General features: G+C 39.0%; 38 protein-coding genes, 4 tRNA genes and 2 pseudogenes (1 of these 44 running past the window's edge). 20 read left to right on the forward strand and 24 right to left on the reverse strand.

Annotation, left to right across the window (positions count from 1 at the left end):
* The 3 genes in view from PX700_RS02055 to PX700_RS02065 are tightly spaced (at most 2 nt apart) and all read right to left on the reverse strand, a layout consistent with a single transcriptional unit that may run on beyond the window.
* Positions 1–803, reverse strand: partial view of a class I SAM-dependent methyltransferase gene (locus PX700_RS02055; protein ID WP_479519709.1) — the 5' portion only. 136 nt of this gene lie to the left of the window's left edge; the window shows 803 of its 939 coding nt (coding positions 1–803); the start codon lies at positions 801–803; the stop codon falls past the left edge of the window.
* A 2-nt stretch (positions 804–805) separates the two neighbouring features.
* A complete protein-coding gene (gene uvrB, locus PX700_RS02060; RefSeq protein ID WP_479519710.1) occupies positions 806–2,800 on the reverse strand; it encodes an excinuclease ABC subunit UvrB in 1,995 nt (664 codons plus the stop codon).
* On the reverse strand, positions 2,797–4,176 hold the full coding sequence (locus PX700_RS02065; protein ID WP_415638393.1) for an MATE family efflux transporter: 1,380 nt from the start codon (positions 4,174–4,176) through the stop codon (positions 2,797–2,799). Before PX700_RS02065 ends, uvrB begins: the two co-directional genes overlap by 4 nt.
* Before the next feature lie 1,043 nt (positions 4,177–5,219).
* On the opposite strand from PX700_RS02065, the gene PX700_RS02070 reads away from it, so the two are divergent.
* From PX700_RS02070 to nth, 12 genes are all read left to right on the forward strand, one after another.
* Positions 5,220–5,296: transfer RNA gene (locus PX700_RS02070), tRNA-Asn, on the forward strand.
* Between the two features lie 21 nt (positions 5,297–5,317).
* Positions 5,318–5,394, forward strand: a tRNA-Asn gene (locus PX700_RS02075).
* Positions 5,395–5,415: 21 nt separating this feature from the next.
* Positions 5,416–5,492, forward strand: a tRNA-Asn gene (locus tag PX700_RS02080).
* Positions 5,493–5,521: 29 nt separating this feature from the next.
* A tRNA-Asn gene (locus PX700_RS02085) sits at positions 5,522–5,598 on the forward strand.
* Between the two features lie 149 nt (positions 5,599–5,747).
* On the forward strand, positions 5,748–7,691 hold the full coding sequence (locus tag PX700_RS02090) for an EAL domain-containing protein (protein ID WP_479519711.1): 1,944 nt from the start codon (positions 5,748–5,750) through the stop codon (positions 7,689–7,691).
* 207 nt (positions 7,692–7,898) lie between these two features.
* Entirely contained in the window at positions 7,899–8,480 is a 582-nt protein-coding gene (gene rsxA, locus PX700_RS02095; protein ID WP_008134172.1) for an electron transport complex subunit RsxA, read from the forward strand.
* A gap of 1 nt (position 8,481) precedes the next feature.
* Entirely contained in the window at positions 8,482–9,036 is a 555-nt protein-coding gene (gene rsxB, locus PX700_RS02100; protein ID WP_002960333.1) for an electron transport complex subunit RsxB, read from the forward strand.
* Positions 9,037–9,044: 8 nt separating this feature from the next.
* The gene (gene rsxC, locus PX700_RS02105; protein ID WP_415638390.1) at positions 9,045–11,453 is read left to right on the forward strand and encodes an electron transport complex subunit RsxC; all 2,409 of its coding nucleotides are present in this window, start codon (positions 9,045–9,047) and stop codon (positions 11,451–11,453) included.
* Entirely contained in the window at positions 11,450–12,508 is a 1,059-nt protein-coding gene (gene rsxD, locus PX700_RS02110) for an electron transport complex subunit RsxD (RefSeq protein WP_415638389.1), read from the forward strand. Before rsxC ends, rsxD begins: the two co-directional genes overlap by 4 nt.
* The gene (rsxG, locus tag PX700_RS02115) at positions 12,505–13,146 is read left to right on the forward strand and encodes an electron transport complex subunit RsxG (protein ID WP_479519712.1); all 642 of its coding nucleotides are present in this window, start codon (positions 12,505–12,507) and stop codon (positions 13,144–13,146) included. The genes rsxD and rsxG overlap by 4 nt, the downstream gene beginning before the upstream one ends.
* Entirely contained in the window at positions 13,143–13,841 is a 699-nt protein-coding gene (locus tag PX700_RS02120; RefSeq protein ID WP_415638387.1) for an electron transport complex subunit E, read from the forward strand. Before rsxG ends, PX700_RS02120 begins: the two co-directional genes overlap by 4 nt.
* Before the next feature lie 47 nt (positions 13,842–13,888).
* A complete protein-coding gene (gene nth, locus PX700_RS02125) occupies positions 13,889–14,521 on the forward strand; it encodes an endonuclease III (RefSeq protein WP_007379030.1) in 633 nt (210 codons plus the stop codon).
* 126 nt (positions 14,522–14,647) lie between these two features.
* On the opposite strand, the gene PX700_RS02130 is transcribed toward nth, so the two are convergent.
* A complete protein-coding gene (locus PX700_RS02130) occupies positions 14,648–15,730 on the reverse strand; it encodes a serine hydrolase domain-containing protein (RefSeq protein ID WP_479519713.1) in 1,083 nt (360 codons plus the stop codon).
* A gap of 150 nt (positions 15,731–15,880) precedes the next feature.
* On the reverse strand, positions 15,881–17,014 hold the full coding sequence (locus PX700_RS02135; RefSeq protein ID WP_479519714.1) for a helix-turn-helix domain-containing protein: 1,134 nt from the start codon (positions 17,012–17,014) through the stop codon (positions 15,881–15,883).
* Between the two features lie 255 nt (positions 17,015–17,269).
* Between PX700_RS02135 and PX700_RS02140 the strand changes: the two are divergent.
* Positions 17,270–17,506: pseudogene (locus tag PX700_RS02140) on the forward strand (endonuclease III); the annotation flags it as partial.
* A gap of 985 nt (positions 17,507–18,491) precedes the next feature.
* The gene (locus PX700_RS02145) at positions 18,492–20,402 is read left to right on the forward strand and encodes an aminotransferase class I/II-fold pyridoxal phosphate-dependent enzyme (RefSeq protein WP_197178438.1); all 1,911 of its coding nucleotides are present in this window, start codon (positions 18,492–18,494) and stop codon (positions 20,400–20,402) included.
* 714 nt (positions 20,403–21,116) lie between these two features.
* On the opposite strand, the gene PX700_RS02150 is transcribed toward PX700_RS02145, so the two are convergent.
* Both PX700_RS02150 and PX700_RS02155 read right to left on the reverse strand, forming a co-directional pair.
* Positions 21,117–21,365 (reverse strand): hypothetical protein, encoded by a 249-nt coding sequence (locus PX700_RS02150; RefSeq protein ID WP_479519715.1) that lies wholly within the window; start codon positions 21,363–21,365, stop codon positions 21,117–21,119.
* Positions 21,366–21,475: 110 nt separating this feature from the next.
* Complete coding sequence (locus tag PX700_RS02155) at positions 21,476–23,113, reverse strand: cyanophycinase (protein ID WP_479519716.1); 1,638 nt, start codon at positions 23,111–23,113, stop codon at positions 21,476–21,478.
* Positions 23,114–23,375: 262 nt separating this feature from the next.
* Between PX700_RS02155 and PX700_RS02160 the strand changes: the two genes are divergently transcribed.
* The 3 genes from PX700_RS02160 to PX700_RS02170 all read left to right on the forward strand — a co-directional run bounded on the left by PX700_RS02160 (position 23,376) and on the right by PX700_RS02170 (position 25,375).
* Positions 23,376–23,963, forward strand: coding sequence for a hypothetical protein (locus PX700_RS02160; RefSeq protein WP_479519717.1), 588 nt, complete (start codon positions 23,376–23,378; stop codon positions 23,961–23,963).
* A gap of 97 nt (positions 23,964–24,060) precedes the next feature.
* On the forward strand, positions 24,061–24,975 hold the full coding sequence (locus PX700_RS02165) for a zinc dependent phospholipase C family protein (RefSeq protein ID WP_479519718.1): 915 nt from the start codon (positions 24,061–24,063) through the stop codon (positions 24,973–24,975).
* A 1-nt stretch (position 24,976) separates the two neighbouring features.
* Positions 24,977–25,375 carry a hypothetical protein gene (locus PX700_RS02170; RefSeq protein ID WP_479519719.1) on the forward strand — a complete coding sequence of 133 codons (399 nt, stop codon included), beginning with the start codon at positions 24,977–24,979 and terminating at the stop codon, positions 25,373–25,375.
* A gap of 85 nt (positions 25,376–25,460) precedes the next feature.
* Here the strand turns inward: PX700_RS02170 and PX700_RS02175 are convergent, their stop codons facing one another.
* Together PX700_RS02175 and PX700_RS02180 are read right to left on the reverse strand one after the other, a co-directional pair.
* The gene (locus PX700_RS02175; RefSeq protein WP_479519720.1) at positions 25,461–27,725 is read right to left on the reverse strand and encodes a bifunctional diguanylate cyclase/phosphodiesterase; all 2,265 of its coding nucleotides are present in this window, start codon (positions 27,723–27,725) and stop codon (positions 25,461–25,463) included.
* 126 nt (positions 27,726–27,851) lie between these two features.
* Positions 27,852–30,701 carry a UvrD-helicase domain-containing protein gene (locus PX700_RS02180; protein ID WP_479519721.1) on the reverse strand — a complete coding sequence of 950 codons (2,850 nt, stop codon included), beginning with the start codon at positions 30,699–30,701 and terminating at the stop codon, positions 27,852–27,854.
* A 284-nt stretch (positions 30,702–30,985) separates the two neighbouring features.
* Here PX700_RS02180 and PX700_RS02185 point away from each other — a divergent pair, with 284 nt between their 5' ends.
* Positions 30,986–31,723, forward strand: coding sequence for a hypothetical protein (locus PX700_RS02185; protein WP_479519722.1), 738 nt, complete (start codon positions 30,986–30,988; stop codon positions 31,721–31,723).
* A gap of 114 nt (positions 31,724–31,837) precedes the next feature.
* Positions 31,838–32,758 carry a M14 family metallopeptidase gene (locus PX700_RS02190; RefSeq protein ID WP_479519723.1) on the forward strand — a complete coding sequence of 307 codons (921 nt, stop codon included), beginning with the start codon at positions 31,838–31,840 and terminating at the stop codon, positions 32,756–32,758.
* An 87-nt stretch (positions 32,759–32,845) separates the two neighbouring features.
* Here PX700_RS02190 and ccoG read toward each other — a convergent pair whose 3' ends face one another.
* The 10 genes from ccoG to PX700_RS02240 all read right to left on the reverse strand — a co-directional run bounded on the left by ccoG (position 32,846) and on the right by PX700_RS02240 (position 45,957).
* The gene (gene ccoG / locus PX700_RS02195) at positions 32,846–34,228 is read right to left on the reverse strand and encodes a cytochrome c oxidase accessory protein CcoG (protein ID WP_479519724.1); all 1,383 of its coding nucleotides are present in this window, start codon (positions 34,226–34,228) and stop codon (positions 32,846–32,848) included.
* Between the two features lie 158 nt (positions 34,229–34,386).
* Entirely contained in the window at positions 34,387–35,802 is a 1,416-nt protein-coding gene (locus PX700_RS02200) for a sigma-54 interaction domain-containing protein (protein ID WP_479519725.1), read from the reverse strand.
* A gap of 93 nt (positions 35,803–35,895) precedes the next feature.
* Complete coding sequence (locus tag PX700_RS02205; protein WP_479519726.1) at positions 35,896–37,200, reverse strand: ABC1 kinase family protein; 1,305 nt, start codon at positions 37,198–37,200, stop codon at positions 35,896–35,898.
* 68 nt (positions 37,201–37,268) lie between these two features.
* Entirely contained in the window at positions 37,269–37,823 is a 555-nt protein-coding gene (locus tag PX700_RS02210) for a YceB family lipoprotein (RefSeq protein ID WP_479519727.1), read from the reverse strand.
* A gap of 81 nt (positions 37,824–37,904) precedes the next feature.
* Positions 37,905–40,586: a DUF349 domain-containing protein gene (locus tag PX700_RS02215; protein ID WP_479519728.1), complete on the reverse strand. Its 2,682-nt coding sequence runs from the start codon at positions 40,584–40,586 to the stop codon at positions 37,905–37,907.
* Positions 40,576–40,857: a YeaC family protein gene (locus PX700_RS02220; protein ID WP_007378333.1), complete on the reverse strand. Its 282-nt coding sequence runs from the start codon at positions 40,855–40,857 to the stop codon at positions 40,576–40,578. The genes PX700_RS02215 and PX700_RS02220 overlap by 11 nt, the downstream gene beginning before the upstream one ends.
* Position 40,858: 1 nt before the next feature.
* Positions 40,859–41,185, reverse strand: a complete 327-nt coding sequence (locus PX700_RS02225; RefSeq protein ID WP_024593065.1) for a hypothetical protein — start codon at positions 41,183–41,185, stop codon at positions 40,859–40,861.
* A 139-nt stretch (positions 41,186–41,324) separates the two neighbouring features.
* Positions 41,325–42,827, reverse strand: a complete 1,503-nt coding sequence (locus PX700_RS02230) for an alanine/glycine:cation symporter family protein (protein ID WP_479519729.1) — start codon at positions 42,825–42,827, stop codon at positions 41,325–41,327.
* Between the two features lie 376 nt (positions 42,828–43,203).
* Positions 43,204–44,331: a M14 family metallopeptidase gene (locus tag PX700_RS02235; protein ID WP_010554015.1), complete on the reverse strand. Its 1,128-nt coding sequence runs from the start codon at positions 44,329–44,331 to the stop codon at positions 43,204–43,206.
* A gap of 183 nt (positions 44,332–44,514) precedes the next feature.
* Positions 44,515–45,957 (reverse strand): glyceraldehyde-3-phosphate dehydrogenase, encoded by a 1,443-nt coding sequence (locus tag PX700_RS02240; RefSeq protein WP_024593068.1) that lies wholly within the window; start codon positions 45,955–45,957, stop codon positions 44,515–44,517.
* A 173-nt stretch (positions 45,958–46,130) separates the two neighbouring features.
* Between PX700_RS02240 and PX700_RS02245 the strand changes: the two are divergent.
* Positions 46,131–46,617: pseudogene (locus PX700_RS02245) on the forward strand (DUF2989 domain-containing protein); the annotation flags it as partial.
* Positions 46,618–46,875: 258 nt separating this feature from the next.
* Here PX700_RS02245 and ihfA read toward each other — a convergent pair.
* The 5 genes from ihfA to PX700_RS02270 form a co-directional block, all read right to left on the reverse strand.
* Entirely contained in the window at positions 46,876–47,175 is a 300-nt protein-coding gene (gene ihfA / locus PX700_RS02250) for an integration host factor subunit alpha (protein WP_077537572.1), read from the reverse strand.
* A 2-nt stretch (positions 47,176–47,177) separates the two neighbouring features.
* Positions 47,178–49,565, reverse strand: a complete 2,388-nt coding sequence (gene pheT, locus PX700_RS02255; RefSeq protein WP_479519730.1) for a phenylalanine--tRNA ligase subunit beta — start codon at positions 49,563–49,565, stop codon at positions 47,178–47,180.
* A gap of 15 nt (positions 49,566–49,580) precedes the next feature.
* Positions 49,581–50,561, reverse strand: coding sequence for a phenylalanine--tRNA ligase subunit alpha (gene pheS / locus PX700_RS02260; protein WP_182734245.1), 981 nt, complete (start codon positions 50,559–50,561; stop codon positions 49,581–49,583).
* Positions 50,562–50,907: 346 nt separating this feature from the next.
* Entirely contained in the window at positions 50,908–51,618 is a 711-nt protein-coding gene (gene hda, locus PX700_RS02265; RefSeq protein WP_479519739.1) for a DnaA regulatory inactivator Hda, read from the reverse strand.
* Positions 51,618–52,673: a DUF2066 domain-containing protein gene (locus tag PX700_RS02270; RefSeq protein ID WP_479519731.1), complete on the reverse strand. Its 1,056-nt coding sequence runs from the start codon at positions 52,671–52,673 to the stop codon at positions 51,618–51,620. Before PX700_RS02270 ends, hda begins: the two co-directional genes overlap by 1 nt.
* Positions 52,674–53,334: the final 661 nt, after the last annotated feature.

Raw genomic sequence — 53,334 nt, forward strand, 5'->3', positions numbered from 1 at the left:
TTAAACGCGTCTTCACTAAGCTCTGGGCTATTAGCACACAATAACAATTGTGTTGTGTCGCAAAGTAGCTCTGGCAACCTGCGCAGCACTTTTTGGTAGTCTTTAGTTAAAATAAAACTGCCTTTTTGAAAGCTTGGCGGATCAACTATTATTAAGTCAAACGGGGCGGCTTTTTTTAGTTTTCCAAACGACTTTAAAATATCGTGAGGTAAAAAACTGACGCCGCGCTCAAAACCATTTAGTTGATGGTTTTGCTTGCCGACTTTTAGCACCCCTTTGCTCATATCCATGTTCATTACATGATCTGCCCCGCCTTGCATTGCTGCAAGCGAAAACCCACACGTATACGAAAACAAATTAAGCACTTTGCCATGCTTGCTGTTAGCCATTACAAACTCACGGCCGCTGCGCATATCTGGAAATATTCCGGTATTTTGACGGCTCTGTAAATCAACCAAAAAACGAATGCCGTTTTCGGTTACAACATGCGGGTTAGGTAATTGCCCATAAACCACGGTGTTTTGGCTTTGTACGCCAGCGCGTTGCTGATAAACAAGTGACGTAATAAGTTCTGGCTGGTTTGCTTGCGCCCACTGCCACACAACATCGGTAAGCTCGGTTAGTGTTTGCTCGTCAATTTCGTCGTACGAAACCAAAAACAAACTGGGCGGATAAAAGTCTAAATTTATATGGCTCAACGCCTCAACACTGTGGCCTCGGCCATGAAAAACACGGCACAGTTCATTTTTTAAAATTGGCGCATCGTCAAGCGCAGTAATAAGAGGAGTAAAGTTTGCTGTCATTTTTAATTAATCAACTGTTGTTGTAGTTCGTGTATTTCATCGCGAACAGAGCCCGCTTTTTCAAATTCTAAGTCGCTTGCGTATGCATGCATTTTGGTTTCAAGCTGCTTAATTTGTACGGTAATTTCTTTGGCGCTAAGTACCTTTTTAGAGTCTTTACGAACAAGTCTAAGGTTATCTTTAGGGCCGGCTTCTTCGCCTACATCCATCGCATCAAGAATCTTTTTGGCTAGTGAATGCGGTTCTATACCGTGTTCAATATTATAAGCATGCTGAATTTCGCGTCGGCGCGCTGTTTCGTCCATGGCCTTAGCCATCGATTTTGTAATTTTATCACCGTACAAAATAGCGCGGCCATCTAAGTGACGTGCTGCACGACCAATGGTTTGAATAATTGAACGCGCCGAGCGTAAAAAGCCTTCCTTATCGGCATCAAGTATGGCTACAAGCGCCACTTCTGGCATATCTAGACCTTCTCGAAGTAAGTTAATGCCCACTAACACATCAAACACACCCGCACGTAAATCACGAATAATTTCAACCCGTTCAACCGTGTCTATGTCTGAATGTAGGTAACGCACTTTTACGTCGTGCTCACTTAAGTAATCGGTTAAATCCTCAGACATACGTTTGGTAAGTGTAGTTACAAGTACGCGTTCACCCTTCTCTACACTTTTATAAATTTCTGAAAGTAAATCATCAACCTGATCGCCTACTGGGCGCACTTCAATAAGTGGGTCAAGCAGCCCTGTTGGACGAATTACTTGCTCTGCAATTGCGCCCACACAACGCTCTAATTCAAAATCACCAGGTGTTGCCGATACATAAATTGTTTGTGGTGAAATAGCTTCAAATTCTTCAAAGCGCAGCGGCCTGTTATCCATTGCAGAGGGCATTCTGAAGCCATACTCAACTAAGTTTTCTTTACGGCTTCTGTCGCCTTTATACATTGCACCAATTTGCGATACGGTTACATGCGATTCATCAATAATCATCAATGCGTCGTCTGGGAGATAATCAAGTAAGGTAGGCGGTGGATCGCCTGGCGTACGGCCCGATAAATAGCGGCTGTAGTTTTCTATACCAGAGCAATAACCTAGCTCTCGCATCATTTCTATATCGTATTGCGTACGCTGAGTTACACGCTGCTCTTCTACTAATTTATTAGCACTGAGTAACTGCGCTCTTCGATCTTTTAGTTCTTCTTGTATTTTATCGATAGCCCCGAGTATTTTCTCACGCGGGGTAACATAGTGTGTTTTAGGATAAATAGTGGTGCGTATTATATGCTTCTCGACGGCGCCAGTAAGCGGGTCAAAAATACTTAAGCGTTCTATTTCGTCATCAAACATTTCTACGCGAATTGCGAAGGTGCTAGATTCTGCAGGAAATATATCAACCACTTCACCGCGTACACGATACGTACCACGGCTAAAATCTATGTCGTTACGCGTATATTGTATTTCGGCAAGGCGTCGTAGCATGTCGCGTTGATCTACTTTTTCGCCCACTTTTAAAAGCAGCATCATTTTCATGTATGACTTAGGGTCGCCCAAACCATAAATAGCCGATACCGACGCCACAATAATGGTGTCGCGGCGTTCAAGCAGTGCTTTGGTCGCACTTAAACGCATTTGCTCTATGTGCTCGTTTATTGAGGCATCTTTTTCAATAAAGGTGTCGCTTGATACAACATAGGCTTCTGGCTGGTAGTAATCGTAATACGATACAAAATACTCAACCGCATTTTTAGGGAAAAACTCTTTCATCTCGCCGTATAGCTGCGCGGCAAGCGTTTTATTGTGCGCCATTATTATTGTTGGACGGTTTAAGTCGTTAATAATATTAGCCATGGTAAACGTTTTACCTGTACCAGTGGCACCTAATAAAGTTTGATGTGCAAGGCCTGCCTCTAATCCTTCGCACAGCTGTTTAATCGCTGTGGGCTGATCGCCTGCTGGTTCAAAATGTGATTTTAACTGAAAATGGTCGCTCAATTATTGCACTCCTGTAACGATTCGCCGCTCAACGTTTCTAGTTTTTTCATAAACCATTTATACGCCACTATTGCTGTAAATAAGTTGCCTAAAGCAGCGCCAATAAATAGCCCTAATAATCCGGCTATTTCATTGCCTACATAAGCAAATGGTACATAAAATATGAATAACCGAATGACACTTAATACCAGTGCGTACATTGGTTTGTGTAAAGCATTAAACGATGAGTTTGATAATATGATCACCCCTTGTAAGCCATAGCTTAACGGGATGGTATAAATAAAGAGCTTAATTATATCTATTACCGCTTGTTCTTTACCAAATAATTGGCTTATAACACCTGAAAATGCAATGAGTAATACGTAAATGGCAAATTGCCATACCATTACAAATTTTAGTGTGCCTGTGTACGCTTCTTTAACGCGGCACAATTTGCCAGCCCCAAAATTTTGGCTCACAAATGGTGGTAAGGTCATAGATAGCGCAAGCACTAATATACTTGCAATAGATTCTATACGACTGCCTACCCCAAATGCGGCTACAGCCTCTGGGCCGTGGTGCGCAACTATAGCGGTCATTACGGCCATTGCAACCGGTGTAAGCATGTTTGCACCTGCTGCAGGTAAACCAATCTTTAATATTTTACGAATAGCACCAACAACCGTTTGCTTGCCCGCTTTTAGGCTCAACAAACGCTTTTTAAACATTAATATATACAAAATAATAATTACTGCGACTGCCCATGCAATAACACTTGCTATGGCTGCACCTTGAATACCTAAGGCAGGTATTGGCCCAAACCCAAATATCAAAATTGGGTCAAGTATCGCGTTTATAAGCCCTGCTCCGCCCATCACTATACTTGGCGTTTTTGTATCACCACTGGCGCGCAGTACCGAATTACCAATCATGGGGGTTACTAAAAATAAGCTACCAATAAACCATACATTCATGTATTCATGTATTAACGGTAATACTTGTGCGCCCGCTCCGAGTAAAGTAAATATTGGGTCAATCATTAAATACCCAACCGACGACAACACAATAACTAAAACCACACCAACCATTAAAGAAATGCTGGCATCAAAGCGTGCTTCATCAATTTTATTACTACCGAGTGCTTTAGCAATAACCGCAGATGTGCCAATACCCAGTCCTATTGCTAAGCTAATAACGGTAAAAGTAACCGGAAACGTAAAGCTCACAGCAGCAAGTGGCTCGGTGCCAAGTAAGCTTATAAAGAAGGTATCGACAATATTGAACATCATTAGCGTGATCATGCCGAATATCATCGGGATGGTCATCGTCTTTAATGTAGGCAAAATGGGATCGTTTAGTAAATCTGGGCGAGTCTGAGATTTTGAAATTGCACGCATAAAATAAATAGGCCTCTTTTACTGAACGGATCATTTTAAAGCATCAAGGCAGTTCAAGCCACGGATTTATCACCACTATTGGTGTAACAAAGTAACTAATGATTCGAAAACGTAGTTTTCGCACCTTTTTGTTAAAACAGAGCCTAAACAGCTTAAAAAGAAATTAAGACACATTATTGTAACTTTTATTACAAACCCTCTATGTTATCTGGTGATTTTTCACACAAATCGATAGCTTACTTTATCGTTATGAAAAAATTCCCTCATCGAGTTACACTCGCTCGCCATTAAAACATAACCCACTGTTTTATAAGCGATTAAAAATAATGATTTAAAAGCTTGAAATCGTTGCAGCACCCTAGACCAGTGGTGCCAATGGTGTTCTTAAAGTTTCATAAACAGAGTTATCCACAGAAACCGTGGATAACTCATTCAAACCCGCATTTATAAAGGCTTTGAGAGACTCGCAATTTTAGCTACGGATCAACCAATCCACCATTCGCGAATTGTGGCATTTTTATAAATTCACACTAAAAATTGTAGCTCACCGGTTTTTCTTCTTAACATAGTTGTACGTTGGTAAACAAAAAACGTTTAAGACAAAGTTAAGTTATTGATTGTTCTATTTTTGAACGCAGAAAATAAATACCCTATTTATAAATAGTGATTAGATCACAATTAAGGGTAAAAAATACTTCTGTGAATATTCACAGAAGTAATTTTTTAGAAATTTAAAGCAAAAAAGTAAATAAATGCGAAGAATACCCACTAGGAAAAAAATGAGTTTTTATGTTTTTGGGCTGATTTTTAATTACAAGTGACTTTAATAGCGTATTTAATTTAACCAATTTAAAGACTCAACAATAATAAAAGTCACATTGGTGTTCTTAAATTTTCATAAAAATAACTTTAATAGAGCTACAAAACACGCAGATCGAACACAAAAACAACGAATAAACCTCTTTTTTCAATTTATGACTTTTATATGTTGACACTTAGCGGCTCCATCATTAATATTTCGCCCCGTTGAAAGGCAAGACGCTTCCCCCTTAGCTCAGTTGGTTAGAGCGACGGACTGTTAATCCGCAGGTCCCCCGTTCGAGTCGGGGAGGGGGAGCCAAGTTTTTCAACCATAAACGATTCCCCCTTAGCTCAGTTGGTTAGAGCGACGGACTGTTAATCCGCAGGTCCCCCGTTCGAGTCGGGGAGGGGGAGCCAAGTTTATGTTTATGATGTAGTTCCCCCTTAGCTCAGTTGGTTAGAGCGACGGACTGTTAATCCGCAGGTCCCCCGTTCGAGTCGGGGAGGGGGAGCCAAATCATCATAATAATATCACTACTTTAGTTCCCCCTTAGCTCAGTTGGTTAGAGCGACGGACTGTTAATCCGCAGGTCCCCCGTTCGAGTCGGGGAGGGGGAGCCAACTCTAAGAATTTCATAGACATCCTATACTAATTCCATTACCCTCTCATACATAACTAAAATATTATTTTTATTACTAATATACTGTAACTTAGTTTATTAATCAGGGACTTAACTCCTTTCCTTTTGAACTATTAAAAGACTGAAAAAATGGCTGGATTTAAAAAATTTATTTTTATTCAAATTATTTCTTGGCTATTGTGTGTAGCAGCAGGAAGTTACTTTATATCTATAGGCTTTGATAACGCAGTAAGCGATGCACAAAAAAATGCACAAAACACTGTAAATAAATACATTAGTGACCTCTCTTTAAGCGAAATTTCTGCTCAAAATTTAAAACAATCCATTGCAGATGGTAAAACGTTTTCAAACTTTACTTTAAGGGATTATCAAGATGCTGAGGTATTTAGCATTAACCCCCCTACCCAATTACCAATGTTTGCTGATTTTGTACTAGCGAGCTTTAACTCAGTACGCCCTCAGTTTGCAGTAAATGATGCTAAAGATATAAGAGTCGAATTTGTACTTAACATTGAACATTTAGCAGCTCCGCTTCAAACATCTCTTTTTATTGTTCTTTTTATCTCTGCTATTTTAGTTATTATTCCAGTAATTCTAATGCAATCTATTTTTTATCGTTTAAATAAAAATATAAGCATAACCGTTGCCGATATTATCGATATTTATATCAATCAAAATCAAGCTGATAATGATTTAGGTGCAGCATTAGATGGCACTAAACTAAAAAAAATGGGCAAAGATTTAGTCCCTAGCTTTAATCGTTTATCTCACTTTTTAAAAAGTAAAAACGAAGACTTACAAAGCGCAGCTATGAGTATTAAACATGAAGCGTATAAAGATGTAGTGACCTCGTTTGGCAATCGTAATATGTTTGTTGAGTATTACGAAAAAAACATTGAAAACAGTGAACAAAGTACATTTGGTTCTTTAGCTATGGTTCGTTGTAGCGAATTACAGGCTATAAACCAGAGCCGTGGTTATCAAAAAGGTGACGAATACGTTAAAGGCGTTGCCGATATTATTAAGCATATAAGTGGCACATACACTGGCAGCCAAATATTTAGATTAAATAGCTCTGACTTTGCTGTAGTACTTCCTCACATCCCTTTAAAAGAAGCAGAACGTTTTGGTGAAAATTTGCAATCGCGTTTTACTCAATTCCAACAAAACCAAGAATTAAGCTCTGTTGCTAACACCGGTATCGTAGGTTACGAGAAAGGCAAACCTTTAGGTGAACTGCTTTCTGTTGTTGATAACGCGATGAGCATGGCGCAATCAAAACAAGTAAATGCTTGGCACGTACAGCGTGAAAGCGACTTATTAAACAACGTAAGTGCTGGATTTGGTAATCAAAATTGGCGTAAAGTTATTAACGAGGTTATTGAATCAAAACGCGTACACTTAGTTATGCAAAGTATTATGCCATTAGGTAAAAACATAAAAGCCTATGCTGAAATACAAGTGCGATTTAAAACAGAAGACAATCAAGTTCTCCCTACAGCCTCTTTTTTAGCGATGGCTGAAAAGCTAGATATGGCAATCGAAATTGACCGCCTAATTATTGACTCTTCCCTTGAAAAAGTGAAAAGTCGCAACTTATCTGAAAAATATTTTGGCTTAAATGTCACAGCCTCAAGTGCACATAACGATCAGTTTGTTATTTGGTTAGAGCGCCGTTTATTAAAAGACATGCACATCGCCTCTAAACTTATTTTTGAAGTAAGTGAATTTGGCTTACAAAAAAATATTAAAGCCAGTAAGCGCTTTATTGATATGGTGCACCGCGTAGGCGCCCGCGTTACAGTTGAACGCTTTGGTGTTGGTTTAACCTCATTTAAGTTTTTCCGCGATTTAAAACCTGACTTTATTAAAATGGATGCAAGTTACACTCGCGGCCTAGAAGATGATAAAAACAATCAGTACTTTATGCGTTTAATGGTCGATTTAGCCCACCGTATAGGTGTTAGCGTATTTGCTGAAGGTGTTGAGAGCCAAGAAGAAAAGCACATTATAGAAACCTTGTGTTTAGATGGCGTTCAAGGTTATTACATAGAAAAACCTAAAGACATTTAATTAGTTTTTAATTAATACAAAAAAGAGCATTCGTTGCTCTTTTTTTGTTTCTACTATTTTATCCTTACATCAAAATCACATTAATTTTACAGCCTTGTGATCAATATGTTTGTCCTCGCGTTTATTTAACTGATAACGACTCGCAAATGTTGTTTATCGGGGCAGAAAAAAGGATAATACGCAGGACTTTAATAGCGTGAGGCACACATGACAGAATATGTCTTGTTATTGATTGGAACCGTTCTAGTTAATAACTTTGTATTAGTACAATTTTTAGGCTTATGTCCGTTTATGGGCGTATCAGGTAAGCTTGATACGGCGATTGGTATGTCTTTGGCAACCACGTTTGTGCTTACTCTTGCCTCGGTGACTAGCTATTTAGTTAATCAATATATTTTAATCCCTCTGGATATCGAATTTTTACGTACCATGAGCTTTATTTTAGTGATTGCCGTTGTAGTGCAATTTACCGAAATGGTTGTGCGTAAAACAAGCCCTACCCTATATCGTTTACTAGGCATATTTTTACCGCTGATCACCACTAACTGTGCGGTATTAGGTGTTGCTCTATTAAATATCAAAGAAGATCATTCGTTTTTACAATCTGCAGTTTATGGTTTTGGTGCTGCAGTTGGTTTTTCTTTGGTGCTTGTATTGTTTGCAGCGCTACGAGAGCGTTTAGCGGCGGCTGATGTTCCTACGCCTTTTAAAGGTGCCTCCATTGCAATGATCACCGCTGGCTTAATGTCGATGGCGTTTATGGGTTTTACTGGATTAGTGAAGTTTTAATATGACCTTGTTTTATGCCTTGATAGCGATTGGCTCGCTAGCACTCGTTTTTGGACTTATTTTAGGATTTGCAGCAATACGCTTTCGTGTTGAAGGCAACCCTATTGTTGAACAAATTGATACTATTTTGCCGCAAACTCAATGCGGACAATGTGGCTACCCAGGTTGTCGCCCATACGCCGAAGCAATTGCCAATGGTGATGAAATAAATAAATGCCCACCGGGCGGCGAATCAACCATGAAAAAGCTTGCCGGCTTAATGGGGGTTGATGAAAAACCACTTGCTGGCGGCGAGCAAGCAGAACCTATAAAAACAGTGGCTTATATTCGCGAAGATGAATGTATTGGTTGTACCAAATGTATTCAGGCCTGCCCTGTTGACGCTATTTTAGGCGCGACTCGCCAAATGCATACGGTGTTAATTGATGAATGTACCGGCTGCGACTTATGTGTTGAGCCTTGTCCTGTAGATTGCATTGATATGCTACCTGTAGCCGAAACTAAACAAAACTGGAAATGGCAACTAGATGCTATTCCTGTTACACAAATAGATTAGAGGTTTGAGTGGACAAGTTACTTGAACAAATAAAAAAAGGCACCGTGTGGGCATTTCCTGGCGGCATACACCCACCACAACAAAAGTCACTCTCTAATAGTGCGAGTATTACTCGCCTACCGTTGCCCGATAAACTTATTGTTGCGCTTAAACAACACATAGGCGCAAATGGCAAGTTACTGGTAGAAAAAGGTCAACACGTATTAAAAGGCCAACCACTTACAGCGCCTGCTGCTAACTGGTCGGTACCTGTGCATGCGCCAAGTTCTGGTGTTATTACCGATATAGCACCAATGCCATCGGCACATCCTTCGGCTCTACCTGAACTAAGTGTTATTATTGAACCAGATGGCAAAGACGAATGGACAGCTCTAAATAAAAATAAAAGCCCTGCTGAACTTAGTCATGATGAGCTGATAAATATTATTCACCAAGCCGGTATTAGCGGTATGGGTGGTGCTGGTTTTCCTACTTATGTGAAAGCGGATACCAAGCAACCTATCGAATTTTTGATTGTAAATGCCGTTGAGTGCGAACCTTATATTACTGCCGATGACGTTTTAATGCGCGAACACGCAAAAGAAGTTATCCAAGGCATTGAAATAATGCAGCAGCTTTTAAACCCAACACTGTGCATTGTGGGTATAGAAGATAATAAGCCTGAAGCCATTGCTGCTATGAAGCTGGCAGCTGAGCATAACTCAAAAATTATTATTCAAACGGTTCCCACTATTTATCCATCGGGTGGTGAAAAGCAATTAATTAAATTACTTACTAACCGTGAAGTTCCCAGCATTGGTATTCCTGCTGATATTGGTATTTTAGTGCATAACACGGGTACTTTATTTGCCGTACAGCAAGCCGTTTATGAAGGTAAACCACTGATTGAACGTGTAGTTACCGTAACAGGTAACACTATACATAATCCAGGGAATGTATGGGCGCTCCTTGGCACTGAAATAAAGCACTTACTTGATTGCCAAGGTTTTTCGCCTGTACCGCAACAAAGTGTTGTAATGGGCGGCCCTATGATGGGCTTTACGCTACCCACAGTTCGTATTGGTATAGTTAAAACAACTAACTGTATTTTAGCGCCTGATCATAAAGAGCTTGCAGAGCCCGGCCCTGAAAAAGCCTGTATACGTTGTAGCGCTTGTGCTGATGCTTGCCCGGCTTCTTTATTGCCACAGCAATTACAATGGTTTGCTAAATCAAAAGAGTACGACAAACTACAAGAGCACAATTTATTTGACTGTATTGAATGTGGTGCTTGTGCATATGTGTGCCCAAGCGAAATCCCTCTTGTGCAGTACTACCGTATAGCCAAAGTTGAAATTAAAGAACAACAAGCTGACAAAATTAAAGCCGACAGAGCAAAAGAGCGTTTTGATGCACGCAAAGAGCGCCTAGAGCGTGAGCAAGAAGAACGTAAAAATCGTCATAAGCGTAAACCTGCCGCTAAATCAGACGACGAAAAGCAAAAAGTGGCCGATGCTCTCGCCCGAGTTAAGAACAAATCAGATAACGGCGATGAAAAATCAGCGGTTGCTGCCGCTATTGCACGCGCTAAAGCTAAAAAGCAACAAGGCGAAGAGTTAGAGCCTGATAACAGCGAAGTAGCAAAAGAGCGCGCACTACGTAAAGAACAAGCTCGACTGTATAAAGAACAAAAATCTCAAACAGAGGTATCAACCGATACTGCACCCGTTGATGATAAAAAATCAGCAGTAGCGGCAGCCATTGCGCGTGCTAAAGCCAAAAAGGCAGCACAAGCAGTGAGTGAAGAGCCACAGAACGATGCCCCAGTTGATGATAAAAAAGCAGCAGTAGCGGCAGCCATTGCACGTGCTAAAGCTAAAAAAGCGGCACAAGCAGTGAGTGAAGAGCCACAAAGCGATGCCCCTGTTGATGATAAAAAAGCAGCGGTAGCGGCGGCCGTTGCTCGTGCGAAAGCTAAAAAAGAAGCTAAAGCACTAGAAGAAGCCGAGCAAACCGTAAGTGAAGAACCACAAAGCGATACGCCTGCTGATGACAAAAAAGCAGCCGTAGCGGCGGCCATTGCTCGTGCAAAAGCTAAAAAAGAAGCTAAAGCATTAGAAGAAGCCGAGCAAACCGTGAGTGAAGCGCCACAAAGCGCGGCCCCCGTTGATGATAAAAAAGCAGCGGTAGCTGCGGCCATTGCGCGCGCAAAAACCAAAAAAGCGGCTAAAGCACTTGCACAAGCCGAACAAACTCAAGAGCTACAAATTGATAGTGCTGCACCTAATAGTGCAGAAAGTAACACCGATGACTCATCAAATTCTACTGAAGCAGATAAACCTAAATCAGCCGACGATAAGAAAAAAGCCGCCGTGGCTGCTGCAATTGCGAGAGCAAAAGCTAAAAAGTTACAAAAAGAAGGAAATAATCAGTCATGAAATTAACCATGGCCAGTTCGCCGCATAATCACAGCCATAAATCGTTAACGCGATTAATGCTCACGGTTATAGCTGCTTGTATTCCTGGGCTAATTGCTCAAGTTTTCTTTTTTGGAACCGGTGTACTTATTCAACTGGTGCTCGCGCTCGTTGCTGTAAGCGCTTTTGAAGCTGCCATAATGCTAATGCGAAAGCGCCCTGTTTGGCCTACACTGAGTGATGGCAGTGCATGGCTTACTGGTATGTTATTGGCATTGAGTATTCCGCCCCTTGCCCCTTGGTGGATAATCGTTATTGGCTGTTTATTTTCTATTGTTATAGTTAAACAGCTTTATGGCGGCCTTGGGTTTAATTTATTTAATCCAGCAATGGCGGCTTATGTACTGCTGTTAGTTTCGTTCCCTGTGCAAATGACCGCGTGGCTGCCTGTCACCGATTTAATAAATACGCCAATAGGCTTTGCAGAACAGCTAAGACTCATATTTACCGATTTTACGGCCTCTGGGTTTAGTCTAGATCAAGTACGTGCAGGAGTTGATGGCCTAACAATGGCAACACCACTGGATACTGTTAAAACAGACATAGCACACGGTTTAACCGTTACCGAAAGCATGCAAAAGCCATTATTTAACGAATGGGCTGGACTTGGTTGGGTGTGGGTTAACTTAGGCTTTTTAGCCGGTGGTTTATACTTATTAAAAGCAAAAATAATTAACTGGCATATTCCCGTAAGTTTTATCGCAAGTTTAGCTGTATGTAGTGCTATTGGTTATATTGCAGCACCAGGTACGGAGCCCGGCACCCTATTTCACTTATTAAGTGGTGCCACTATGATGGGGGCCTTTTTTATAGCAACCGATCCGGTATCTGCAGCAACCACCAATAAAGGGCGCTTAATTTATGGCGCGCTAATTGGCTTATTGATTTATTTAATTCGCACCTTTGGTGGCTACCCTGATGCCATCGCCTTTAGCGTATTATTGATTAATATTGCAGTACCGCTAATTGACTACTACACACAGCCGAGAACTTACGGTCATGGGGCAGTAAAATGATTATTTCTTCAATGGCCAAAAACGGCGCCATTTTAACGGCCTTTGCGCTGGTAACTACGGGTTTAGTTGCCTCTATCAACGCACTTACTGCTGATAAAATTGCAGAGCAAGAACAGCTGCAACTTACTGCGCAACTACAAGAGGTACTCGACCCAAAATCTTACGACAATCAATTATCACAAGATTGCGTAATTATTACTGACGAAAAGCTAGGCCCACACGCAGACCAAGTAATTTATCGTGCTCGTAAAAACAATAAACCGGTCGCTGTTGTTATTAGGCATGTTACGCCCAACGGTTACAGTGGCGATATTAACTTATTAACAGCCGTATTGAGCGATGGCACTATTGCTGGCGTTCGTACTACTAAACACGAAGAAACCCCTGGTTTAGGCGACAAAGTCGAAGTTAAAAAATCACTTTGGATCACAACATTTAAAAGCTTAACAGTTGAAGGTGAAGACGACGCTCGTTGGGCCGTAAAAAAAGATGGCGGCCAGTTTGATCAATTTACTGGTGCAACCATAACGCCTCGTGCTGTTGTGGGTTCGGTTAAAAACGCCGTATTGTTCGCACAAACTAATTTTGATGATATTTTTGCAGCGCCTAATGGTGAATGTGTAGAGGTAACTAAATGAGTGAGTTAAAAACATTATATAAAGACGGTATATGGGTAAATAACCCTGCACTTGTGCAGCTGTTAGGTTTATGTCCGTTACTTGCCGTTACATCAACTGTTACAAATGCCTTAGGTTTAGGCTTAGCAACCTTACTCGTACTAATAGGCTCTAATGTTACCGTATCAATTGTACGTAACTGGGTGCCAAAAGATATTCGTATACCTGTATTTGTCATGATCATCGCGGGCTTTGTAACCATTGTTCAATTACTGATGAACGCTTATACCTTTGGTTTATATCAATCATTGGGAATTTTTATCCCGTTGATTGTAACTAACTGCGCCATTATTGGCCGCGCCGAAGCATACGCCTCTAAAAATCCTGTTCATTTATCAGCATTTGACGGCTTAATGATGGGCTTAGGCTTTATGATTGTGCTTGTTGTTTTAGGCGCAATGCGCGAACTAATTGGTCAAGGTACTTTATTTGACGGTGCCGACTTATTACTTGGTCCATGGGCACAAAGTTTACGCATAGAAGTATTTAACTTTGATAACCAATTTTTACTCGCCATTTTACCACCGGGTGCCTTTTTAGGCCTTGGATTACTTATTGCCGCTAAAAACGTAATTGACGCACAAATAAAATCAAAACAAATTGCACCGCCAGAGGCAGAAAAAGGCCCTCGCGCACGCGTTACTAGCTTAACTTAAGGGGAAAACGCATTAACTTAGTAAATAGTTAATGCGTTTTAAGTTGCATGAATAAAGAAAAACGTCACCAAATACTCTCGCGCCTGCGCGACGATAATCCACACCCAGTAACCGAGCTTGAATATTCAAGCCCGTTTGAGTTACTGGTTGCTGTTACGCTCTCAGCGCAAGCAACCGATGTAGGCGTAAATAAAGCCACTCGTAAATTGTTCCCTGTTGCTAACACCCCCCAAGCCATTTTAGATATAGGTCACGATACACTGCGTGATTATATAAAAACCATTGGCTTATTTAATTCTAAAGCTGCCAACGTGTACAAAATGTGCCAAATATTGGTGGATGAGCACAACAGCATCGTGCCAGAAAATCGTGAAGCGTTAGAAGCTCTACCAGGCGTTGGCAGAAAAACAGCTAATGTTGTACTAAATACCGCCTTTGGCTGGCCTGTAATAGCCGTGGATACACATATATTTCGTGTTTCTAACCGTACTAAGCTTGCCATGGGTAAAGATGTTGTAGCGGTTGAACAAAAACTTGAAAAAGTAGTACCTGCTGAATTTAAAGTAGACGTGCATCATTGGTTGATTCTTCACGGACGTTATACCTGCGTAGCACGTAAGCCAAAGTGCGGCAGCTGTATTATTGAAGACTTGTGTGAGTTTAAAGATAAGACTGAATAGTTCTTCTGCTGTGCGTGAAGTTTTGACATAAAATCAAAACTTCAAACTGCACAGTAAGGTGGACTATTTAGTACTAAAAGTTGGGCTTTAACCATTTATAAATGCTAGTTGATTAAATAACTTATACTATTTCAAATTTTTTATAATAGTCATTCCCGTTTCTCTCAGTAGCCCTGCGGCTTCAGGAAAGCTAGTGTTGGTCACAATAGAAACAGCGATATTAAGGTCCGAAAAAACAATTATCCAACTCTGTGTACCTTCTAACCCACCATGGTGTATATAATAATTTCCTAAGCTTTCGTCCTCTGAAGCAATCCAAGAATAAGCTATATAATCTTTACCACTAACATGAAATAATTTTTTATGTGATTCTTTAATGGCTTTATTTTCTTCTTTTAGTTGCAACTGCATATATTTTACAAGCTCTGACATAGTAGTTTTTATATAACCACTGCCACCCCATAGTACTTCAGGAGTAAGGTGGGCTTTTGCTACCTCTCCTTTCTCATTATAACCATATGCAAAGTCCTTAAGCTGTTCTTGTACCAAGTCCACTTTCGTATTTTTCATATTAACTTCTGATGACAATACTTGTTGTAATAAATTATCGAATGGCATTTGGTAAACAGTTTCTAAGATATATGATAAAAGCTCTATTCCCGCACTTGAGTAATGGTATTTACCTTTATTTTCTGAAGGGTTTACATTATTTAACGCCTTTAAAAACGATGTTTTGGATAATGTTTCAGCCTTTAAACCTAAATCTCCATATCCCCTTGGTAATCCTGAACTGTGAGTCAAAAGCTGTCGAACGGTCACAGGATTTTTTTCAGTACTTAATTTATCGAGTTTATTATTAATATACTTATTGATGTTATCGTCCAAAGATAGCTTGCCATCTTTCACCGCATAAGCGGTAATCAATCCCGTCATAGTTTTACTTACAGACCCTATTTCATAAATTGTATTATCTGTCGGGGTGTTTTTTTTATACCTTGTGAGTTCACCAAAATGTAATATAACTGAATCCGCTTCCGTAACGACCCCTATAGATGTAGAAACAAAACGAGAGTCCTTTAAGAGTTGATTAGCGTGCATTGTTACAATGTTCGAAATGTATTTACTGGAGATTACATCGCTATCTTTAGCTTGCACTTGCCAAGAAAAAGTAAGAAATGAAATGAAAGCTAACGTAATTTTTTTATACATAAAACACCTATTATTTGATTCATATTAATGTTTTTATCAAAGCAGTTTTGATTTGATAATAGGGATATTAGTAAGGTTCGAGATTGATTTCGACCGACTATAAAAGTCGAACGTCTTATATTTAAAGGGTTTGCACTAGAAGAGGTAAATTTAATCGTTTAATCGTTCTTTTCTATATTGGGATGGAGTCACTGCTAAATTCTTTTTAAAAGCAGTGTTAAAAGACGATTTTGAATTAAAACCAACTTCTAACAATATCTCTAAAATCGCTTTTTGTTTATTGCTTTTTAAAGAAAGGATATCAGCCGCGTCCTTGACACGATAACTATTTATGAAATCGAAAAAGTGTTGCCCAAGGTGGTGATTTAGTACGGTTGAAATTTTTAAGGCTGGTATATTTAATTGTTCTGCCAATGTGTCAATATTTAGCGTTGGGTTCAGGTAAGGTTTATTTAGCGACATATGGCACTTAATTGTAGATAACACTCTTTGTGCTTCATTAACATCAACAATTACAACATCACTTGGGTTCTGTGGACGTTTTTTTGGTTCAAGTGATTTAACCTTTGAGCTAATACCTTGAAATATGGAAGGGTTATGAAGTGCTTGCCATAATATCCAACAAACAAAAAATAGTGTGATTACCATCATTAAAGTAGTTAATAAGTTCAATAGCCCTTGTAGCTCGGTAAATTTAATAATATTACGCGCTAAAACAATAGTGAAATCAATTAAAAAAACCATCATAAAATTGCTTAGCCATTGCTTATTGAGTATTTCAATATCTGAATAGTTATTTAAAACAGTCAATTTATAACGGTTTAACTTCTTAAAAATCAATGCTAGATAAATGAACATTTGCAAGTAGATCACGACATGAACAAACAACACTTCAAACAAGGGTTCATGGTTGTTATAAAAGGCCATTTTTGCAATGTCACCTTCAAGATGAAAACGCGGGATAAAGATTAAACATACAATAATAAACGGTATAGCATGCAGAAGGTCTTTAGCTTTGAGTTTTAAATCACTGTAAACAATTGATTTTACGTAAAAATAAAGTATAGGCGCTGTAAAAACCGAAAAGTTAGCACGAAACATATCTAGATTTAAATGAGCACCATAAAAACTAGTAAAAATAAAATTACTAATATCAAATGCAGTAGCGGATAGAAATACAGCTAAAATTCTATTACTTAATTGATTGCCGGAATGAATATTGAGCAGAAAAAACGCAACTAATAAATGAGTGAAAAAAACTAGTAATGCAATACTCTCGGTCATTTTAGTTAGTTATTTTAGTTAGTTCGTCAGTCGTACATCATAATCACAACGCGGCTATATTTCAAACTAAGTAATATCAGAGCTATAAATAGAGAATACTGATAGGCAGAGTAAAGCGCTCAACCAATTATGTTAACCAAAATGCTACTTTAGTAAACAAACAAATTTGTCTTATAGAGTTAATACTAAAACCTGACATTTGCAAAATTTCGCTCTGAAATAACACATCATCTAGTTTACTTATACTTTGGCTAGCCTGTAATAGCCGTGGATACACATATATTTCGTGTTTCTAACCGTACTAAGCTTGCCATGAGTAAAGATGTAGTCGCTGTAGAACAAAAGCTTGAAAAGGTTGTCCCTAAAGAATTTAAAGTAGACGTACACCACTGGTTAATACTACACGGGCGTTATACCTGTGTAGTGCGTAAACCTAAGTGTGGTAGTTGTATTATTGAAGACTTGTGTGAGTTTAAAGATAAGACTGAATAACCCCAAAAGCGCGGTAAGTAGTCGCGAGTTTACCTCGCTCAATGAAGCACAAGCCTCAAAAGCCCAAAAGCGCGGCATAAAGCCCCGCCTACAAACATAACGCCAACCCTATAGTCGCGAGTTTACCTCGCGCAATAAAGCACAAACCACAAAAGCCACAAAAGCGCGGCATAAAGCCCCGCCTACAAACATAACGCCAACCCTGTAGTCGCGAGTTTACCTCGCGCAATAAAGCACAAACCTCAAAACCCCAAAAGCGCCGCATAAAGCCGCGCCTACAAACATAACACCAAACCCGTAGTCGCGAGTTTACCTCGCGCAATAAAGCACAAACCACAAAAGCCACAAAAGCGCGGCATAAAGCCCCGCCTACAAACATAACGCCAACCCTGTAGTCGCGAGTTTACCTCGCGCAATGAAGCATAAACCTCAAAACCCAAAAGCGCGGCATAAAGCCCCGCCTACAAATATAAGCCAACCCTGTAGTCGCGAGTTTACCTCGCGCAATGAAGCATAAACCACAAAGTCACAAAACCCAAAAACGCTTCATAAAGCCCCGCCTACAAACATAACGCCAAACCCGTAGTCGCGAGTTTACCTCGCGCAATGAAGCATAAACCTCAAAAACCAAAAACGCGGCATAAAGCCCCGCCTACAAATATAAGCTAACCCTGTAGTCGCGAGTTTACCTCGCGCAATGAAGCATAAACCTCAAAAACCAAAAGCGCGGCATAAAGCCCCGCCTACAAATATAAGCCAACCCTGTAGTCGCGAGTTTACCTCGCGCAATGAAGCACAAAACCCAAAAACGCGGCATAAAGCCCCGCCTACAAACATAACACCAAAATATTTCTCTATTATCATCTTTTACCCAACTCACTGGGCATATAAAACTAACAGGTAAACTTTTCAAAGTAATAATTTCACAAGTCTCACGCCTTTAGTTATGCTATTGAGCATTATAAAATTTTATTGCGAAATCCCTATGCTACCTTTACTTCGTATCTTGATAATTGAGCAAGACCCAATCATCCTGCAAGAGCTTTGCGCTAACCTTTCAAAAACGATTCCTAATTTTGAGCGAGTTGATATTGATATCGATATTATTGAACGTCTCGATCTGAAGCAGGCACTGGAATGTGTAAAGGAAGATGGCGATATTCAAGCCGTGGTTCTCAGTTGGGATGTACACAATAAAGTGGGTGAACAAATTTATAGTCGCTTTATCGAAGATTTAAAGGCAATTCGTCTCGAGTTACCAGTTTATGTTATAGGCGACGACACTAAAGGACTGGAAATCATCAACGAATCGGAAGAAATCGAATCCTTCTTTTTTAAAGATGAGGTGATTTCTGACCCAGAAGCCATTTTAGGTTATATGATCAACGACTTCGATGATCGCTCTGAAACGCCATTTTGGACGGCGTATCGTCGTTATGTTGGCGAAGCGAACGACTCTTGGCATACACCTGGTCATAGCGGCGGTTCTAGCTTTAGAAACTCTCCTTATATAAACGATTTTTATCAGTTTTACGGTCGCAATGTGTTTGTTGGCGATCTGTCAGTTTCGGTAGATTCACTAGGCTCATTGTCAGACAGCACTAATACCATTGGCCGTGCTCAAGAGTCAGCAGCGGCAACGTTTGAAGTTAAGCATACCTACTTTGTTACAAACGGTTCGTCTACCTCAAACAAAATCATCTTGCAGACACTACTTCGTAAGGGAGATAAAGTCATTGTAGACCGTAATTGCCATAAATCTGTGCACTATGGCATTTTACAATCAGCTAGTTACCCCATTTATTTGGCGAGTATACTAAATCCAAAATACGGTATTTTCGCGCCACCGTCGTTGGCCGATATTAAGTTGGCAATTGAAAACAATACAGATGCTAAATTATTGGTGCTTACTGGTTGTACTTACGATGGCCTACTTAGCGATCTGAAACAAGTGGTAGATTACGCTCATCAACATGGTATTAAAGTGTTTATAGATGAAGCCTGGTTTGCATATTCTTTGTTTCATCCTAGCTTTCGTCATTATTCAGCCATACATGCTGGGGCTGACTACATTACCCATTCTGCCCATAAAGTGGTATCGGCATTTTCTCAGGCGTCTTATATTCATATTAACGACCCCGATTTTGATGCAGATTTCTTCCGCGATATTTACAGTATCTACGCGAGCACATCGCCTAAATATCAGCTTATTGCGTCTCTCGACGTATGCCAAAAGCAATTAGAGATGGAAGGTTATAAATTACTCAATGCGCTGCTAAATCATGTTGAAGAGTTTAAACAACAAATGGCATCACTCAAGCAAATTAAAGTGCTCGGTAAGGAAGATTTTATGAAAATATTCCCGCACTTTAGTGGCGATAACATGGGTCACGATCCGCTAAAAATCCTTATTGATATTAGTGAATTACCTTATTCATTAAAAGATATTCATAAATACTTACTGGATGAAATTGGCCTTGAGATAGAAAAATACACGCACAGCACCATCTTGGTTTTACTCACGCTTGGTGGCACGCGCTCGAAGATCATTCGTTTGTACAATGCGCTGAAAAAACTAGACAGCGGTAAGGTAAAGCTGTCGAAATCGACGCGTAGAGCTCGCTTACCTGAAAATTTACCCGCTATCGACTTAGCGTGTATTCCAAGTGATGCATTTTATGGCGATCGCGAATCTGTGCCTATTAGCAAAAGTAACAACCGCATTTGCGCCGGTTTAGTTACTCCATATCCACCGGGTATTCCGCTTTTAGTACCGGGCCAGCATATTACTGAAGATCATATCGAATATTTGCAAGAGCTGGCAAGCCAAGGGCTAACGATTCAAGGCAGTTTCGATGGTGAAATTTATGTTCTTAAGGGTAAGGTTAAAAAATAAAGGTATTGGTTTAATATTATCTCAATAATGATTACTGGCGGCAGTGTCACAAGACATTGCCGCTGTAACATTGAAGGTTTATGTAACGTTTAAAGATGAAACAGACTAGATTTTTTGACCGCTTTGAGCAATTGAATTCACAGCAATAACCAGTCATCCGTAAAAGTTGATATTTAGTCCTATAAACATAAATGTTCTAATTTTCTCAATAAAATTATTGCTCGTCATATAGGTTAAATATAAATCACGATAATAGAGCAAGAATACCAACGTTTTTGATTTATCTATTTCTTTTGCGACCGCTTATAGTTTCGTTTGGTTTAGATGGTGTAATTAGCACCGGTATTTTATGTGGCGTCCTTTTAGTTATTGCTATGCGTTACAGAAAGGTTCGACCCTTTAATATTATCTAACTAATCACAAGAGCATTGCCTGTAGTGGTACTGCGCTCCTGTAAGCTCTATTGGCCGACAATCTGCTAAGCGATATATTTCAATGCAGATATCACCTTCTGATTCGTACCAAATATGGTATTCGGTCAAGTGCTTGGATAGCCTATTGAAACATCCACGTAAGAATAAACAGTATTTCGCACCTCTATCTATTATTGGTTCAAATATCTTTTAAAAAATTCTGCGGCGAGTTATTACTTTAAATTTAAAATAACCAATAAATAAAAGCGTCGATTAACGCTTTCTAACTTAATAAATAAACTTAGTGCTTGCGTCCTACACCATTACGTACCATGTCTTGTCCTGTTTGGAATACGTCTTCTGTAATCATGCGTGCTAAAAGTAGCTTTTGATGATCGTCAAACACAGCAACAAAACGACTACCATCTTTGTTATTAGTGGCCATACCAACACCCGCAACACCTTTAAGCCCAAAACCACCGCTTTCGACATCTATTAAAAAACTTTCTAGTTCAGCTAAAGTGTTAATTACGTCATTTTCATTATTCATTTTAAAACTCTTTTTAGTCGCGCGTTGCACTTGGCAAAGCTTTTAAATCGTTATGAACGCTATTTTATAGAGTACAGCTTAAAACTTAAACCCTCTGTTTAGATTAGTCACTAAATCGACTTTATAGCTAAGCCTAAATTGCTTAGCGCACAACCAAACTCTTTTGCATTTACGCGATGATACTGCGTGTCACTGGTTGCTGTAAGGCTAATTATAAACTCGTCTTGTTGGGCTACCGTACTTTGCTCTTGGCTTAAGCACATAGCTTGAGTAAGTGAGCGTAGTTTAGAGTTTGTTAAAATTGAGGCAAAACGCTGTACTGGTAATGGCGGTATTTTTATCTCGGGTAACGCTTGGCTTATAGTGCGCTCACTCAGAGTAAACGTATTGTTGGTAATATCAATTACGCTACTAGCAGGCCAGTAAGAATAACGATAGTTATTACCCTCTTTTTGAGGCTTGCCTTGCTTAGTTAAGTGCACTACACCGCTTTTACCTATTACGGTCATTAAACTACCTTCTGGCGATTTAATAACAACCAAAGCTGTATTTTCATCAATACCAAAGCCATGATGCATTTGTGTTTTAGTATTACTCGCTTCGCTATTATTTAGCGCAGCTGCGAGTCTAAACGTGTGGTTTTGTTCGCTAAATTGAGTATCTATAACACCAAAGTTAAAGCTACCAAGTCCACCAGCATTAGCGTTAGTTTCACTTTTACGAAGAGCCTCAAGGCTTGTTGTATTCGTAAACATGCTCGTCACTTTACTTTGGATTGCTGCACCCGCTCCTTCACCTACAATTACTGGGCGAGTTTGCAATGCTTGTGTCCACGGATATGGATTGTTGTTTTGATCAAACAATACCTTGTGAGTTAAGGCTGCATTACCGCTATTAAACATCACACCGGTACTGTTTTTAATAAGTGATACAAGTGCGTCAGTGCCACTTTTGCATAAAGCGTATTCGGCTTTTGTACGATCGGGGTAAATTGCTTCACGGTTATACACATTCATTAATGTATTTCTAAGTGCGGGTAATTCATCGCACGAGTTACTCGTAATCGCTTTAGCAAGCGCTGGGGTAAGTGCTAACCATTGAGTGCTTATATTTGATTGTGCTAAAAGGTTCTGCGCTAAATCCGCCGACTCATAAGGGTCTCGGCTCGATGCTGTAATAGCCAGCATGGTGGGATTTGCGTTATTAACTTTTAAACTGCCCGATACAAATTGTAAAATATTATTAGTTGCGCTCTCGTTATTAAAATCGGTATTTACTTGCTCTTTAGAGCGCTCACCATTTTTATTAAGTAGCGGTACTTCTAGCATATCAAATACAAAGTTGTATTCTTGTTGGGTAAGGCTTTGCAGTTGTTGGTTGTTTATATCGCGCCACTGCCAGAGTAAATCAGTTTTTGATACGCTATTTGACGATTTACTTTGCATGGCTTTAAGTGTTTTTAATACAGCCGCTTTTGCCTCAATGTTATTATTAGGCCAGTGCTGCGTGATGTTTTTTATTTGAGAGTTATTAACCCTATATAGATTATGTGATCTACCTTCAACAACAGTCTCTTTTTCGCAGTTATTAAGCTTTGCGCTAGTACAAGTTGCAAGCTCTGAGCCCACTAAAATTAAAGTTTGGCTTTGCTCTTGAGCCACTGCATTTATTGAAAAACCAGCACCCAGAAACGCCACTAACATAACTCGTAATTTAGGCTGTTGATTACGTAAAAATGCACATACCATAATGTAAACTCTAATATAAATTATAAAACTAATGTGTTGCAGTTTAACAGCTAGCCACTTGAGCCTAAATATATTTTTATAAATGTTAAATAATGCTAACCACTGAAAAAATAATAACGTTAAACACATCATTTAAATACGTTGTTTAGCTTAGCCCCTACCCTCGTAAATATTGACTAAACAAATTTAAACCGAGCATTTATTGATCAAACCCATTGTTTAAATTACGGTGGTGCATTGTTTTATGTAACGAGGGTGAAATATGGACTTTTCTAATGAAGAGGTAAATTTTTTAGCTGAGTTATTCAAACCAAATACAAAGCAGCGCTCTCCCCGTAATCACATGCTTACAATGAAAAGCTCTGTACCCGCGAGTATTGCTCACCTTTTTACCCACGCTAATTTAACTTTGCTTGCTGAAGTTGATAATTACCAACTTTGGTTTCCCCTGCAATTAAAAATTGATGCGTTAGGTGTAATTAACCCCATTTTGAGCGCACCAGAGGTAATTGATACAAAAGGCACTCAGCGCAGTTGGCGTTGGAGTAAACTAAATATTAAAAGCCAAGGTTTTAATATTGAATCAATTTCCAGTACAGGCATATTTTTAAAACCATTAAAAAATGGAAAAAGCTTAAACAAATTACAGCACATGAGCTTTACCTTACCCAACAAAGAAAGCATATCAATGGATGTAGAACCCGTAAGGCAAAGCACGCAAGGTATAGCCGCTAAAATAACACAAATTCATAGCGGGCAAGAGCAACTAAGAGCTTACCTATTTGAAGAACACAAACGTCAATATGCTAAATTATATGAAAACGGCCAATTAGTTGAACAATTAATTTAATAGCCTTAACCACTCTATACTTGCATTTAGTTAACTTTATTTAACGCTGTCTCAATGTTAGTCTGTACCCCTATTTATAAATCATAGGGATATGACAATGCCAGGTGCTTTTGCGCACATTACTGCGGTTAATATTGCAACGCAAACCAAGTCACTCGTTAAAATGGATATGCCTAAAAAGGCAAAACTTATTTTAAGCAAGCGCCAAGCATACCTTGAACTAGGTTGTGTAGCCCCCGATTACCCTTATTTAGCTGTAGCGCAGCCTAGCCAAAATGCATGGGCCGATCTAATGCATTACGAGCGCACGGGTGATTTACTTAAAGCCATGATTGAATACTGTAAAACACTTGAAGATGAAGCATTTGAAAAGTGCTTTGCTTGGTTATGCGGTTATATGGCCCATGTTGCTGCAGATATAACGGTGCATCCAGTTGTTGAATTAAAAGTTGGCCCATATGAGCAAAACCAAACTGCGCACCGTACCTGCGAAATGAACCAAGATGCATTTATTTGGCAACGTTTAAATTTAGGTGAGTTAGGCTACGCTGATCGCGTACAACAAAATATTGGGTCTTGTACTAATGAGAACGATAATTTTGATACCGATATTGCACAAATTTGGCAACATGCTTTATTAACAGTTCACCCACACTACGCCGCACAACACGCGCCTAACTTTAATTCATGGCATAACGGTTTTCAGTTTGTGGTAAATAATGTTGAAGAAAGCTATCGATTATTTGCCTGTGCACGCCATGTTGCTGCTGATTTAGGTTTGTTTTATCCTCGCCCAAACGAAGTAGACTCCACTTTTATTGAACAACTAAAAACACCGCACGAGCCTATGCATTACAACGATATTTTTGACTTTGCTGTTAGCAACATTCAGCGCTATATAACCATTATTGCCAATGCCGTACTTTTAGATACAGATTACAGTGAAATTAAAAACTGGAACCTAGATACAGGCTACGATGAGCACAACACAATGACGGTATGGAGCAAATAACATGAAACACTTACTCTGCATAAGCTTAATTGTATTACTTAGCGGTTGTTACACTTCAAAAAATAACAATCCAGAAATAATGACCGATTTAGCCTCGCAATTAAAAGATATTGCTACCGCTGTAGACGGCACTTTAAAGTTTAGTGAAACAACCTATTCATCCACTGATGAGTTATTAAAAGCTGCCGTTAATAACGATTTAAGCAAACTTACGCCCTTTAACGAGTACACGTTTATTGTGGATGTACAAGATGATAACGCCGTATTACTTTTATGTGATGCTGACACTGCTTTAATTGAAGATGCAGGCTGTACTGCGCAATCAGACATACAGCATTGGAAATCGGGAGCTGTGCAACAGTGCAAAATAACTATAAACGCCCAACAACTATGTAATTAGGTAATAAAACCAAGCTAGCTTTATAGAACATGCATAGCTCTTAGGTGAGCATGTTCTATAAAGTGGCCACTAAATACATTTAAAGTTAAACTGTCACTTCTTCAGGGTTAAACACTAAGCCATGGCGGCTAACATGTTCTGCAAATTGTTCGGCTGGCATTGGTTTAGCAAAGTAATAGCCCTGAAATTCCCTACACCCCATTTGCGCCATTATTGCTACTTGCTCTTGGGTTTCTACACCTTCGGCTACACACTTAATATCAAGCTCTTTACACATAGCATGTACTGCCTTAACTAAACTTTTTTGACGCTTTGAGCTCGTTACTTGGCTTATTAATGAGCGATCTAACTTGAGTTTGTTAATTGGGTAGTCGGCAAGGCGTGCAATATTAGAATATCCCACCCCAAAATCATCGACCGAAATAGTAAAACCCCACGATTGCAGTGTTTGCATAAGCTTTAACGAATGGGCTTGGTTAGCCTCAAGGGAAGTTTCAGTCAGTTCTAACTCTATTTGAGGCGGCTTAACGTTAAAGTCGGCAAGGTATTTAACTAGTTTTGACATAAAATCGGTTTGGCTAAAATCAATTAGAGATATATTTATTGCCACCGGCACACTCGGTAAACCCGCTTTAGTCCAGTCAGCAATTTGAGCACACACCTTTTGAATAATCAGATCGGTTAACCGACTAACCATCCTGTATTCTTCAGCAATAGGAATAAACACCACTGGCGACACATTACCCAGTATTGGACTATTCCAACGCGCTAAAGCTTCAAGCCCTATGCATTCACCCGTAGCATTTACCTTAGGCTGATAATGCACCGACAAATCGCCTTGTTGAAGCGCTTCGTCTAACAACATTGAAATCTCGTATTTTTCGATAAAAGCTTGTGACTGTTTTTCGTTATACCCACTTAGTGGAGTATTACAGTTTGCGATTTTAAGTGCTTCGCACGCATTGCTAAGTACTATTGTGCTGTTTTTTCCATGATCAGGATACTTTGCAAAACCAAATAAAAATGATTGCTGACACTTAGTGCCAAATACATTATATGTTTTATCTAATGTATTTTTTATTTGCATTAATAGCTTATCTTCAAGCTCGTTTTGCGAGTTTGCGCCAATTATAAAAGCAAGCTTTCCTACTCCTATATGAGCACACAACAGCGGCTCATCTGGCATCGCTTTTAAACGCTTGTATGCGTTAATCAGTAATGCTTGAGAGTCGGCTTTAGTGAGCTTTAAATTTAAGTATTCACTATTTGCACTTTGCGCAACAACAATATAAAAACCTTTTTGGTACTTACTTGTTAGCCTATCGCATTGCAGTTCAAACCATTCTCTATTAGGTAGCCTTGTTCGCGAGTCTCTAAAGCGTAATCGTTTGTTTTCTAGCTCCATCATAGACAAGCTTTGCTTAATGAGCTGTTCTTGCGTGCAATCGTAAAAGTCGTATACACGGTAGTTTGCGCTCATTGTTATTTGCTGATAACTGGCTTTAAAATAGCTTTTTTTGTACTTCACAATTTTATTTTGCGCATTTGGATCGTCAAAAACTAAAGAGGGGAATAAACGAGAGAGGTTAACGCATTCTTCTTTTAATTCTTTTTTTATACCAAACATATCAATAGCATGTTGATTAAAATCAGTAATGACAAGGTTTTCGTCAACAATAATTTTGGCTTTATTTGATTCGGTGAACAAGCTTCGATAAAGCTCATTTTTGTCTTTAAGGTGTGTATTAGCGCTTATCATTGTTTTGTTTAAACGCTTAGCAGCCACAATTGTGCGTGCTACAGCAAGGGGAATACAAATGTTAAAAAATAAAAATATAAGCCCTGTAATGTATAAGTCCGCGTCGGGAAGTTGTTGCGCTATGCCAGTCAAACCCGATACATCAACGCTATTTATGATCATATAAAACGGCACAATATTTAATATGCCATAAGCTAAGGCTGTTCTATAACCAAGCAGCATAAGTGCAATTATCGGACAAGAATACATATACATAGAGCCTACTTTTGCAAGCTCTAAGTCTGTTAAAAATAAGTTCATTGACACGCTAGCGGCCACAATAGCGATTAAAAGTGCATGAGCGCTAAAGTGATAAAAACGCTTACTTGCTATAAGTAAACCGCATGAAGTAGCAAGAAAGCTGCTTGTTAATACAACAATATGAATTAAGTTAAATTCAATAGCGCTTGTGTACGTGTGACACGCCACAGATAAACATAACACCATTACTAATGATAGAATAATGCGCAGTGCACTTATTCGCCAATTAGCAACCTGACCAGGGGCTGAATAGTGGTCGTTTAATAAAAAGAATCTATTGAAAAAATACATAATAAACAACAGTTAAAGCTCATTATTCTATTAGACATTGATAGCTTGTTAAAATCAATAAAATGAATGTAATTTTTATTTACATTGTTCTATAAAATAGACAGATGTAAACCTGCTTATTAGCCGTTAAGCACTTATTTTTCGTGTGTTTTTACAGTTGTCTTCTTTAATAGCAAAACCACTGCACCCTAAAAATTCACCGTGCTTAGATTTACGTTTACGCATTTCGCGCCCACACTTTTCACAAATTGGATGCTGCGTTTTACATTCTGTATTCACGCATTGTGAGTATGTGTGTTTATCAATCGATGGGCTACTACAGCTTTTACACACTCGCAATTTAGTTTCGCAAATTTGCGTGTTAGTACAACTATAATAATCACCATATTGGCCCGTTTGGGGCACTATTAATCCGTCGCTGCACGTACTACATTCTCTTTGCTTTAGTTGCGGCTTATTAAATAATGCGGAACCAATTTGAATGGGGTAATCAGCGTTTATTAATTCTTTTATAAACGCGGAGCATGCATAAGGATCGGCAATTAAATACGCTTTATGTTTAGCGCGTGTAATACCTACATAAAGCAAACGCCTTTCTTCTGAGTGAGTGAATTCATCTTGCTTTGGTAATAACGACTCCACCAGCAAGTTATTTTGATTGTCACTCGGAAACCCTAATTTACCTTGTTCAAAACCAATAATAATACAGTAATCGGCTTCAAGTCCTTTGGCACTATGCAATGTCCAAAAATGGAGAGGGTTTGTATGCTTTTTATCTTTTAAATGCTGTTGCACGCTATTTAACATGTATCGGTATCGACTAAGTATGGCGATGCTGGCTGACCCATCATTTTTTTGAATAGTGCTTATCGCTTGTTGTACTTTTATTTCTATCGATTTAGTGCCTTGGTATAAGTCGTCTAACAAAATAACTTGGGGTGTAGTTACTTTTGTATGTGTGCTGATCTGCTTTTTATATTGCTCAGGGTTTTGCATTACAAAGCGACCTGCTACATCGCTAATACTATTGTTATATCTAAATGTTTTTTGCAGCATTGTAAGCGAGTGGCTACCCACCAGCTCATTAAAGCGCGTAGTAAGCGCTAAGTTACCACCCGAAAACCGGTAAATTGCCTGCCAGTCGTCACCTACTGCTGTAAAGCGTATTCCGTTACCATGTTTTAATATGGCATTTAAAAAAGCCATACGCGCGCTTGATATATCTTGAAACTCATCAACTAAAATGTGACTCCACACAATATTAAAATCTCCGCTTACCACCGCCTTTGTTGCTTGAATAATCATGTCGTCAAAATCAATGGCATTTTGTGCGCTTAGCTCATTTATATAAGCGTCATGAATTTGCACTAACAAGTTTGCATATTGCTGGTAATTTTTAATACCACTTTGCTTAATGCGCTGTGCTATTTGCTTATTACTTAGTTGCTCTACTCGAATAGCTTGTAAGCATTTTATGTACTTATCAATCCCTTGCTGTAACTGCCCTGAGTTATTTAATGTATGAAATATTTCATCGTTACTTAAAGGTGTTAATTCAACATTATGCTGCTTCAATTGCTTTGCGAGGGTTTGCTCTAGCTTCCCTTCTACCCAATTGTAATGAAAAGTCTCGAGTAATGTGGTGCCATTTTGTTTATGCAGTTTACGCTTAAATGCAATTTGCTCGTTATAATGTTTTTTATCTATATCGGCACGTGTATTACCTTGCCTATCAATGCCAAAGTGCTCTAAGTAAATATCATAGTGAGGTATATAAAAATCAGGCTTATATTGCCCATTTAGCTCGGTGCCTTGGTCAAAGTGATAATTCACCTCATAGCTATGCGGCACGTTGTTTAAATGCAGCCAGTTTGAAATTAACACCTCCTGATAACTTTTTACTTTATGACCCGCAAGGCTGCGGTATTCGTTATCGCGTATGTATCGCTCGTACTGTGCATTATCTTTAAAGCTAAATATATCAATTGGCTCATGGAGTAAATCTACAAATACTTTTAAAAACTGTGGCTCGGTTTGTATTTTTTTACTTACCCATGCCGTTAACCAACTATTTAATTGAACAGGGTCTGTTGCAAATTTTGACAATTCGATTGGCTTTTTAGCGCTTTGTAATAGTTTAAGCCCAAGCGCATGAAACGTTAAAATAGTGGGTGCTTTGGTATGTAATTTTGCATGTGTGGCGCGTTTAATAAAGCGCTCTTTAAGCTCATTAGCTGCTGTTTTATTATAGGCCAGCACCAAAATTTGCTCGGGTTTTGCAATATCACACGCTATTAAATCTAGCGACTTTGCGACCATCACAGATGTTTTACCTGTGCCTGCTGCCGCTAATACTAAGTTTTTGTCGTTATCGCGTATTACCGCTAAACGCTGCTCTGTTGTTAATGGATTTGACTCTACTTGATTAAAAAAATCATTTTTAAGTATCAGTTGTTTTTTTTCATATTTATGGCGCAACTGTGCAATAGCATCAAGGGAATTGGGTGTGGTGCTCAGTATATTTAAAAATTTAAGACTACTTGGCGATAAGTGTTGTTGCCATGTACTTGTACTTTGAGCGTACTGTTTAGCAAGTGAAAACACATCGTTATTAAGTGTATTTAGGGAACTATCACGTAAAAATTCATCTAGAGCATAACGCTTTAGCAAAGTTTTGGCGTTATTTACCTTTTGCTCAAGCATGGCCGAAAACTGTGTATTAATGGCAGTATTTAAAGTATTAGCCTGTGCTTTGTTTAAAAAGCTAATTGATGTATTACTGCTGTCGCACAAATTAATTTTGGCACTAAATAAACGGTTTTTAAGTATTGAGTAATTATAAAAGTCTTTAATTAAAAATGTTCGTGCGGGAGCACGTCTAAAATGCACAACAAGGTGCTCTTGTTCAATACTTACGTGTTTAATACGGGTAAAAAAAAGGCCTAGCCAACTTGGAGTAGCAATATACTGCGCCATAATACTCTATATGAAAATATACTTTAATTGATTGTAACACACTCTTTTATAATACATTTAGCGCTAAGTTAGTGTTTATTTAGTAAGCAATTTAAATAGTGGATTGGTTTTCAAGCCTTGGTGATTTAATGTTTTATTTACAACCATTAACAAATTTAAACATTTACAGGCACCTTGTTGTGTAACAATACACAAATACAAACTGGCCACTGCATATAATTGTAAAAACTATTCTTAATTAAACAATTACTTACTGCCTAGTTAAGTGGCTTAAAGGAGCTAACATGCTTAAAAAATGCATTACCGCAACGGCTTTAATTTTCGCATTATGCGCTTGCACATCAGAAACAGAGTCTGATTTAGTAAAAACAAAAGGTATATGGGCTGGCTTTGAACTGGTTTCTGACGGTAACCGCACGCGTGTTAACGCAGAACTAAATGCAGGCGATGCGAATGGCTCTAACATTGTTTTAAGCGATAGCGACTCATTACAAGTTGTTGTTAATAACACTGCCATTGTACTTACAAAAGATACCGATTTTTTAGACGTTGATTACCAAGCTTATATAAATGCCACTGACGATAACCAACAATTTGATATATTATTTACACGAGACGATGGTATAAATGCTAATTCAAGCGCAGAACTGCCTTTAAATTTTATTATTTTAACCCCGAGTAACGATCAAAATTTTGGTATTAATAGTACTCTTACAGTTCAATTAGATGGCACTGATCCTAACAGTACAAGCCAAGTAGAACTTAGCAGTAGTTGCACTACCAATAATAATGAAACGCTTTTGCAGTCAACATTTTTTGCGCTAAATTCATCTCGCCTTGAAATAAATTTACAAAGCTTAGATATGTTTAGCAGCTCGCAAGTAGATCAAAGTAAAACGTGTGATTTAACAATTAGTGTAAAACGCGATCGATTCGGTAGTATTTCGGGTGAATACGCAAACCAAAGCTATATTAAATCCCAGCAATCGCGCGCTATAAAAAATATGACTTTAACGTTTTAATTTGCACGCTAATTTACTCAGCGTTAAGCTATGCCTTTATTAAATAATTCTACCAATTGTAATTGCCCTCCTAATTTTTATGAGGGCTAATAATAATTGATATAAAGGTTTATTATGACTAATAGCACATACCCAATTGGCACACCTGGCAAAAAATGGAATAACAACGATAAAGCCCAGTGGTTAGCACGCCAAAACATTAAACGCAGTTACCAAAACGAAGTCGTAACGCTAATTAATGATCTTAAAAACACCTTAGATATAGAGCAATACGGCGAGCTTAATTACGCCGCAGGTACTTACCCATTATATATATTAAAAACGCCTAACTTTAATGCTAATAAACCAACTGTTTTAATCACCGGTGGTGTACATGGCTACGAAACCAGTGGCGTACATGGTGCACTTAGGTTTGCTAAAACATCGGCTCTGCAACACTCAGAGCAGTTTAATATTATTGTTGCGCCCTGCATTAGTCCTTGGGGTTACGAGACAATAAACCGCTGGAACCCAGACGCTATTGATCCTAATCGCTCATTTTACGAGGGCAGCCCAGCTCAAGAGTCAGCTGCTATTATGGCGTTTGTAAAATCATTAGGTACTGACTTAATCGCTCATATTGATTTACACGAAACAACTGACAGTGATAACAGTGAATTTAGGCCCGCACTTGCTGCGCGTGAAGGCACTACTAACACCAACTGGAACATACCTGACGGGTTTTATTTAGTTGCAGATACCAAAAAGCCTGAGCCAGAGTTTCAAAAAGTGATTATAGAAAGCGTTGCAAAGGTAACCCATATTGCACCGAGCGATCAAAATAACCAGCTTATAGGTGTACCTCAAGAGCAATTTGGCGTGATTAACTATGCAGCTCGAGAGTTAGGTTTATGTATGGGCTTTACTGATGCACCCTATGTAACAACCACGGAAGTGTACCCAGATAGCCCAACAGCCACAGATGAAGAATGTATTTTGGCACAAGTCGCCGTTATAACAAGCGCGCTAAAATATATAGGTGCAAATACGCAATAGAAACTGCATATAAAAACCGCACATAAAAAATGCCCAAGGAGAATATCTACTTGGGCATTTTTGTATTTTTATGAAGCTTTATCAATCTTAGTTTTTATAAAATTGGCTGTCTTTGGTTATAGTAATGCTGGCGTCTTCTTGCGCCGTTACAATAAACTGTAGCTTACTCACTTTACGCTCAATATCGTAACCATCGGCTGTTACGGTCACTGGTACGCTTTTCATAACACCCGGTTGAACAAGTGTAGAGCGTGGGCTTGAGAGTATTGCACCAGGTAAACCCTCTATAGCGATGCTGTAATGCAGTGCTTGTTGGGTTTTATTAATAATAGTAAGTGTGTAAGGGTTTTCTACAAGGCCTTCATAGTTCACTCTGTAGAGCGCATTTCTGTCGCGTAGTACTGAGGCTTCTATTGGAGTACGTTGCAGCATCCACGTAAACATCGAGATTATTAACAAAGCCGTTAGTGCGCCGTACCCTACTAGCTTTAATCTAAATGGATTGGTTTTTTTACCTTCCATTTGTTTTTCACTGGCGTATTTAATTAGGCCTTTTTCGTAACCAAATTTCTCCATGGTATCGTCGCAGGCATCAATACATAAGCCACAATTTATACATTCATATTGCAATCCATTTCGAATGTCTATTCCCGCAGGGCATACCTCTACACACAAGTTACAGTCTACGCAGTCACCTAGGTTAAGCTCTTTTGGATCCGCTTTTCGCTTGCGTGGTCCACGGCTTTCACCTCGATTACTGTCATAGGTAACAAGCAGGGTATCTTTATCAAACATAACAGCCTGAAAACGAGAATATGGGCATGCAATAGTGCACATTTTTTCGCGTAAAAACCCTGCATTTCCGTAAGTACAAAAAGCGAATAAAAACACCCAAAAGCTCGTAATACCTGACCATTCAAACGTGATCATCTCCATATACAAACTTTTAGCCGGAATAAAATACGCCATAAATGAGGTCGCAGTTAAAATAGAAATAACAATCCATGCGCTGTGCTTAGTTATTTTTTTACGCCAAGTACTTAGCGTCCACTGTGATTTATCTAGCTTTATTCGCTGATTTCGCGTGCCTTCTATGCGCTGCTCCACCCACGAAAACATCAGCATCCATATTGTTTGCGGACACGTATAACCACACCAAACCCGACCCAACCAGTTAGTTACAAAAAACAACGCAAAGGCGCCCACCATAAACAGCAGCGCTAAAATCATAAAGTCTTGAGGAAGGAGTGTTAAACCAAAAATAGTAAAGGTTTGCGTTGCCACATCAAGCAGCACAGCTTGTTGTCCGTTATATTGGATCCACGGTATTGCAACAAAAGTTAGCATTAACAGCCAACCTAAATTACGGCGTATGCGTTGAAAAAATCCTTTTTGCTCGCGGATATAAATTGGCCCTTCGTTGTTGTAGGGCTTAATAATCATGTCTTCTTCTTTAATATCAAACTTCATAGTACTTGCTTTATTATGACGGTGTTAAGCAAACTATTGCAACTTTCAGACCAAGCTGAAACTTAATCTATATTATTGATATTTATATGTTTATCAAAGTGAACACAAAATTTAAATCGCGATATAAAACGAATTACGCGATATATCACGAATTCGCATTAATCTTTATTAATACCCAGCTTTCGCATTTTTGAGCGCAGTGTACTCTCAGGTAAACCTAATTTAACGGCAGCTCCTTTATCTCCCGATATTTGCCAGTGCGATAACGCGAGAACAGAGGTTATATGCTGCTTTTGTGCTTCATCGAGCGTAAGCGAAGGGTTAATAACGACTTCACCACGCGCTTGTAAAGGCTGGCTTAGCTGTAAAACAGTCTGATTAGATAAAATAGCTTCGCGTTCAAGTACATTTTGCAGCTCTCTAATATTGCCTGGCCAATCATAGGCTTGCAGTTGTGTAATTGCTTTTTTACTTAGCCCTTTTAAATGTTTGCCCAGTCGTTTATTTAATTGTGTAATTAAATTAGCGCATAAATAAGGAATATCTTCTTTTCGCTCTTTTAAAGCGGGCACTTTTATAGGAAATACATTAAGCCGATAGTACAAATCAATTCTAAACGTGCCTTTTTGTACCATTTCCCATAAATCGCGATTAGTCGCAGCAATGACTCTAATATTTACTTTTAGCGTATTACTGCCACCCACACGTTCAAACTCTTGCTCTTGCAGTACTCTGAGTAATTTACTTTGCGCCTCAAGCGGCAGCTCTGCTATCTCATCTAAAAACAAGGTGCCTTTATCGGCAAGTTCAAAACGCCCTTTACGACGCTCATTTGCACCTGTAAACGCACCTTTTTCGTGACCAAATAATTCTGACTCTAGTAAACTCGGTGTAAATGCTGCGCAATTTACTTTAATAAAAGCTTGCTCGCTGCGTTTACTTAACCGATACAAGTTGCGGGCTACTAGCTCTTTACCTGTGCCATTTTCGCCAAGTATAAGCACGGTACTGTCGGTTTCACTTACCAGCTTTATTTGATCTAACATGGTTTGAAAGATATGGCTTTGTCCAACTAGCCCTGAGTCTTGCCAGTCTTCGTTAAGCTCTGCAATTAAGTAGTTGTTTTCATCTTTTAGCTGCTCACTTAAATTTTTTACCTGCTCAAGTGCGCTTTGCAGTGCATTTTGTGTTTGCTGTTGCAGTGATATATCGCGAAATACAGCTACAGCACCAATTAACTCGTCATTTCGATAAACCGGTGTAGAAGTATATTCTACTGCGAATGAGCTACCGTCTTTGCGCCAAAAAACTTCATTTTTAACTTCACGACGTTTTCCGTCAAACATGGTGCAATATATTTGGCATTCATCCGCAGGATAAGGCGTACCATCTGCATGAGTATGGTGATGATATTGATGTATTTTTTTACCTAATAAATCCTCTGCTCGCCAACCTGTCATGCGCTCAGCGGCAGGATTAACAAACACAGCATTACCCGACAGATCAAAACCATATATGCCCTCACCTACTGCATTGAGCAATAATTTAGGATCGTTTAAAAATTGTTTTATCATAAATGCACCTCGCGAAATATCGCGAGCATTATGACAATTTTTTAAACTAAGCGCACTCATTACTTAAAATGCACTTAAGTGCTAATTAAAACGCTATAAATAATGCTTAAACAGTGTTTTTACATCTACTTTTGAACCTAATCGCGCAGCTATTAAATAAAGCCCAGCCAGCTTTCGATGAATGAATAAAGCGTCAACCGGTGGCGTATGCCATTGCTGTGACTGCGCACTGAGGGCAAGCCCTGCATTTTTAATTTTGAGCGCTAGTTCGCTGTTTTTAAAATCAAATTCGCCATTTACCCTTAGCGGCTCGCATGCCATTAAAAATAAATCGATAACGTTATTTTTATAATCATCCACTAGGTCATTTTTAAAATAACCAATGTGTGAAGCCGCTTTAAGTACGCCTTCTCGGTTGTTTTCACTACCTGCTTTAAATAAGGCTAAATAAGCGTGGCTAAGCTGCATTGATATTTCTCGGGTTGCACCAAAATCAAATAAGACAATTTTTTGTGTATCAAGCTGATAATGAAAGTTGGCAAAGTTAGGGTCGGTTTGAATTAATTTAAATTCAAACATTTCTTTAAAAAACAAATCAATTAGCTGTGCTGCAACAAAGCTTTTTTGGTTATTAGGTAGCTCTGTAATACTCTCAATTGGCTCGGCCTTTATATATTCCATGGTAAGCACTTGCTGCGTGCTGTGCTCTGGATATACATTAGGCACTTTAAAATGGGGATTAGTTACTAGTGCATTTTTATAACGTATTAAATATTGCGCTTCTCTCGTATAATCAGCTTCTGCCAATAACTGAGCTTTGGCTTCACTAATAAGCGGTTTAATATTAAGATCTTTTGGCAATAATCGAGAAATCGTTAATAAAGAAATAACGTTATCGACATCACTTACTACACTTTTTGCAATACCAGGATATTGAATTTTAACAGCCAGTTGCTCACCATTCTCCTTATAAGCTAAATGAACCTGCCCAATAGAAGCGGCAGCAAAAGGTCTTAATTCAATATGAGAAAAACGCGCTAGCCAGTCATCTCCCCATTGCTCTTTTAACACTTCAACAAGCTGCTTATGAGGCATTGGATTCGCGTCTGAGCGCAGTAAAGCAAGTAATTGGGCTAATTCAGGACTGAGTAAGTCACCGGCATCCATTGAGAGTAATTGCCCAAGCTTCATTGCCGCACCACGTAAATGTGATAACTGTATGGCGAGCTTTTCAATGTTTTTAGGTTGTAGTAATAAACTTTTGTTATCCCAACCTTTGCCCGTTAATGCGCTTTTAGCACCATCAACTAGCATGTTGGTTGCAACACCTGTTGCGAGTGAGCCTAATTTTGCAAACCGAGAAAGTCGAGAGGTGGGAACAGTTCGAGGAGCTGCCATAATATTAAAACCTAATTAGCCTGAAAGTCAGGCTAATTAATACGTATATTGTAAGTAGGTCGATCTACTTATAGACGAGGTACTAGCTTAATTGCACCTTCGCTTATTTTCATATCAAGTGGAAGTTTACTAAGTAGCATTATTTTAGGGTCATCCATATTTAGAGTATAAACAGGGTTAACCGCTAAAAAAGCATTAATTACTTCCATTGCTTGGCTATCAAGTGCGCCTAAATTACCGCTAAAACCACCGGCATCTACACTCGAATCAAGTAACTTAATATTACGTAAAAACACTGCTTTTTTCTCACTGTCGTAAAATGGGCTGCCTTCAATTTGAAGCTGTAAACGTACTGGGTATTTTAATGCAAAAGCGTTAATTTCTGCGCTTGTGTCAGCACCAAGTACAACCACATCACGATTTTCTGGACCAATGTTTACGCTCAAATCATTTACATCAAACTGAACTGGTAAGCCCATTAAGCTCACTTCTTCACTTAGTTTTGGTAATTGCTTACTAAGTACAGACTCAACCTCAGAGTTAGTAAATGAATATACTGATATGCCTTGCGTGGTATTACAGGCAGTTAAAAATAACGCTACAATAATAACTAAAATTCTCATGAGAACCCTTTTGTTTATAAATTAGTGATACATAAAAAAGCCGCTATTAAAGCGGCTTATTAAAATACTAACCAGTATATATTAAGCTGCAAGTATCGCTTTAAGTCGCATTAGTGTGTCAGGTTCAACTGAACCGTCACTGAGCGCTAATAACTGTTTTAAATAATAGTTTAAATCAGCATGTTCGCCACGATGTTTGTCATCTAACATGGCTACTTGTTCTGCCATTCTAAGTGACTTATCAGTTGAACTTACGTTCGCTAGTATTTCCATACGCGTAATAAGCTGTTCAGTATTTAATGTTGTTTTAAGCGGTGCTTGGTACTGACTTGGTAGCGCTTCATTGTTCTCAAGTGCTGTAATTAACGCATCTAGATTAGCTTGCTCTGATTTGCTTGTAAGCAATGCAAGTTTATCGTCAATGGCCGCTAGTAGCTTAGTCACTTTTGGCGCTAACGATCTAAATTGCGTGTACCCTTTCACTTTTGTTTCTAGGTCGTGTAGCTGCGCTCTTTGATTTACATCGCTAAGTGCTGCTTCAAGCTCAGTAAGTTCTGCAACGGTTTGTTTATCCGACTCGTTTTGCTCAAGTTTTTGCTGTTCAAACTCACTACTACGCTTAGTAAATGTTTCATCGTTAAACTGACGAAACTTTTGCCATAACGCATTTTCAGCTTTCAAGCCTGCAAAACCAATCGTTTGCCATTGTTGCTGCATTTGCTTCAACTCTTGGCATGCAGCGGCTAAATCATCACTTTGTGACAACTGCTCTGCTTTTTCTACTAACTCATTTTTAAGTGCAGCATTACTTTTATGAAATGCGTTTAATAAAGCCAGCACTTGCTGTTGTTCATTTTTATAACGATCGTTTAATGTACGGTATGTTTTTGGATCAACTTTACCTACACTGCGCCACGCTTTGTTCAAACGATTGTATTGGCTTTCATATTGCTTCCAATCAAAGTCATCCTCAGCCGTAGGCTGTAAATGAAGTGCATGCATATCGCTAATAATACTTTCGCGTTGTGCTTTAGATGCTTCGCGTTGTACTTCTTGCTCTGCAAAGTAACTACGACAAGGTGCAAATAACAGCTCAATTTTTTCATCAAACTGAATGCCTTGTTGCTTCTCTTCGTCTGTATCTAAACGACCTAGCTCATTCCAACGTTTACGTAGTGCTTTTACCTGCTCAGCACGTTGTTGTGGGTCAGTACACTCTTCACTTACTAATGCGCTTACTTCTTCTAATAAGGCTTCACGCTTTGGTGCAGCAGCGTATTTTTGCCAATCTTTAGCATCTGCAAGTTGCGCTTCAAGCTCTGCTTTTATATTTACAAGCGGCTGTTGGTATTGTTCAGTAAGGGTATTAAATAATTCTTCAAACCCTTTAAATACGCCAAAAGCAACGTTAAAACGGCCTTCTTCAATTAGGCGTTTAACATCACGTGCTTTGCGTTTTGCTTGGCTTTGGTTTTTTTCAAGCGGCTTAACGAGTTCATTCATTGGTGCTAAAAATTGCTTTTTATGCGCGCTTAGCTGTGTTTTAAACGTACTTTGCAGTGCGCCATCTAATATATTTAAATGATTACGCGCTGCTTTAAAGCCATTGTTAAACTCAGTTAAAGTAGCATCGTACTGGGTTAAGTCTTCTGCTGGTTTAATTTCACACAATGCTGCAAAAGCGAGCTTGTACTCTTTAATGGCAGCGGTTAGCTCAGGTAGCTTAGCAACTTGAGTAAATAACTTTTCTAACTTACTTACAGCAAGTTTTGATTGCGTGTTATTAGCAAGCTCTGTTTCGCTAATAGCGTGCTTAGCTTGCGCTACTTTTGCATCAAGCCAATCTTGTTGAATTTGCTCTGGCGTTTCAAGACCAAGTTGTAAGGCATTTTCAATTTCTTCGCTTAACGCTTCAAGCGTTGCAAGGGCTAGCAATTGGCGCTGCTGTTGTGCTAATTGTTGCTGCTCTTTGTCGTGTACTGCTTTTAACTGCTCAATATGTGCATTTAACTTAGTGGTAATCGAAGTATATTTTTCACCAAGCAGCTTAACACGGTCATCACTTAACCATTTAAACTCAAGTGCTTGCCATTGAGCCATTAGCTCGCCTGCTTGTGGATTAACAACACCAAATTCTGTTTTTTCACGCAAAGCATTTAACTTCGCTAAAATAATACGTGTTGCACCCTCTACTTCAAGTGGCTTTTCTATTGCTAGACGTTCATTTTCAATATGCGTTTCAAGTGCTGCTTTTGCTCCACCCTTCGCATGTTTTACTAATGGCTTAATTAATTGATGAGTAATAACAAGTTCAACTAATTGAGTTTGTAGCTCTTCGCTACCTTCTTTAAATGCTTTTTCTACTAGTTTTGGATTTGCTAAACGTTTTAATAATTTAACGCGTACTTGCAGCTCTTTTTCTGCAAATGCTAACTTTTCAAGTGTTTTTACTGGCGCAAAGCGCTCAATGTATTCATTTTTAATTTGCGGTGTTAGTGCACTTTCGCTATTTAAAACAGCATTTGATATTTGCAGCTCTGCTATATCTTTTAATGCCTGATCTTGTTTATACGCTTTCCACCAAAGTGGTAAATCGTTTACTTTTTGTAGTGCTTTGCGGCGTATTTCAGCGGAGCTATCTTCAAGTGCTAACGTGTTTAATATGGTTGCATCACGTTCAATGTCTAATTTTTCGATAGCATCAAGACGTACTTGTTGCTTAGGGTGTTTCCACTTCGGTGTAAAAAGGTGCTTAAAGATCATGTTCACTAAACCTAGCTATTTCGTTGTCTGATTTGAATTCTTTTTGTAGTTGAGCTTTTGTCTTTTGGATCATTTCACCATTAGCACCAATCGTAAATTGCTCATTAGATTGAGCCACCTTTGCTTGATACAACATAACCAACTGCACTGTTTGTTGCTTTTGCTCATCTGATAAAACGGTGCCGTCTGGCCATTTGCCAGTAGAAGCACCGTATTGTAAGCGTTCGAATAATTCGGGAGTAATATTTTGTACAAGATTGTCGATATTCATGTCATTTTTTCTTTTTTAGAGTCACTAAAATAATACGGTTTATAATATACCAAATACAACCTACGCCAATTGCGGCAGTATAAGCATACCACTGAAGCGTTTCTTCTTGCGGTTGTAAAAAGTACAAACAGAAAAAACCACCTAAAAATAAGATAAGCGCCAAAAAGGAGTGATTTAGAAACATCTGCTTTTTTTTAATTCGCTGTTCGCGTTGAAGCTGTAAAACTTGCTCGTCGTTTAGCTCTGCAATGTTACTTTCGCAATGCGGACATTGTTTATGTTTATCTGAAATTGATTTTGCACATTTTGGGCAACGAATAATCGCCATACTTCTCTCCATACTACGCATAAAAAAAGCGCCTTTCGGCGCCTTTATTGTACTTGTTTTATTTCTCGTTGTCTTTTTTGAATTTAAACCAATAAGTGATTTAGAAACGATAAACATCCAAGTTACTCACTAAGTTTAATTACTCAGCGTCTTTTGATTGTTTTGCTAGGCGTTTTTCCCAAAAAGTGGCATTTTTAATACCTAATTTAACTGGGTCAAATATGATTTTTCCGCCCTTTTTCTTCTGTTCTTCATAATCACTTAAACATAATAAAGCAGGCTTAGCTACGAAGAAAATAGCTAAAATACCTAATATGTTAATCCAAGCCATTAAGCCAACGCCAATATCACCAATAGTCCAAATATAACCTGAATTGTTGACCATGCCGTATGCAACCATAAACATAATCACAAATTTCACGATAACAAGCGGAATACTGCCTTTAAAATAACGATTTAAGTAAGCAATGTTAGTTTCTGCAATAAAGTAATAGGCAAGTATTGTAGTAAAGGCAAAGAAGAACAATGCAATACCCACAAATGCTTGTCCAAAACTGCCAAATACACTAAATAAAGCCATTTGAGTAAAGGCTGCTGAGCCTACTTCAGTGGCTGCATCAACATTTTGTACAATAAACTGCCCTGCTGGTAACTCACCCACAACATTGTATTGCTGCGTTATTAAAATCATCAACGCTGTTGCTGTACATACAAAAAGAGTATCAACATAAACAGAAAAGGCTTGTACTAACCCCTGTTGAGCAGGGTGGTCTACTTCTGCAGCAGCTGCTGCATGAGGCCCAGTACCTTGGCCTGCTTCATTAGAATATATACCACGTTTGACGCCCCAACCAATAGCAGCACCAAAACCGGCCTGCGCAGTAAATGCATCACTAATAATTAAATAAAATATATCGCCCACTTTATCTAAGTTTAAAAATACAACGATTAGTGCCAATACTATGTAACCAAGCGCCATAAATGGCACTACAATTTGCGTAAAGTTAGCAATACGCTTTATACCGCCAAAAATAATAAATGCTAAAACAATAAGTATAATTGCCAGTGCAACTAACTTAAAGCTGCCTATGTCACCAAAGCTAGTAGTGACCATATTGCCATCGCCAAACACTTGGGTAAACGCATTACCTACTGCATTTGCTTGTACGCCGGGCAGAAAAACACCACAAGCAATAATTGCCGAAACAGCAAATAAAACAGCTAGCCATTTTTGCCCTAAACAACGGTCAAAATAATATGCTGGGCCACCACGGTATTGCCCGTTTTCTTCTGTTTTATAAATTTGGCCTAAAGTAGATTCTGCATATGCGGTACTTGCTCCTAGAAAAGCAACAACCCACATCCAAAAAATAGCACCTGGACCACCAAAACCGATAGCTGCTGCAACACCAGCAATATTACCAACACCTACTCGTCCAGATAACGATACTGCAAGAGCTTGAAAAGATGAGATACCTTTATCAGACGTGTTAGGACTGAATAATAGCTTACACATTTCTTTAAAATGTCTAACTTGAGCAAATCGAGTTAACACTGAATAAAACAAGCCTGCGCCTAGGCATAAATAGATGAGTGCATTACTCCAAACAACATCATTAACAGCGCTTACAAAAGCTTCCATGGATATCCTCTATAGTTATATTTATTATTTTTAATTACGAGACTCTGCTTTAGCTACTACGCAACATAAGTTTCACGAAATAAGGTTTTACCTTTCCCGTCCCGACTCATTATTTAATTAATCTTAACTTAAGTACCCCAACTTTGTTAACACTTAATTTTCAAAATATCTAATAACGTAGCTATCGCAAGGCACTACATCAGCAGTATTTAAAGGAAAGTAGATTGATTTGTACCGATACGGTGATGATACGCCGCGAAGAAACGTTAAAAACGTTTTGGAATGAAGTTGCTATATGATTATTATTTTTTGTAAAAGGGGTTTTACTAAAAGCAAAAAGGGCATCAAAACTATTGATACCCTTCAAATAAACGTTTTATCTTAAATTATCAACAACATTAACAATTGCCGCTAATGTATCTTGACCAAATTGATATGAACGACGGTCTGACCAACCATAATCTGGATCAGGTAAATCGTTGTTATCTTTAAATGGCATTTCAATTGTGTACGTTAATGCTTTAAATTCTTCAGCAGTAGCTGATGAACCTACTGTAAGGTTAGCTTGGCCTGGCTCATCTTTTGGATAGCCATGTTCATCTTGAAACTCTGGAGTAATAGTTAAAAGCGCTGCTTTAAAGCTATCTTCTAGGCCTTTAAGGCGTGCATCGTAACTTGGAATACCTTCACTGCCTGCAACAAAGTTATACGGGATAGCTTCATCACCGTGTATATCAAGGTGCATATCTAGGCCAGCTTCACGCATTTTATTAAGCACTAAGTAAACTTCAGGGCTATTTTCCATGCTTGGTGTTTGCCATTCACGATTTAAGTTAACGCCTTTAGCGTTAGTACGCAAATGTCCGCGTGCGCTGCCGTCAGGGTTCATATTTGGTACAACGTAAAATACTGCTTTTGACAATAATGCAGCTGCATGTGGGTCTTCGTCATCAAGTAATTTGTGCAATAGCCCTTCTACATACCACTGCGCCATTGTTTCACCTGGATGTTGACGTGCTGTGATCCAGATGTTTTTCTTATCTTCACTTGGCTCACCAATTTTAAGCACACTCATATCGCGGCCATCTAGTGTTTCACCAAGCGTTATTAGTTGGCAAGCGCCTTGGCTTTGTGCCCAAGACAATAAATCTAAATGGCGGTCGTAACTGTATGGTGCAAAGTAAGCAAAATATACGCTGCCGCACTCTGGTTCAATTTCAAAGCTTAATGTGCCATTTTCATAGCTTGATGGTACACGAAACCATGTTTGACGGTCATATGATGCAACAGCTTGATACCCTTCCCAACCATCTGGGTAAGCTGATTTATCAAGCTCATTAATATTTAACTTATGCAATTGGTAAGGTGTTGTTTCAAGACGAAAGTGAAACCACTGATAAAATTCAGACTGGTGATCTTTATTAATTTCTAATTGAATATTTAAAGGATCGGTGGCTTCAATAACTTTGATATTACCACTGTCGAAATTGCTGCTGATTTTCATGAAAAAACCTTTAGGTTGGATAAGTTTATCTGCTTATTAATTCACAGAACTGACATTATTTTGTAAATAATAAAACGAATGTGCATTTTCTTAATTAAAGCCTATCACAAGGGATACGCTTTAAAAATAATACACGACCAAAAAAGCCAGCAACATGCTGGCTTTTAAGTCACTGCAAATAAATTAGCGAGGTAAGCTTGGGAATGACACTTCGGCCATATCGCGCATACAACGAACTACTTGGCAGCTGTAACCAAACTCATTGTCGTACCATACATATAAAACAATACGGTTATCTTCAACAATCGTTGCTTGTGAATCAACAACACCTGCGTAACGGCTACCTACTAAATCGGTAGATACAATTTCCGTTGATGCGGTGTAATCAATTTGGTCACGTAAGTCTGAATGAAGTGCTGTATCGCGTAAAAATGCGTTTAGCTCTTCAACTGATGTGCTTGTTGCTAAATTAAGGTTCAAAATAGCGAGCGACACATTAGGTGTAGGTACGCGGATTGCGTTACCTGTTAATTTGCCTTCAAGCTCTGGTAATGCTTTTGAAACCGCTTTTGCAGCCCCTGTCTCAGTGATTACCATATTAAGTGCTGCGGCACGGCCACGACGCTCTGCTTTGTGGTAGTTATCAATAAGGTTTTGATCGTTCGTGTACGAGTGTACAGTTTCAACATGACCATTATTAATACCAAACTTATCGTTTAATGCTTTAAGCGTTGGTGTAATTGCATTAGTTGTACAGCTTGCTGCACAAACAATTTTATCTTCAGGTAAAATATCTTTGTTGTTAACACCATATACGATGTTTTTGATATTACCTTTTGCAGGAGCTGTTAATAATACTTTTGCAGCGCCTTTACACTCTAGATGCTGGCCAAGGCCCGCTTCGTCTTTCCAAATACCGGTGTTATCAACAATTAATGCATTGTCGATACCGTATTGAGTGTAATCAACTTCGCTAGGAGAGTTGGCGTAAATAACTTGAATGTAGCTACCGTTAGCTTTAATTGCATTACGCTCTTTATCAATAGTGATTGAACCATTGAACGGACCATGAATTGAATCACGACGCAGTAAGCTAGCACGCTTTTCTAGGTCGCCATCTTTACCGCCACGCACAACAATAGCGCGCAAACGTAAATCTGCATATGGACCTGATTTTTCAATTAATAAACGCGCTAGTAAACGACCAATACGACCAAAACCATACAATACAACATCGCGTGGTTCTTTCGCTGGTAAGTCAGCTATTTCTGCAAGTTCATCTTTTACAAATTCTTCTACTGAGCGGCCTTTAGCTGCTTCTGTAAATAAATAGCTGTATGCAAGTTTACCAATATCAATGCGTGCAGAGTTTAATTCCATTTTGCTGATAGCTTCTAAAAATGGGAAGCTTTCGCGTAAACGTAATTTAGTGCCTTCAAACTGAGCAACGGTTTTGTGAGATTTGATAATATCGATAGTACTGGCATTTACGAGAGGACGGCCATATACAGCGATTTCAATACCACGATTACGGTAAAGCTTACCAATGATTGGTTGCATGCTTTCTGCGTAATCTTGGCGCTCTTGCCAACTATTTGTGTATTCTAACTCGTGAGATGAGGTCATTTTATTTACCTAAGTTTATCATTTTGAACGGATAGCCTTTAAAAATGCACTATATTTTGAGAGTAATGCACTTCGGCAGGGCTATTCTAATTTAATCTGAAGTTATTCTCTACTGTTAGGCGTTAAATGATTGCGTTAGAATAATAAGGTAGCTATACATTTGGCGTTAAGGAATGCTTAAAAAAGCAAGTGTACTATTGGGTTTGCTTACGTTGTCAGGGTGTGAAGAGACGTTGACACTCGCAAAAGTGTGTAAAGAAACACCTGGTTTTTGTAGCGACTTAAACAAAGACAGTCACTGCAAGGATGAACGCGCTGATGTAATTATTAAACGTTACATAGAATACAAAGACCCTACTGATGAAAATAAATACCAATTACTCAAGAAATTTAATTTTATAACCAATGTATAACTGTGGCTGCCAAAATAGAGCATATTAAGTTAAAAGCTAAAAAACGTCACGTATTGACGGTCAATTAACGAGCATTAAAGAAATGACTCCGTTATATCAAGATTCCCAAAATACAAACCATCCCGGTTTACTCTACTACCAATGGTCACGAAATAATGACCAAAGTGCACTGACAAAATTATTGGCTATAGAAAATGACAAAAGTGTAACGCAAAGTGCCGAAATACAGTTTTTTCTAGCATCTTATACCAATCTGCTTATATATGGGGTCTATTTAACGTTAAGAAAATTACGCTAGAACTAGGCAAAAATTTTTGTATCTAGTTGTTCTCGGCAATTGCTCCCTGCATTGCTCTACCTCCTGCATCCATGCAGTCGTAAATAAAAAACTTTTAACGACGTTATAGTGCAATTTAATTCGTTAAATTGATCAAAGATTTATGCAGTTTGGTATTATACCAAGGTTATTCAGGGCAAATAAAAAGGCAGCTTACGCTGCCTTTTTTTATTTTTCTTTGCTTGTGCCCACTTCTACGCGGGTTTTAAGCTTTTGACCTGGTCGAAAAGTCACCACACGACGTGCCGAAATAGGAATATCTTCGCCTGTTTTCGGGTTGCGGCCTGGTCTTTCTTTTTTGTCTCGAAGATCAAAGTTACCAAATCCAGAGAGCTTAACCTGCTCGCCTTTTTCTAGCGCTGAGCGGATTTCTTCAAAAAACGCTTCAACTAAATCTTTGGCATCTTTTTTATTGATCCCGAGCTTTTCAAATAGGTGTTCAGCTATGTCGGCTTTAGTAAGCGCCATATCTAGTCCCTCAACGATGCATTAAACTGTTCGGCCAATTCGGCCACCACGTTATCAACTACTAGATTGATATCTTTCTCTTCGAGTGTTCTATCAACCGCTTGCAGTGTTAGAGCAATCGCCAAACTCTTATAATTTGGCTCAATACCTTTGCCCTTATACACATCGAATAAGTTTAGGTCAACCAATTGATTTCCGCCAACTTTTTCGATCACGCTTAAAATGTCACCAGATTTAACGCTGTCTGCCACTAAAATCGCGATGTCGCGGCGATTTGAAGGGAATTTAGACACACCTTCTGCTTGCGGTAAATTTCTTTTTTCTATTGCTGACATTTCAATTTCAAAAACAAAAGTTGCGTTGTTGATATCTAACGACTTTTGAGCTTGAGGGTGTAAAGCACCAAAAAAACCAACCTTTTTGCCATCAACATATATCACTGCTGATTGACCAGGGTGAAGTCCATCTGACTGCTCTGCTTTAATTTCAAAACGAGTTACGTCATTGGTAATAGCAAGTAAAGCTTCAACATCACCTTTTAGGTCGTAAAAATCAACATTCCGTTTTTCTTCAACCCAATGCTCACCATTTACAAGACCCGTAATAACACCACCAATAACCGGTACTTGGTAAACACCATTTTCTGCACTTTCGTCGCTTATAAACTTAAGCCCATGTTCGAATAAACGAATACGAGGCTGTTGGCGATTTTGGTTATACACTACAGATGCTAATAAACCCGGCATTAAACTTACACGCATTGCTGACATTTCAATCGAAATAGGATGCGGTAATACCATTGCTTTACACTCTGGGTGTAAAATAGCTTGAGCTTTAGGGTCTACAAAACTGTATGTAATTGCTTCTTGGTAACCACGAGTCACTAGCGTATTACGAAATTTGCTAAGCGCAATAGTTGCTTCGTTATGCGTGGTCATTTTAAGTTTTGCCGTTGGTGCAACATTTGGAATACTGTTGTAACCGTAAACACGTGCTACTTCTTCAATTAAATCTTCTTCGATGCGAATATCAAAACGGTAGCTTGGTACGTCCGCACTCCAGCTTTCATTTTCTACTTTAACATCAAGCCCTAAACGCGTAAGAATGTCAGTTACTTTAGCATCTTCAATATGATGACCAATAACACGGTCTAAACGCGCACGACGAAGACGTACTTCAGTCACTTTTGGTAACTTATCAGCCGCTACAGCTTCAACAACTGGACCTGCTTGACCACCTACAATCTCAAGTAGAAGTGCTGTTGCACGTTCCATCGCATCATGTTGTAGAGCAAAATCAACACCGCGTTCATAACGGTGTGAAGCATCAGTGTGTAAACCGTAGCTACGTGCTTGCCCTGCAATTGCTATAGGATTAAAGAACGCGCTTTCAAGTAATATATCAGATGTTTTATCTGTAACACCTGATTGCTCACCACCAAAAATACCCGCAATTGCAAGTGCTTTATTATGATCGGCTATCACAAGTGTTGTGTCGTTTAATTTAGCGGTATTACCGTCTAGTAAAACAAGTTCTTCACCTGCGTTTGCACTACGAACTTTAATACCACCTTCAATCGCATTTAAATCAAACGCGTGCATTGGGTGACCAAGTTCAAGTAATACATAGTTAGTAACATCAACTACAGGGTCGATTGAACGTACGCCACTGCGACGTAGCTTTTCAACCATCCAAAGCGGTGTTTCTGCGTCAAGGTTAATGCCTTTGATCACACGACCAAGGTAACGAGGACATGCATCTTCGTTAACTAATTCAATTAATACTTTGTCATCAATAGTTGGAGTAACCGCAGGGATATCTAATACATTTACGTCAATACTATTTAAAACACCGACTTCACGTGCAAGGCCTTTAATACCTAAACAGTCACCACGGTTTGGTGTTAAATCAACATCTATAATATTGTCATCAAGACCTAGGTAGTCACGTAAATCAGTACCAATTGGGGCATCGCTTGGCAATTCCATAATGCCGTCGCCTTCTTCGCTAATACCTAGCTCAACAAAAGCGCATAGCATTCCGTTTGAAGGTTGACCGCGTAGTTTGGCTTTTTTAATCTTAAAGTCACCAGGCAGTACAGCGCCTACAGTTGCAACTGCAACCTTAATACCTAAACGACAATTTGGTGCACCACACACGATATCAAGTAGCTCATCGCCACCTACGTTAATTTTGGTAACACGCAGTTTATCTGCATCAGGGTGTTGTCCACATTCAACAACTTCACCCACAACTACACCATTAAATTTGGCAGCAGCAGGCTCTACACCATCAACTTCTAGACCAGCCATTGAAAGCTGTTCCGAAAGAGCTTGCGTATCAATAGCAGGATTAACCCACTCTCTTAACCACTTTTCACTAAATTTCATTTTATTGTTTCACTCTTAACGGAACTGGTTTAGGAATTTTAAGTCATTTTCGAAAAATGCACGTAAATCGTTTACGCCATAGCGCAACATAGTTAAACGCTCTACACCCATGCCAAAAGCAAAGCCGGTGTATTTTTCTGGGTCAATGCCCACAGACTTAAGTACATTTGGATGTACCATGCCGCAGCCTAGTACTTCTAACCACTTACCGTCTTTACCCATAACATCTACTTCAGCCGAAGGTTCTGTAAACGGGAAGAATGAAGGACGGAAACGAATTTCCATATCTTCTTCAAAGAAGTTACGTAAAAAATCATGCAAAATACCCTTAAGCTCAGTAAAGCTAACATCGGTATCAACCATCAAACCTTCAACCTGATGGAACATAGGTGTATGTGTTTGATCGTAATCGTTACGGTATACACGACCAGGTGAAATAATGCGCAGTGGTGGCTGCTCAGTTTCCATAGTACGAATTTGCACGCCACTTGTTTGTGTACGTAGTACTAATTTAGGATTGAAATAAAACGTATCGTGGTCAGCACGAGCAGGATGATGCTCAGGAATATTTAGCGCATCAAAGTTATGAAAATCATCTTCGATTTCTGGACCAGATTTAACTTCAAAACCTAACTCACCGAAAAAGCTTTCTATACGCTCAATAGTGCGCGTAACTGGGTGCAAACCGCCAGTTGGCATAACACGCCCTGGTAGTGTTACATCGATAGTTTCAGCAGCTAGCTTTTCTTCAAGTGCCTTACCTGCTAGCAATTCACGCTTTTCGTTAATAGCAGCTTGTACATCTTGTTTAGCTTGGTTTATAACTTGGCCTGCTTCTTTACGTTCTTCAGGTGCTATTTTACCTAACGTTTTAAGTAAGCTAGTGATTTCGCCTTTTTTACCAAGGTAGTTAACCCTGATATCTTCTAACTGCGCTATTTCACTGGCACTGGCTACCGCCTCAAGTGCTTGCGCTAATATGTTTTCTAAGTTCATTCGATACCTGATCTTTCACAGAAGGTGATTGCTTAAGAGCGTGTTGGCCTTTCAAGATTGCTTTACAACAGTGTTATTGGTTCTTAAACAAGGCTAAGCACTGCGGTGTAGTTTCCTACATCATCATGCTGTAACGCTAAATAAAGACCAAATACATGCTGCCTGAAGTGCTTTACTGTGGGTGGCTTATTTTTTGTTGCTCGGATTTTGTATACAAATACTATGCTACAAACCTTGCGACGTGATTAAAAACACTCTTAAGTAAAACAAATTCCAATCAGGAAAGGTAAACACGCTCTGATAATAGCTTATGATAACTGAAAGCAGGGTCTAGATTCTAGACCTACTACAGCTTTAACGTTGATTTTATAAAAGGAATTGTTAATTTTCGCTGTGCTGCCATAGATGCATGATCTAATTTGTCGAGTACATCTAATAAAGCACGCATATCACGACTTAAACGGGTTAGTAAAAAGCGTGCACACTCATCACTTAATTCAAGGCCGCGCATATGAGCGCGCTTAACAAGTGCTTGTGCTTTATCGTCGTCACTCATAGAACGAATTTGAAAGGTTGTCCCCCACGTTAAGCGAGACTCTAAGTCAGGCAGCGAGATATTAAGCATGCTAGGAAGTAAATCGGCAGTTACTACTAACATTTTTCCGGGTTCGTTAAACCGGTTAAAAAAGTTAAATAGTGCTTTTTCCCATGCATCATTTCCTGCAACTAAATGCGCGTCATCAATACATAGAACATCAAGTGCTTCTAAACCGTCTAATACCATAGGTCCAAAGTCAATTACTTCGCGCATAGACAGCAGCATATTAGATAGGCCACGCTCTTGTGCTTTAATGCAGGTTGCATACAAAAGGTGAGACTTACCCGAATCACCTAACCCACATAAATAAGTATACTGAAACTTTTTAGCTAACTTCGAAAAGCTATCTTTTAAATGGTTAACCTCTAACGAATCTTCCCCACCAAAGTACGATGCAAATGTTTCGTCATCCGGCAAGGTAACCGGTAATGCCATTTGCATCGGCTCAGAAGTTAGCATTATGGCGTTATCCATTGATACTCTAAGCTATTTTTATCAACAACATGATAAAAAGCGCGTGGATCCTCATAATCTTTAAATGAGGAGTCGAGCCCCAGCCCTTTTTTAAGATCACTTAGATTACCAGTGTGGTTTAGTTTAAATTCTACAAATTCTGGTGTTTTACGAACAATTTTAACTTGCGTAACAACGCTTAAGTTCAATAATCTTTGTTTTGCTAATTCAACATCAACAAAACTTTGCGTGCCTTTTAATGTTAGCGTGGCCGCGGCTTGTTCATAGTAAGCATTTGGATCAATAGCGTACTCACTTGCAAGACCTCGTGCTAGGGTATCGATCATTTGGCTCACTATTTGCTGCTTATCGCCCGTTAATCTATTTGAATCAAATTGGTCATCATTAGTAAAACGCCAATCTAAGATCCAATTTTCGCTATCCACCTCTTTGTACATTCTTGCAGTAATACTTCGCTCAGCACTGTAGCGCCTAGAAGCCTCTTCTACTGGTTCTGAAAAGTTACCCCACACCTCAGGAATACCTACTAAACGCCTATCTTGTAAATCAAGTAATGGCACAACGACAGGTAAACCTCGGCGTCCAGCTTTGTCATAAATGAGCTGTTCTAACTGCGGATAACTTTCTTGTGTTACTAATTCTCTGCGCCAATTGTCTTCAATACCTAACCATATTGCGACTAATGGGCGTTGTACCCCCCACAACGGTAAGTTTAACTCTTTGATTAACGCATTGATCTTCCGAGCTTCAAATTTAACAACGAGCTTCAATTGTCCATTTGCTCTCTCGTCATATTCAAACTTAAGCATATAGTCAGAAATATCTTTAGTGCGTTGCTGCGCTAGTTTGTTTTGATCCGCAGTTTCATCACCGCTTACTTTCACTAAAACATTGAGTAAAGCTTTACGGCTCGCCGCTAATCGAGTGTCTCGTGTTTTATCATCCACTTTTAAAATATCTTGATATAGATCAGTTACTTCAACTGCCGACGCAGAGAAACAAAATAAAATGGATATGGCGCTAATTAATAATCTATACACAGGCTATTAGTTCTTGGTTTTAAACTGATTTGATCCTAAATCAAACCCAGTAACAAAGCAAAATTATATTTGTTATCAGTATTATTATAAAAATTTAGAAATAGAGACTTTAAAATATATTGTTAATTATCGATTTAGTTTATAGAATTCTCAGGTGTTTTTAACGTCGGGAGTCGCTACGCTCGCCGGACCTACGTGGTGGGCGTTGACGAGTGTATATTAATTGTGCGCATCTCACTTTTCTGCAGACATAAAAAAGCCCGAATCGTTAGATTCGGGCTCTCTAAAATTTGAAGCCTGGTAATGTCGTAGTGCCCACAGCGGTAGAGAGTCACATAGCAAATGCTACACTATCTTTGGCGGGGGCTCGCCTTCGAGCTGTTTTGTTTCACTACTGAGTTCGGCATGGGCTCTTGGCTATTTACTAAACCCCAGACAGCAAAAAACCCGTTACATTGCTGTAACGGGTTTCTACAATTTGAAGCCTGATAATGTCGTAGTGCCCACAGCGGTAGAGAGCCACATAGCAAATGCTACACTATCTTTGTGTCGCGATATGAGTATGTGTTAATTGCGCGCATTTCACTTTTCTACAGACGTAAAAAATCCCGAATCGTTAGATTCGGGCTTTCTACAATTTGAAGCCTGGTAATGTCCTACT

The organism is Pseudoalteromonas sp. TP27 (assembly GCF_056470645.1).

Excerpts from the sequence above, each read along its gene's own strand:
- PX700_RS02065 (WP_415638393.1), bottom strand. The coding sequence starts at position 4,176 with ATGCGTGCAATTTCAAAATCTCAGACTCGCCCAGATTTACTAAACGAT.
- PX700_RS02090 (WP_479519711.1), top strand. The coding sequence starts at position 5,748 with ATGGCTGGATTTAAAAAATTTATTTTTATTCAAATTATTTCTTGGCTA.
- rsxA (WP_008134172.1), top strand. The coding sequence starts at position 7,899 with ATGACAGAATATGTCTTGTTATTGATTGGAACCGTTCTAGTTAATAAC.
- rsxB (WP_002960333.1), top strand. The coding sequence starts at position 8,482 with ATGACCTTGTTTTATGCCTTGATAGCGATTGGCTCGCTAGCACTCGTT.
- rsxD (WP_415638389.1), top strand. The coding sequence starts at position 11,450 with ATGAAATTAACCATGGCCAGTTCGCCGCATAATCACAGCCATAAATCG.
- rsxG (WP_479519712.1), top strand. The coding sequence starts at position 12,505 with ATGATTATTTCTTCAATGGCCAAAAACGGCGCCATTTTAACGGCCTTT.
- PX700_RS02120 (WP_415638387.1), top strand. The coding sequence starts at position 13,143 with ATGAGTGAGTTAAAAACATTATATAAAGACGGTATATGGGTAAATAAC.
- nth (WP_007379030.1), top strand. The coding sequence starts at position 13,889 with ATGAATAAAGAAAAACGTCACCAAATACTCTCGCGCCTGCGCGACGAT.
- PX700_RS02130 (WP_479519713.1), bottom strand. The coding sequence starts at position 15,730 with ATGTATAAAAAAATTACGTTAGCTTTCATTTCATTTCTTACTTTTTCT.
- PX700_RS02135 (WP_479519714.1), bottom strand. The coding sequence starts at position 17,014 with ATGACCGAGAGTATTGCATTACTAGTTTTTTTCACTCATTTATTAGTT.
- PX700_RS02145 (WP_197178438.1), top strand. The coding sequence starts at position 18,492 with ATGCTACCTTTACTTCGTATCTTGATAATTGAGCAAGACCCAATCATC.
- PX700_RS02150 (WP_479519715.1), bottom strand. The coding sequence starts at position 21,365 with ATGAATAATGAAAATGACGTAATTAACACTTTAGCTGAACTAGAAAGT.
- PX700_RS02155 (WP_479519716.1), bottom strand. The coding sequence starts at position 23,113 with ATGGTATGTGCATTTTTACGTAATCAACAGCCTAAATTACGAGTTATG.
- PX700_RS02160 (WP_479519717.1), top strand. The coding sequence starts at position 23,376 with ATGGACTTTTCTAATGAAGAGGTAAATTTTTTAGCTGAGTTATTCAAA.
- PX700_RS02165 (WP_479519718.1), top strand. The coding sequence starts at position 24,061 with ATGCCAGGTGCTTTTGCGCACATTACTGCGGTTAATATTGCAACGCAA.
- PX700_RS02170 (WP_479519719.1), top strand. The coding sequence starts at position 24,977 with ATGAAACACTTACTCTGCATAAGCTTAATTGTATTACTTAGCGGTTGT.
- PX700_RS02175 (WP_479519720.1), bottom strand. The coding sequence starts at position 27,725 with ATGTATTTTTTCAATAGATTCTTTTTATTAAACGACCACTATTCAGCC.
- PX700_RS02180 (WP_479519721.1), bottom strand. The coding sequence starts at position 30,701 with ATGGCGCAGTATATTGCTACTCCAAGTTGGCTAGGCCTTTTTTTTACC.
- PX700_RS02185 (WP_479519722.1), top strand. The coding sequence starts at position 30,986 with ATGCTTAAAAAATGCATTACCGCAACGGCTTTAATTTTCGCATTATGC.
- PX700_RS02190 (WP_479519723.1), top strand. The coding sequence starts at position 31,838 with ATGACTAATAGCACATACCCAATTGGCACACCTGGCAAAAAATGGAAT.
- ccoG (WP_479519724.1), bottom strand. The coding sequence starts at position 34,228 with ATGAAGTTTGATATTAAAGAAGAAGACATGATTATTAAGCCCTACAAC.
- PX700_RS02200 (WP_479519725.1), bottom strand. The coding sequence starts at position 35,802 with ATGATAAAACAATTTTTAAACGATCCTAAATTATTGCTCAATGCAGTA.
- PX700_RS02205 (WP_479519726.1), bottom strand. The coding sequence starts at position 37,200 with ATGGCAGCTCCTCGAACTGTTCCCACCTCTCGACTTTCTCGGTTTGCA.
- PX700_RS02210 (WP_479519727.1), bottom strand. The coding sequence starts at position 37,823 with ATGAGAATTTTAGTTATTATTGTAGCGTTATTTTTAACTGCCTGTAAT.
- PX700_RS02215 (WP_479519728.1), bottom strand. The coding sequence starts at position 40,586 with ATGATCTTTAAGCACCTTTTTACACCGAAGTGGAAACACCCTAAGCAA.
- PX700_RS02220 (WP_007378333.1), bottom strand. The coding sequence starts at position 40,857 with ATGAATATCGACAATCTTGTACAAAATATTACTCCCGAATTATTCGAA.
- PX700_RS02225 (WP_024593065.1), bottom strand. The coding sequence starts at position 41,185 with ATGGCGATTATTCGTTGCCCAAAATGTGCAAAATCAATTTCAGATAAA.
- PX700_RS02230 (WP_479519729.1), bottom strand. The coding sequence starts at position 42,827 with ATGGAAGCTTTTGTAAGCGCTGTTAATGATGTTGTTTGGAGTAATGCA.
- PX700_RS02235 (WP_010554015.1), bottom strand. The coding sequence starts at position 44,331 with ATGAAAATCAGCAGCAATTTCGACAGTGGTAATATCAAAGTTATTGAA.
- PX700_RS02240 (WP_024593068.1), bottom strand. The coding sequence starts at position 45,957 with ATGACCTCATCTCACGAGTTAGAATACACAAATAGTTGGCAAGAGCGC.
- ihfA (WP_077537572.1), bottom strand. The coding sequence starts at position 47,175 with ATGGCGCTTACTAAAGCCGACATAGCTGAACACCTATTTGAAAAGCTC.
- pheT (WP_479519730.1), bottom strand. The coding sequence starts at position 49,565 with ATGAAATTTAGTGAAAAGTGGTTAAGAGAGTGGGTTAATCCTGCTATT.
- pheS (WP_182734245.1), bottom strand. The coding sequence starts at position 50,561 with ATGAACTTAGAAAACATATTAGCGCAAGCACTTGAGGCGGTAGCCAGT.
- hda (WP_479519739.1), bottom strand. The coding sequence starts at position 51,618 with ATGCTAACTTCTGAGCCGATGCAAATGGCATTACCGGTTACCTTGCCG.